The organism is Xanthomonas sp. NCPPB 2864 (assembly GCF_056675615.1).
Genome location: NZ_JBWWVS010000005.1, coordinates 163,853 through 221,523 on the forward strand (window position 1 = coordinate 163,853; position 57,671 = coordinate 221,523).

The following is a 57,671-nucleotide window of genomic DNA, read 5'->3' on the forward strand; positions in this document are numbered from 1 at the left end:
GCGCTCGCCCGGCAGGGATTCGACGTCAGCGTCGTCGAGCAGGCCGCGCAGTTTCGCGATGGCGGCCAGAACATCGACGTGCGCGGGGTCGGCCGCGAGGTCCTGCAGCGCATGGGCCTGGAGCAGGCCGCACTCGATCACGGCACCGGTGAGGAAGGCACCGCCTGGGTCGACGACCACGGCCATGCGGTGGCGACCTTCAAGACCGACGACATCGATGGCGATGGCCCGACCGCAGAGCTGGAAATCCTGCGCGGCGACCTCGCCCGCCTCCTCTACGACGCCGCACGCCAGACGGCCGAGTACCGGTTCGGCGACCGCATCGCCAGCATCGACGACGACGGCGAGGCTGCCACCGTCCGCTTCCAGAGCGGACGCAGCGACCACTTCGATGCCGTCATCGTCGCCGAAGGCGTCGGCTCGGCCACACGCGAGCTGGTGTTTCCCGGCGAGAACGACCCGCGCTGGATGGATCTGACCATTGCCTACTTCACCATCGCACGGACCGCCGACGACGACCGCCTGTGGCGTTGGTATCACACCACCGGCGGGCGCAGCATCTCGTTGCGCCCGGACCAGCACGGCACCACGCGCGCGATGCTGTCGCTGCAGAAAGCCCCCGAGGGCGAGCAGGACTGGGACCTGGCGACCCAGAAGGCCTATCTGCGCGAACGCTTCGCCGACGTCGGCTGGCAGGCTGCGCGGGTGCTGGACGGCATGGACACCACCGACGATTTCTACTTCGATGCCTTGCGGCAGGTGCGCATGCCGCGCTGGCACGCCGGCCGCGTCGTGCTGACCGGCGACGCGGCCTGGTGCGCAACCCCGCTGGCCGGCATCGGCGCCACCCTGGCGGTCACCGGCGGCTACGTGCTGGCCAACGAGATCGCACGTGCCGCAACGCTGGAACAGGCCTTCGCCGCCTACGCCGACGCCATGCGGCCGATGGTGGAACAAGGCCAGGGCGTGCCGAAGATCGGCCCGCGCCTGATGAATCCGCACAGCCGGCTCGGCATCCAGCTGCTGCACGGCGCACTGAAATTCGCCAGCCAACCCAGCATCCAGAACATTGCCGCCAAGCTGATGACGCCGTCGATGAAGGCGCCGGATCTGTCGCGCTATGACTGAGGCCGCCTGGATGGCGGCCGTGCTGCGGTGGCGGCACGATGCAAGCTGATCGACGCCTGCCATCGGCCGCAGCACCGGCGCCGCGGCCGTCTCCACGCCTCGGTCATTTGCCGTGCCTGAATCCGCTTCTGCCCCGGCGCTGACCGGTACCAAAGCGCTGCGCTGCGGCCGCGACCGCTGGCTTGCGTTCTGATCGCGATGGCTGACGGCATTGCGAAGCCAACCGTGGATGAATCCTGCCACCGCCGGCGGTTTCATTTCCGCTGACGCAGGCCGCTAACGAACAGGTCGAGACATCCTTCGTGCAGCGGCAACGCTGCCGACCCCATCGGTGTCCCGGGCGCATCGCCTCCCAGCTGTTGCTGGGATTCTCCCCCGCTCTTCCGCTCGCCGGATCACCGATCAAACTCCCTATGTCCCTGCTTTCGAATCTGCGCATCGGTCAGCGCCTGGCCCTCGGCTTCCTCGCGATCATTGTCCTGATGGTGATCCTCACCGTCGTCGGCATCCAGCGCGTACGCAGCATCGACCAGCAGCTCACCGCCATCAACGAAGTGAACAGCGTCAAGCAACGCTATGCGATCAATTTCCGCGGCAGCGTGCACGACCGCGCGATCGCCCTGCGCGATGTCGTGCTGCTGGACGACCCGGCAGAGCGGCACACGGCAGAGCAATCGATCGACAAGCTCGCCGCGGACTACGCCCGCTCCGCCAAGCCGCTGGACGACATGATCGCGGCCTCCACGGACGCGGAAGAAAAGGCCATCCTCCAGCGGATCAAGGCCATCGAGCAGCGCACCATGCCGTTGATCGCGCAGGTGCGCGCGTTCCGCGATGGCGCCGACAAGCCGCATGCCGAACAACGCCTGCTGCAGCAGGCGCGCCCCGCCTTCGTCGCCTGGCTGGCCAGCATCAACGCCTTCATCGACCTGCAGGAAGCCAAGAACCGCGCGGCCGCCAAGGACGCGGTGACCACCGCGCGCGGCTTTGCAATGCTGATGGTGGTCTCCACCGTCATCGCCTTGCTGCTGGGCGCCACCATTGCGTGGTTGCTGACCCGCAGCGTGGTGCTGCCCTTGCGCCAATCGCTGCGGCTGGCCGAGCGCATCAACGACGGCGACCTGCGCAGCCAGGACCTGCCCACCAGCAAGGACGAATCCGGCCAGCTGCTGCGCGCCATGCAGCAGATGCAGCGCCGCCTGCAGGATGTGATCTCCGCTCAACGCAACATGGCGGCCCGCCACGATGCCGGCGAGATCAGCTACCGCACCGACGCCCAGCAGTTCCCCGGCGAATACGGGCACATGGTGCAGGACACCAACGCCCTGGTACATGCGCACGTGCAGACCCAGCTGCGCATGACCGAGGTCATGGGCAGCTATGCCATCGGCGACCTGGCTCCCGAAATCGAGCAATACCCCGGCGAAAAGGCCGCCATCACCGCCACCATGCAGCAGGTCAAGCAGAACCTGCGCGCCATCAACGCGCAGATCCAGCAGCTCACGCAGGCTGCCTGCGCCGGCAACTTCGCGCTGCGCGGCCAGCCGGAAAAGTTCGAACACGACTTCCGCCTGATGGTCGAAAACCTCAACACCATGATGGCCACCTCCGACACCAACCTGGCCAGGTTTTCCGACCTGCTGCGGTGCATCGCCGATGGCGACCTGACCGTGCGCATGACCGGCAACTTCCACGGCGTGTTCGCCTCCATGCGCGACGATGCCAACAGCACCGTGCATCGCCTCACCGACATCGTCACGCATATCCAGACCACCTCCAACAGCATCGGTTTTGCCGCCGAAGACATCGCCAGCGGCAACCAGGAACTGTCCCGCCGCAGCGAACAACAGGCCGCCAGCCTGGAAGAAACCGCTGCCTCGATGGAAGAGCTGACCTCCACCGTCAAGCAGAATGCCGAGCACGCCGGCCGTGCCAATCAGCTCGCGCTGGGCGCCGCCGCCATCGCCTCGGAGGGACGCGACGTGGTTGGCCAGGTCATCGAACAGATGTCCGGCATCGAAGCCTCGTCCAGGCGTATCGCCGACATCATCTCGGTCATCGACGGCATCGCCTTCCAGACCAATATCCTCGCGCTCAATGCCGCCGTCGAGGCCGCACGCGCCGGCGAACAAGGCCGCGGTTTTGCCGTGGTGGCCTCGGAAGTGCGCACCCTCTCGCACCGCTCATCGGACGCCGCCAAGGAGATCAAACGCCTGATCGAGGACTCCGTGCAGCGCGTCGCCGACGGTGCAACGCTGGTGCACAAGGCCGGCACCACCATGGGCGAGGTCGTCACCAGCGTCCAGCATGTCACCGACATCATGGGCCACATCTCCGCCGCCTCGCAGGAACAGGCCGGCGGCATCGAACAGGTCAACCTGACCATCGCCCAGATGGACGAAACCACCCAGCAGAACGTCAGCCTGGTCGAAGCCGCGAGCACGGCGGCCCGTTCGCTGGAAGCACATTCGACCCAGCTGACGCAGGCGGTCGAGGTGTTCAAGGTCAATGCCTCGGTGATCTGACTGGCCGGGTAGTGCGATCCTTAGTGACTGGCCGTGTTGCTGCCTGCGCTCGCGCAACGCTGCGCACTTGCGCGAGCGCATCACGGCGAAGTGACGCTGCATCGCATTGATGTGGTCGCTACATCCGCACAGTGCACCGAAGACATCAGCTTGCATCTCCACAACACACGGGCATGATTGCCGCCATGGAACGTCTCCGCCCCTTCCGCACGCTGGTGCTTGCAACACTTCTTGTCGCCTGGCTTGCCGCGTGCGCGGCAGCTGGGTCCATCACCAGCCAGCCCATCGAAGGCGCGGTGCGGCTGGGAGAAATCGCGGCGGTCGATGGCCCCAAGGTTCGTCCCGACCGCGTCATCGAAGACAGCCGTTGCCCGGCCGAGGTGCAGTGCGTCGTGGCGGGCCGGCTGATCGTCAGGGCAACCGTGCTCGGCGGCGGCTGGTCCAAACAGATCGATCTCACACTTGGCGTCCCGGTGGCTGTGGCCGATGGCCAGTTGACGTTGGTCGACGCCACTGCCCCACCAGCAGACTCGGCAACGGCCGCCGCGTCGAACATGCGCTTCACCTTCCGCTTTCAGGGTGGGCGTTGATCAAAGTGCTTCAGGCCCGGGGCGATGCAGCACGACCGCTAGGCCCTGCAGGCGCCCACACGTCATCCAGTGCTGCTCGTAGCCGTTGAACCGAGGCGTACGCTTGTTCCCGCGTTGCAAAGCCTGAGAATCCCATCAGCAAACCGCCCGACGATGAGGGGCGCATTCGCCACCTGCTCAGTGCCTGGAGTGGCAGTCCGTGTGCTTGGGCGGCCTGCGCCAGCAGCGCATCGAGTTGGACAGCCTGGCCGGGTGGCGGGTGAGTCCGCATTTCAGCGACCGTGAGCGCCTGGCCCTGGGGTGGACCGAGTCATTGACAGATATCGCAAACAGCCGAGCCCCTGACGATGACTTTGCTCTTCTAAAAGCCCATTTCAGTGACGCCGAGATCGCTGACCTGAGCTTTGCCATCGCGCTGATGGCTGCATTCAATCGTTTGGCGATTGGCATGCGTCAGTAAGCTCCAGCACGTCAATGCAGACTGCCCGCCCTGTCTCGCAACGCTGATAGCCGCCAAGGCTCAGAACAGGAGCTTGACGGCCGGCTAGCGTCCGGCGCCAGCACACTGCACTGCTGGCGACTGCTCATTGTTGCCTTTGCTGATCCAGGCACGGCGTATGACTACGCTACGTACTGGATGGCCGGGTGCTGTGCGTCGAGCGGAATGGCAAGCGCTGCCTTGCAGTAGCCCGGGCTAGGATTGCCCTCTGGCCTGGGGAAAACAGCGCTCCATTCGATCCGTCCACGCTGCCAACTGCTCAAGCGTATACGCCTCGATCGGCTTTGCCATTGTCGAGGAGGCCTTGTGTTGCGAAACGGTCGCAACCAAGGAGGAGGAAAGGCGATCCCAACAACGCATCAGCAGCACCGGGGATGGATGCGAAGCAACCAGGGCCTCAAGCACCGCGCCCTGCGCCACCCTTGCTGCCTGCAGGTCGCTCAAGGCATCCACAACCGCTGTCATCCATTGCTCGTTCAACTGCTCCATACCTTTCAACAACGCTGTGGGAAGCGCATAGCGTATCCGGATCCACATGTCCTTGGTGGTGCGTTTTGCCAGTCGGCGCAAACACAGCTGAACAAGCAAGGTGATGCCGAGTTCAAGCAGAGCACTGCGTGACAGACGTCAGCGGTCACCACTAGCTAACCTAGTTTCTGCAACGTAGAACCATGGCTTGAAGAGATGCATGCCAGGACGAAACCACGCTGGTTGGTCGATGATCGATACCAGCTGACGTTGAGCCCAGCAATCAATGCTCAAGCTGTGATCAGGCAGCTCAAGCCGGATGGCGAAGGCACCAAGGACATCGTCACTTCGAAGCGATGTGCAGTCCAACCTGAAACGAATCCCCAGCCACCACCAGAAAATGAAATGAGAGCATGGAGCAGCTGCCAACTGAAGCGCTGCGCTGATGCAGACCTTGCTTGAACTCAATGCAAACCTGCCAGCAATGAAGGTTGAAATCCAGGCGCTGCCAGCAGCGTCTTCACCGCACACGGCGACATCGGCCGGCCTTACTTCAATGGGCGGATCACGGTCGAGCGCCTGAAACAGCGCATGTCTTTCCCTCGTCGCAGTCAGCAACCCATGCCCTCTGGCACAGGACGCTTGTCAATCTCGTGGTTACCGTTCGAGCACCTACTCGATCCTTCGTCCAGCATGTTTCAACAAGGCTCCTCAAGCGCACATCCCCGCCCGGGCATTCCTGTACTGGGACATCCTCTGGCACGCATCGCAGCGATCGCCGTCATCCTCGCACTGGCGCACTACCGCTGGGTGCAGTTTCCCTGGCGGATGCCGCTTGTCGGCATTCTAGCGATTGCCCTGGTCTGGCTGGAAACGCGCTCGCTGAGTGCCTGCGGATTAAAGCATCAGTCGTCTCGCGCCTGGTTAGGCTGGACACTGCTGCTGCTTGCGCTGGTCATCGGCGTCATCAATCCGTTCGTGCAACCGCTGATCGATGCGCTGACCGGGACCAAGGCCGACTACAGCGGGTACGGCGCACTGCTTGGCAACGTCAACGCGGCTGCCCACCTGGCAGGCGGCGCCTGGCTCAGCGCGGCGCTTGGCGAGGAACTGGTCTTCCGTGCGTTCCTGATGCACCACCTCGATCACCTGCTGGGCCGCCATCGTGGCGGACGCGTGATGGCGGCAGTGGCAGGGGGAACCCTGTTTGGCGCGATGCACCTGACCCAAGGCATCTCGGGGGTGCTGCTGGCCGGGCTTGTCGGCGCGTTGTTCGGCTATGTCTATCTGCGATCACGACGCAACCTCTGGGCGATGATCCTGGCGCATGGCTTGATCGATACCTGGGGCATTGCGACGCTGTATCTGGGTTGGTATTAGCAGACACCCACCAGGATCCGCCTGCTTCGGTGCCTCACTGCCAGCAAATCCTTGGCACGTCATCCACGGATGCTGGACGATAGCGCCTTGTCCCTCTCTACACGAGCATTGTCAGACATGGCCACCGATAGCGTGCTCTCGATCGTTCAAGCGCAGCTGGATGCCTACAACGCCAAGGATATCGACGCCTTGCTGGCCACCTATGCTGACGATGCCGAGCATTACACCTTGCACGGAACACAGCTGGCCAAAGGGCATGCCATGCTTCGCGAGCGGTTTCTGGCCCGCTTTCAGGAGCCGGACCTGCATGCGCAGCTGTTGTCGCGGACCGTCGTCGGCAACATCGTCGCCGACGCGGAGCGCATCACCCGCAACTTTCCTGAAGGGATCGGCCGTGTTGAGATGCTATGCATCTACGAGGTGGTCGATGGAAAAATCCGGAGAGCCTCATTCGCGACCGGCGCACGCATCGACACCGCACCTGCCCGATGAAACATTTCAGGCGATCGGTCTAGACCGGGCGCCTTTTCAGGCCGGGCGTAGAAAAGCCATTGAACGCATTCTGGTTTCCAGTGCACCGCCCTGCTTCCCGGCATTACCAGGTCACAGGGCGGCATTGGCTACACGCGTTATGCAGCCAATGCGAGCTTCGTCTTGCCGGAGGCGCTGCGTGAGCTGTTGGCAACACTCTCCACCAACGCAGTCGCCTGATCCTCAAGTGCGCGGGCCGACGATGCCATGGTGTCAACAAGAGCGGAGTTTTGCTGGGTCGCTGCATCCATCTGCGAGATGGTTTGGTTGATCTGCTCGATGCCAGCGCTTTGCTCGTGACTGGCCGCGGCAATGCCGCTCATGATGTCGTTGACCTGCCGCACCGAGGAAAGCAGTTCTTCCATGGCCTTGCCCGCCACGTTGACCTGCTCCGCGCCCTGCCCCACCTTCGCACCCGAGTCGGCGATCAGGTCGCGGATCTCCTTGGCCGCCATGGTGCAGCGCTGCGCGAGGCTGCGTACCTCGGACGCGACGACCGCAAAGCCACGCCCCTGCTCGCCGGCCCGCGCCGCTTCCACGGCAGCGTTCAAGGCAAGGATATTGGTCTGGAACGCGATGCCATCGATGACGGTGATGATTTCGCCGATCTTCCGCGACGACGCCTGGATTGCCGCCATGGTGCTGACGACACCATTGACCAGCTCACCGCCATGCAACGCGGTCTCCGCGGCCTTGCTCGCCAGTGAATTGGCCTGACGCGCACCTTCGGCGTTCTTGCGAACGATGCTGGTCATCTCCTCCATGGAGCTTGCAGTCTCCTCGAGCGCCGCCGCCTGCTGCTCCGTGCGCCGCGACAGGTCATCGTTGCTGCGCACGATGTCGCCTGCCGCACTGCTGAGCGTGTTTGCCACCTCGCCCAGCTGACGCCCGGCTTCCACGTCCATCAATGCTCCAACCGCGCGCAACGGCGTGCCATCGGCAGCGCGCTTGGTCAGGCCGCGTGCGCGGAACCAGCGGTACTGGCCGTTCTTGAGCTGCAGGCGATACTCGATATCGAAGTTGGTGCGGCCACTGCGGTCGTTCAAATGCGCCGCGAACGCGTTCAGCGAACGCTCCTTGTCTTCCGGGTGCAGCCGTGACGCCCAGCTATCGAGCACGTTGGGGAAGTCCTGCTCGGACTCGAAGCCGAGCAGGTGGCGGAACTGCTGCGACCACCAGAATTCGTTGTTCGGATTGATCGGGTCACCCGCGATCACGCTCATGTCCCACAAGCCGTCGCTGAGCATCTGCGAGCCGAGCTCGAAGCGCGTCAGCGTGATGTCGAGGAACTGCTCCCGCGCGCGACGCTCGGTGATGTCGGTGAGCGAACCCGCCACCCGGAGCGGCAAGCCCTGTGCATCGCGCTCGGTAGTGCCAAATGCGCGGAACCAGCGATATTCGCCGGACTTCAGACGCAGGCGGTTTTCGACGTCGTAAGGAGTTCGACCGCTGCGATCGGCAAGGTGCGCCGCAAAGGCATCCAGCGTCGGCTGCTTGTCATCCGGGTGCAGGCATGCGACCCAACTGTCCAGGACATTGGGAAAATCCTGTTCAGAGGCAAAGCCCAGTAGCCGACGCATCTGCGGCGACCACCACACCGGGCTGTCGGGGTGGCTGGGATCCCCGGCAATGACACCAATGTCCCAGAGCCCGTCGGTCGTACCACTGGCGACCAGCTCGAAACGGCCCTCCAGATGGCGTAACGCGGTCGTCGCGTCTTCCGCCTGGGCCTTGGCCAGATCACGCTCCTGCTGGGCCGCATACAAACGCTCGGCCATTTTCTTGAGCAGCAGAGCCGATCCGTTATTGGGCCACTGCGCACTGCCACCTTTCAACGTGGCATCAACCGCCTTGGTCAGTGCGTCCACCTTGTGGCTGTCGGAGAAAAACATAGCGGCCTCTGCTGCTTGCGTTGGGGATGCGTCCCTAGCGGCAGCGATCGGTCGTTCTTGATGGTCCTTTCCCGATCCATCACCCTGGGTGAGTCGAGCATTCAGCTAGACAGCAGCAGTCCCGGTGGATCGAGTCCGCTGTCTGCTAGTCCTCGCCAAACGCAGCGGCGGTCACCCTGGCATGCCACGCGAGTCGACGCAGTCGCTCAACGACTGATCAAAATCCTCGCCTGGCAGCTGCGATCCAGGGGCACTCCGGCCCCCCGGATACAGGCGTGCTGCACGACACGTGCACGCAGCAGGAGCAGCTAGACGCCAGTCGGCTCGTGGATCGGGCAGCGATTGAACTCGGAGCGGAATCGGCGCGAGGCTGCCATCACGATACGGCGCGCCCGGTTGATGGCGCCCAGCGGCCGGTGCGCGGCCAAGGCATGCCACGGCGAGAAGGCGATGCGGTCTTCCAGCTGCTGCGAGTTCTCTCCGTCCCAACCGGCCTGGCGCTCGACCACCACGCGCGCGACTGCCACAAAGGGGCTGATGGATTGCGGCCATTCTATCGACGCATCCTCGACCGGCATCTTTTCCACGTCCCGGCACAGCTGCACGCGCAGCTCCCACTCGGCCGGGCTATCCAGGGTGCTGATGGCGTGATGAACGGCCTCGCGCTGCGCATCCGGGGAGTCGCCAACTTCCTGCCCATCGAGTTCAACGAGATTGCTGGATATCGGCGCAAGCGAGAACTTGGCGATGTAACGCCCGTAGAGATACGGCACCTGCGAGAAAAACGTCTCGCCCAGCGGATGAACCTGCGGCTGTCCGCCCATCTGCTTGATGCTGCCGCTTCCCCCGCCGATCTTTTCAAGCGTGTGCTCGACACCCCGAAGCACTTTTGAAAGCGCCGCCTTGGCGCCTGGCGCCTTTTCCGTGGTCGTCGCCAGCACCCGGAAATTACGCAAGAACCCGTCGGGACCGGGGGTGGTGAAGGAAGGGCCATTGACCATCAAGAAATCCTGGCTGTGCTTCTCGTCTCCGCCCTCGACGCGCTCGCCGCTGACACCCAACACCTTCAACGCCAGGGCACGCGGAGTCGACACAGCATCGCTCAGTTGTTCTGCAGGTGGCGATGACAGGCGGATGTAAGCATCGTATTGCCCAGGCCCTGCGAACAGGCCTTGTCGCAGCTCTTCAGGCAGATCGTTGAATACGCTGAGCCTGGCGGTGAACAGGCCCTGCCCTTTCGCATGGACTGCGCGGTGCGCATGACCTTCCTTTTCCGCCACCGTCGTTGCCATGTCAACGAACAGCGCTTCCAGGGAACGAATGGTTTCCTGCTCACTGACGCTGGGCGTTTCCAGATCGGGGCGATATTCGACGGGCGCGTTCATTGGGTTCCTGGCTTTATGGCTGGTCAGGCCAATGTGCTCCACCCGCTGTTTACGCTCCGTCGAAGCCGTAGGCAGTCACTTGTCGAGGGCCACACTCCTACTCTGGCCTGCCGTTGCAATGGCAATGGCTAATAGACGGGCGATGCAGCCTACGCCCGGCATTCCTTTCGCTTTTCTGGTCGAAGCTGCCGCTTCGTTGGAGAAACCCGCGGCAGTACTCGCAGGCGGCTGATCTTGCTCATTTCATGAACAATTTATAGCCAAGCCACGCCCCTGATGTTTTTCCTCGTTCGCTGCCGCAAGGCTTAACTCCCATCAGCACACCAACACACAGTAATCACCGTTTGAAAGACGGCGGTGTTGTCGCACTGGCAGCCTGCACCTGCACCGAGGTCAGGGCACTCGCTCAAACGACACCATATCGCGTTGACCATGCAAGAGCAGCGAAAGCACGGCGCTGCCATCCGGACGCATCTGCATCCTGGCTTGGCTGTCGCTGAGCCCCCGGCAGTAGCCTCTATCGTTGGCACCGATCCAGGCAGTCAAAGCACCTGCCTCATGCCCGGCATAGCGCAATTCCACTTGGCAGTCCCGAGGAGCGCCATAGCGCAGGCGACCGACCACATCACCCGGCCGGACCGCCGTCGCCACCAGGTCCAGCTGCGCCGACGTCAGGCCGCTTGAGCGCCAGCGCCCTGCTTCGGTCAACGCTGCATCGGCCTTCTGGTCCAGGGCAATGACAAGCGGCGCCTCGCGACCCAGCAGCGTGAGCTGAATGCCTGGTGCCATCCCATCCCCTGCCTGGAGCTGGGCACGCCCGCCGGAGAGCGCATCGCAGAACTTGCCACCATTGCGCGACTGCAGCGCGTAATCGTCTGCTTGCGCACGCAGCTCCAGTGCGCAATTGAACGGGGGCCCGAATCGCAGGTCCGCACCCTGCCTGCCATCGGCTCCTGCTGCACGAGCTCTCAGAACGACATAAACCGGCCCGGTGCCGCCGCGGGTGGACAGGATTCCGCGCCAATCCCCAGGCGGAATGCTGTCAGCCGCAGCAGCCGCAGCAGCCGGTGCTGCAGGCAGCACCAGGCAAAGCGCGAGCGCCGAAATCATGCGAAAGATGCGACGCAGACGATGATGTCGAGCAGACATTGGAAGCCCCCATGGCGAATTTGACCGAGTGAAAAGGCCGTCCCGGCGCTACCCAGCAACGGCCGCAGCGATCGCGGAGACGGCAAGCAGATGATGGCCATAAATCAGCTGCTGCGCCGAGACAGACGGCAGAGATTTGCACACGCGTTGGCCGCATCGGTTGGCGGCTGCCCCGCGCCTGATTCATACGATGGGCATGAACGTCGCTGATCGCCGCCCGGCGATCGGATGACACCCACTTCAAGCCCCAACACACGCGAGCAGGCATCAACACACCGCAGTGCCATGAAGAAACCCTCCGGCTGTCCACGGCTCGACGACTCAGTGACCGCGATGACGAACGGACCGCGGCGCCAAGTACCGGACAGGAGATGGGACGAATCGGCGGGTCTTGAAAAAAGCGGGCGCCTTAGTGCTCTGCAGCGACATATGGCGGAGAGAGTGGGATCGGATCACCTCCGATTTAACCCATTCAATCCGTTGCAGAAAGCGTGCTCGGCAGGTTTCCTGTCAATGTTTCCTCGATCATAACGCCGGGCTTGGCTCGATTGCTAGCGCCCGCTTGCCATCGGCAAGTTGCTGACGCCATTGTCTGTCTGCATAAACTCGGACCTCACAGACATGAGCAACTCAAACAGCCCGCTTGAAGCACGTGTCGCCGTATTGGTCGACTGCGACAACGTGTCAACCGACATCGTGGAGCACGCGTTGCTCATGGTGGCCCACCAAGTCCAGGCCTTAATCGCACCCGCGACCTTCGAAGCCCTGCCCCTAGCAGCGCAATGGGCCTCCCTCATTGGCCTGTATACCGGCGCCCGCGCGTCGGAGGTCGGCCAACTGCTGACCGCCGATGTGGTGGAGGACGGCGGTATCCCCTGCATCCAGATTTCGGACGAAGGCGAGCATCAAAAGGTGAAGACGGACATGAGCTTGAGGACGGTGCCGGTCCACCCCGACTTGCTCGCCCTGGGCTTCCTGGACTGGGGCGAGCGGGCCAAGAGCGCTTGTTCCCGGCGGCCAAGGCCGACGCCAAAAACGGCCGGGGCAACTGGATCTCCAAGGCCTTCAGTCGGCACCTGGCCGAGGTGGGCAAGGACTGGCCCACGACCAAGCGCGGCTTCCACTCGCTGCGCAAAACCCTAATTCAAGAGTTGCAAGGCGCGGGCGTGGTGTCGGAGCTCCGGGCTCAGTTGGTCGGCCACGAGTTGGACGACGAGCACCACGTCACCTACAGCCGGGCCTTCACCGCCAAGGAGAAGCTGGACGGGCTGCGGCGCGTGTCGCCTGGGCTGTCTGTGCTGAGTTATACCTTGGTCTTTCTAAAGACTAGCGCCGTTGCTTCAACCACCAAAACACAAGAATGATGGTCGAACAAAGCTCTAATGCCACTCTATAAAAATCCACTAGTTGAAATTAAGCTCCCCCCGCGTCAGGCCGGGGAGGCAACCTTAGCTTCGCCAATTTATGGTAGCCAGCTCGTCACCGCTGACGCAGCTTCCTACTCTTACAGTTCACCAATGCTCAACGTCGCATTGATTCGGCCAGGCATTTTAATACCAACTTCCCATCTTCATAGGCGCGCACGGTCTCTTCATAAGTCGAGTTAGCACTAACTTGCCCACCGTGAGCAAATTTATTGCGGGCCTCGATTAGGTTTGCATATGATGAAACTGCGTCCCGCTTATGCGCCGCCAAATAATTAGCGCGCTCCTTTTTCAACTTTTTCTCAAACCGCTCCAAATATTTGTCGCCAAATTTTTTTATATAATCATCTTTTAGATTATTTATTCTGATTCGCCCATTTATTTTATCGAAATGACGGCTGGCAAAACCCCCGAACGCCGCATGCTTTATTTGCGCAAATTCTATAAAAATAGTCTTGACTGCAAGCTCATAAGTAGTCACGGCCGATACCGATAAAAATCCAGTATATTTCGCTTTCAACAACGGGTCACCTATGCCTCGCACAATAGTATTTAGGTGAGCCACCACATCATCAGCATGTTGAAAATGTGAAGTGTAGCTCATGATTATCCCACCACTACTTTCGTAACCAGCCTAATTCTCTCTTGAACGGTCTTAACATCAGTCGTATTAATTCGCGTAAGTTCATCGAACTCTTTCGACTTGAGAAGCACAGCATAAGATTTTTTTAGATTGATAGCGGAAATCTTCTTGTAGTTATAGATCAGAACGCACATCACGGATTCCAATGCCGCAACATTGATGGGGCCACGAATCCGAAACGGCTTCTCTCCCAAGTCCGCTATCACCTTCTTTGCTGCCAGCGGGAAGGCTTTGACAAAAGTCGATACCCTAGTAGTCTCTCCCGACCTATGCTCTTTCATAGCCTTATTGAGAAATTCGCTCATAGGTTTTTCATAGTTTTTCCATCCATTACCCACAAGAGAGAAGACGCGCAGTATCAGCTCAACATCTTTCTGATGCTTATCTACTTCTTTCTTGCCAAGGATTGCGCGCCAGCTCGAATCTTTATTGAGTTCGCGAAGCACCTTGGAAAATCCGCCTATAAAGACACAATTTCTAATCTCCTGGGGCTTCAATGGAGTGCCGCCAGTGTTCAGGCGCTCAAATATGTGATAAGCACTTGTGCTCTCACCGACAGGATTAAGCTGCTTAATATTTATTGCGCGAAGAACCGATTGCTTCAACTTTCGTTGATCTGAATCAGCGAGGTCAACAAATCGTTTGTTATAATAAGGACTTTTTTTGTTCAACCCCGAAAGCCGGAATACCTGCTTTTTTCCACTCGAACTTTCCTTACCAAAATATCCGTCCAGGAAGAACACCACGCTGAGTATTCTCTGCTGCCCATCGATCACAATATTCCTGTTATCTTCATCCACGTAAAAAAATACGTTTGGCACAGGCAAATTGCAAAGAAATGAATCGATTAGAAGTGACGACTGCTTAACCGTCCATACAAATTCTCGCTGATAATCCGGAATTTGAATATCATCATCCTGCCACATTTGCGCAAGACCAGCTAGCGTAAGGTCCGATGGATAAGAAGCAATGTCATATTTAACGGATACGACCTCGTCATCGATTTCATCTTCAATTTCCACGTCGATTTCATTAGAACTCATCTATGACTCCATACAAAATGAGGGAAAAGCAAATCTTTGCGCGATCCGGCTTTTTGAAGATATGCAAAGCAATCCCATCCAGCACCTTGATATCCTCCACACAAAGCTGCTCGATTTTTACTGAAATACTCACCCGAATAGGTCCCCAACAAATTATACCTGTTTGATACCAGATCATAGCGAGGCGACGGCAGCCCGAGAACGCTGCTTGGAGCTAACAACTCCCTATGGGTAGCCACAAACAACTAAGAATGCCTGGCCTCACTATCAGCCACCAAATATACCTCCCATCAAATTCTGGCGCGTATTCAAATTTGTGAAGCAGGTGGCTAAGCGAGCTCTTGCGCAAAAGTGATCAACTGGTTGGATGGGTGCTCACCCAACACAGGAGCACCCATGCATCACCAAACACGGATCCAGGTCGCCAGTCGCCTGCTCGGCCACCTCCTCCAGCAGCGCACAACACGTCTGCCCCCTCACGAAGTGGAGGACATCCAATACGCGCTCGATCTGGCTGCCGAGTTGCTACGGCTCGGGGGGCCAGGGCCGGCCGGTCAAACGCAGGCATCGACCATGGCCCCATCCCAGCCCATCCTAGTCAAACGAGCGGCTGTCGATCGCAGCATCGTGCCGACCATGCCCGCTTCAATTGAGGAATGGCGAGAGGCGCGCAAGAAGAAGAACAAGGACAACGTCCCCCGCCCCAAGGAGCCCGCTGGGATTGAACGCATAGACCTGCGTCCTCGCCCCCGGCATTAAGATTAAGACCAAGAAGAAAGCCCCGTGTCTGCGGGGCTTTTGATATCTGTCAGGGCCGCGGGCGCCGACTTGTTGGTCGTGGCGCTGGCGTCGGCATTGGGGAGGGCTTGGGCAAAGCAGGAGCAGCGTCAATAGATGCAACAGAGCCATGGACGATTTCAGGCTCTGGACTTGCGAGCATCGCTTCGCTCCACCGCTCCACTTGAGTCGCGCGGATCTCAATCTCGTTCCCGTAATCGTTCCACTGCTGCTCTGAGACGGCTGCCTGAGCTGCACCCAGTTCAGCTGTGCGCTTCTCCAAGACGGCCAACCGCCTTCCCCGCCGCTTTTTCCATTCTTGAGAGGACCACTCTCCATCAGGACGAGGGTGGTCGCCGTTGAACTGCTCCCACGCTTGTTCGGCCAAGTGGAAGAGTTTCTCGGCACGCCCGAAGGCGCTGGTCCGCTGGGCGAACTTGAGCACGCTCCGTTTCAGACGGCCGAGTCGTTCAACCAGGCCGTTAAGCCACCTGCGCAAATCGATACTGTCGAGAAGAGTAGACGCATGCGCGGTCCATTGCCCCACCACGCGCTGCGTAGCGGTTAACGCCAGGTCTGGCCGGGTCGAGAGGATGTCCGCCATGTCCCGAGCTGCCTCGGCGACCAGCTCAGTGATAGAGCGTAGCGGTCGCACCCGCGCATCTTCCGCAGGCCGACCCAAGGCATCCGAGAGGCGCATGCCGCGGAACCCATGGATTTCCAACCCCGGCACAGAGGTTTGAAGTTCGTTCCTGGAGCCAGCTCGGCGTCGGTCGCGCTGCGCTTGGTCGTGGCTATGGCCAATAGAGTTTGGAATTGCCCTTCCCTCCTGCTCGGCTTGAGCGAGCAACTGTTCAAAGGCTTCCTCGTTCTCTCGAATGATGCGCGCGTTCTCGGCGGCACGGTCGGTCATGACGCCTTTGCGCGCCAATGCCGTGGCTGTCTTGCCCACGTGTTTCGTGGGCTGCCGGGACAGCACCATGGCTTCGGCCCAGTCGCCGCGAGCCAGGGCGTCTTCAGCCTGGACTTCAAGGCGGCGATGGTCGACCCGGGCATCGATGCCGGCAGCGGCCAAGTGCTCGTTGATGGTGGATGCAATGGTTTGGCGGATCCACTCGATCTCAATCTTCCCCGACGCTCCGCCGTCCAGCTCCCTCGTTTTCTCGGTAAAGCCTTCGGGGGCCAGCCTGCGCGTGGTGGCGAGAAGGTGAACGTGATGGTTCAGACCGTCACGGGAGCCCGGCGAGTGGATGCTGGCTTGCACAGCAAATCCGTAGCGGGCGACCAGGGCTTGGCCGATGGCCGTGGCGAGCACGGACCGCTGCTCGTCGTTGAGCTCGTGGGGCAAGGCGACCTCGAACTCGCGTGCCACCACCGAATTCTTGCGGTTTTCCGCCGCCTCGGCCTTTTGCCAGAGCTCGGCCGGGACAAGGGCCCACGCCGGCGCATCCTGGGGAGCAAGGCATTCGGACGCCACCACTCCACCGCGGCGGCGGTAGTCGTGGCGCTGGCCAGTGAGGTGATCGATAAGTAGCAGGCCAGCCCGATAAGCGGCTGCGGCCACAGCAGAGTCGCCGCGGGAACGACTAAAAACTTTGACGCGAGAGTGGTAGATGGCCATGCAGAGCTCCAGATGAGGTTGCTCTCTTTATGCCGTGGCTTTTGGTTTGCGCAAGCGCGGAGCGCTTGGGGGTCCGGGGGCGTAGCACCTGGCGCGCGCAATGTCGCAGACATTGCATCAGTGCGCTCTTGCTTCTTTCTTTTAAGCCTTCTTTTTCAGGCTTTTCGATTTTCGAAGCGGCCGAAATTCGAGACCACCTCAACGCTTGACGCAAGCCGTTTTCCTGGTTGACTCATTTCCAAGCGACAGGAGAAACGCATGACCGCAACGAATCACTACCGAGACCAAATTCAGCGGGCCACCGAGCGCTTAGCACAGCTGCAAGCGAAAGAGCTTTTAGCCAACCAGCGCCGCGAAGCAAAGGCGCAGGAAACAGCAAGGCGCGAAGAGATGAGACGGCGGCAGCGAGTGGCTGACCTAGTCTTCCAGACGGGTGCACATGCACTAGACGAGGCAGAACTGGAAACGTTGCTGCTCAATCACATGAGGGACCGGGCAGGCTTGCTCCACTAACCTTGCCCTATCAAGTCAGCTTTTTTGCAAGCCGCCCAATGCTCGCCCATGGTCATCCGAGGCCCTTGCTCCTGCTGGACGCTCCCCGGCTGCATCGGTTCCATGACTTGCCAACGGATCTGGCCCTGTTTGATAGCGCGGAAGAGCTCTACGGGCCGAGGACGGTGATGGCGTGAAGTCCCGACTCTATCGCAGCCCTGATGATCCTGTAGCTGTCCCGGTCGAAGCCCAACGGCTCGCCTTTCAGCTTCCTGGCCGCCGTCAGTGTCGTGACGGTGCCCAGGTAGTGCCAGGCATCCAGCACGTGGAGCTGGCGCAAGTTCTCGCCCTTCTCTTCCAACGCAATCCGGCCACGAAAGGGCCAGGTTGAAAGCTCTAGACGAATGAGTGCAGAACGTAAGCGCTCTTCGTGCTCATCCAGGGTCTCACTTCCCGAGCAAGCGCCCGCGCATCGCTTGAGCATGGCGCGAAAGCATGGGCGGCCCAAAGGCAGCCGCTCGAGCCCTACCAGGGAGTAACAGAGCCGGTGGTCATCGGCGATGCGCCGCAAGCTTTTTTGAGCGGACTGCGGGCTGGAGTAGAGCCCGTAGAGCATCGGTGAGGAGGTCACGTCGTATTCCGCCGAGTGAACGATAGAGACCTCGCCCCGATAGAGGCGGATGGAGAACTGCCGCGGGACCTTCCGAAGCAGCTTGTTGTAGAGCGGCATCTGACGCTTGACCATTTGCGCCTCCAGCAAACGTGCACCAACGTCGCCTGCCATGGAGATACAGGAAACCGAGGTCGTTTGACGAAGCAGTGAGGCCTCTTCTGGGGTGCGGCAATGGTCCATCACCCGGGTGCGCACGTTTATGCTCTTACCGACGTAGAGCGGCAACAGGCCTTCCTTCCCGTGAAAGGTGTAGACCCCTGCTGTTTTGGGAAGTGCTTCCACGCAATCGCGTAAATGCTCTGGGTAAGCGTAATCGAAAACATCGGATGCGCGACGGGCGCGCCTGGCACTACTGGGCATGCGGTGTTGTGAAGGCGGTGATTGTAGGGTGACACTCTGGTGCAACGCCGTCTCAGTCTGTGCGACTGCACTCTGTCCCGCCCGCATCGATCCACTCCGAGCTAGCCTCAGCGTAGCCATGTTCAGCAGAACCTTGATGCAGGGACGCCACCAATCAAGTTAGCGGTAAAGCATCAAAGCGCAGCGGGTCTGGTGCTACTGACGGCTGGACCAGTTCAGCCACGGCATCTCAGACATTCCTAAGAACATGCTTTCGATATAGACCGGGGCAAGGAGAGCCATCTATCAACAACCAGCCTGCCTCTTCGACGCCGTGCGGCGGATAGGAAGGACATTTCTCAATTGAGCCATTCGAGAACGCTCCGCGCGACTACATCGTCATCCTTGGTCCCTGCTCCTGTTGAACGTTTTGCTGCTGCGTCTGTTCGAGCGCCTGCTGGCGGACCTGGTTCTGCTGAATGGTTTCAGCCTGCTGCAGATTCTGCTGGGCCGGCTGCTGGGAGGCTTCGCGTCCATCGACATGGGCATGGAACATGGGCGCGACCCCCACCCCATGTGGAGCGTAGACCGCAAAGACGTTGTGCGCCCCATCTCGGCCTAAGCCCCCGGTGACTTGGTCCACACGTTTCAACAGCGGATCGTCCACCTGCTGCCTGTAGAGCGACGCCGACACGTTGCGGCTCTCCTCGTCGTTCCAGTTGCCCGTGCCTTTGACCCAGTCGTGGATGCGGGCATAGGTCTGATGGTCAGCGTGAGCGGGATTGTCTACCAGCACCTGCGAAGGTGACTGAAGCGAGGGGGGCTCAATGTCCGGGCGATGCTGGGCTGGACCTAGTTGGCGCACTTCCACCTCCCGCTGCTGACCATGAGAGGTATCGACGAATCCGAACGCCCTGCCCTGCCCGCCCAAGTTCAGCCCGGCTCCCTCCAGCTTGACTGTATCGGTGCCGAGCTCTGCGAGGTTGTAACCCAGCCGCGGCAAGGCCTGGGTCGTCGAGCCTGCGCGATCTTTTAGCAACGCAGCCCCTGCGCTCACAGGGTAAGCCGCGTAGTAGCCGGGGTAGTTAGCCGTGCCTTGGCGCCCCATGCTGCTGTCGCTTCTATCGAAGTGGCAAACGGCAACGGCCTCCACAGCCGGGCTGGAAATGCTGTTTCCCGTCCGCTGAAGTCCGCGCTCGTCCAAATGGATGCCTGGCTCAAGCTTTCCGTCTTTCACGCAAGCGGTTGTCGGCTCGACGCGACGCAGAAACTCGGCCTGGTTGAACTCTCCCGTAGTCGTCGTCACTCGACTGGCCACGGAATTCATGCTCACCAACTCGGCCAAGGCTTCGTTCTGCCTCGCGGACGCGATGTATTCCTTGGATGGCGCTGTCACATCAACCACCGATTCACCGTATTGGACGCCGTCTTTTAGAGCGGTATCGAGCTTGAACACAAAGGTGTTCAAGGAAACCTGCGCCGACGGCGCCATCAGCGCATGCCCAGTCTCGTGCCCCAACGTTCCCGCCAACATGTCTAAGCGGTCGGACCGAATGGACGGCGCGAAAATCGAGGTGTTGATGCTGACGGTGCCCGTCCTGTCATCGTAGTGCCCGCCCTCATTCGGCTGGTTGGACACTTCCAGGCGACGGAGGGTGCCCAGATCGATGGCTTGGGTCATGACCGAAGCAAGGTAAGGCGAAGTATCTATGGCTTCACGGAGGTCACGCATCGCACCTTTAGGGAGGCCCGGCTGCCGCTCCAGGTCCTGGAGCAACCGGTCAATGTCGCGCTGATCAGCCATCACGCGGCTCCATTTCGAGCCTGACCCGCGAAACGCAGTGTGGGTCCTCGTGCTTGTCCGTGCTGACGACAACATACAAGCCAAGCCCGTCTGCGAGTGCTCGCTCAAAGTAGACCGTCGGTTTGAAGCCCACCGCGTTCTTGGTCACACCGAACCCGGCTGCAACCAATGGGTCATGCAGTGATTTAAACGACAGGTCGCAGGCCTCGGACGGCCGCACGGTCAGCTCGATGGTGTGCCCAGGATGACGCGCGTAAGGCTTCCACACAGCGAACTCATAGTGCCCCGCACCTAGTGCGCCCTGGAGCCCTGTGCGCCGCCCTTGACTGTCTGGCGTCACCTCAAGCCCTGACACGTGCGCAACGTGAGCCGGGGCCATGTCTGCTCTGGTTTCGAAAGATTTGGCCATTCGAACGATGGCCTCGACCAATGCACCTGACGTTAGCGCCGGGCCTTGCGGCAATGGTGGGTAATCGCCAGACACCACAGCATTGGGAGCGGCTCGCCGGGTGGCCTCGTCTGCAGCCCTGTCCGCACTAGCAGCGGCTTTGTCTTGCTCGGAGCGCACGTCTGCAGCGCTGGGGGGATGTCCTTCCATTGTTTTCTCCTGAGTGCCTTGGCTACTCGCCGGCCCTTGAGCACAGGCCTGCGTCCCTAACGAAAGAGTAAGCACGACAATGCTGCGAATCAGTAACCGCAAGCTGAGCCTCCGTGGGTGCTCGATGTGCTTCGTTGCCACCAGAGTCTAACCGTCAGGTGCGGCGCGCGTCCCAGAATGGAATCACGCTCTCGGATCACTGGCACCATCAGCACCGTCTACGACAGCGAAGTCACTCACCAGCCATCCGTAAGCATCGCTAAGCGCATCGGCGATGTCTTCTTCGCTCGCGCATTCGACCGTGGCTTCAGTGGGCAATTTAGGACGCTTGCCATCGGTCTCCCAGACAATTCCTCGCACGCGGAACGCCTTCATTCCTGCTCCATGGATGTGGATCTGCCTTGGCAGTCTAGCTTCGGCAGGCGGCACAGGTGAAGGGGCGGGCTATGCCCCCCCCCTGCTGGCCAAGCTGACGCTCTTCTGGCCACCGATGACCAGGTGGTCGAGGACCCGGATGTCCAGGAAGCCCAAGGCCTGCTTCAGACGCTCCGTGACTTTGCGGTCGGCTTCGCTGGGCTCCGGGTTGCCGCTCGGGTGGTTGTGAAACAGGATGACTGCGGCGGCGCTGAGCTCAAGAGCACGCTTTGCCACGACTCGTGGGTGGACATCGCACCCGTCGATGGTGCCGGTGAACAAATGCTCAGTGGTCAGGACCTGGTGTTGGGTGTCGAGGAAGAGAACACCGAAAACCTCGTGGGGCAGATGGGCGCATCGAGCGACCAAGTAGCTGCCGGCTTGCTCCGGGCTGTGGATTTTGCCCAACCGTTGGAGGCGTTGCTCGAGAATGGTGGCTGCTGCGAGCAGAATCCCTTCCTCGTCCATCTGAAGTTGATACTGGACGGCTCGGTCTTGGTTGCGCTTCATCGGTTTGTCTCCACCGGCGCGACAGGCGCCTCGTGGGAACCGACAGGCGGAGCGTCAGGCCCTACCGCACCCGGGAGTGAGCACCGTTAGGCGCGCAGCGGAGGGCCGCAACAAAGCGCCAGCGTCGAGAAGGAGGCTCGCCCTTGCGGCGGGGGCAGCGAAGCTAAGGCCCCTTCCAGAGGCCCAGCACTGGTGAAGGCACATCATGCATGCCCTATGGGCCTGCGGGCTAAACGGTATTCGGATGGACGAAGTAGATTGATGTCAGCAGACAATGACTGGACATTGCAGCCAGTGATCGAACTACTGCTGACCTGTGCATGCTTGTCCCACGCAGCATCGCTGCGCATGAGAAGCACGCAGGCATCGGGATGGGCTGGTCGGCACCAATGGACTCAGACGTGTTCGTCCGTGTTTTCGAGCCCATGCCAGGACAAGATTTCCTCGGCCCGACGGCCGACGAACTGCGCGTCTTCGCTCGTCGCTGCCTTGCTCTCGATGGCGGCGGCCATGACTGTAAAAGCTCGCCAAAAGTGGCGGCGATCAGGACTTGAGGCCCGCAGGGTGGGAACTGCTGCATCCAGGCGTTCGAGGTGAAGGCGTAGCTCGGCTCGGTCCATGGGCAGGAGTATCCGCAGCGCTGTCGCACTGCTTGAGACGCGCCCTCACCCTGATACGGCAGAAGCCCTTCGATCCTGCGCTGACAGCGCGCGGGGCTGACTAGATGTCTCTCAGTTACCGGCGTCTGGCTCCAATCGGAGGCGGCACAGGGGCGGCGATGCCTCCAACCTACTTGGGCGCAGCCAACGGTCGGGGTGCCGGCAAGACGCTGCTCAAGCGTCGCGCGGGGTGAGTGACCATCGGTCCCGCGTCCGGCAAAGTCAGGTTGCGCTGCAGGCGTTCCGTGGCCTATAGGCCTGACACCGCTTGGGCTGTCAGGAAGTTCTGAGGCGGGCGTCCTTGTCGCCCTATGAAATTGAAACCCGGCTTAGCCAAGGTCAAGCGACTCATCGTTCGACCGGGTCTCGTAGGCACTCCGGTTCCAAGACCGTTAGCGCCAGGGCACGACATCCTCCAAGAACGTGGTTTGCGGGTTCTGTAGGCTGCGTCCTTCATACCTAGCGCGCATCAAGGCACACGTTCAAAAAACACCGTGTCGCGTTGACCCTTGACGAACATCGAAAACGTCGCGCTGCCATCCGGACGAACCTGCATGGCGGCTTGGCCGTCGCTGAGCTGACGGCAATATCCACGGTCATTAGCGCCGATCCATGCAGTCAACGCACCATCGACGCGGCCGGCGTATCGCAACTCGACTTGACAATCCCTGGGAGCGCCATAGCGCAGGCGACCAAGCACATCCCCAGGCCGGACGCTGGTCGCAACGATCTCTAACTGTGCGGCGATAAGGCCCGCACCTCGCCACCGACCAGCTTCAGCCAACCCTTCCCTTTTCTGGTCCAGGGTGACAACCAAAGGCTGCTCATGTCCCAACAGTGTGAGCTCTATGCTCTCTGCTGTCTCATCCATCACCCGAAGCTGAGCCTGTCTACCAGTCTGCGCATCACAAAACTTGCCACCATTGCGCGACAGCATTGCGTAACCATCGTTCTGCGCCCGCAACTCCAGAGAGCAGTTGAAGGGAGGCCCAAACCGCAAGTCCGCGGTCTGCGAGCCGCCAGCACCTGTAGCGCGCTCACTCAAGCGGACATAGACCGGGCCTGTGGCTTCGCTCGTGCGCAGGATTCCGCGCCAATCACCGGCTGGAATGCCATCAGACGAAGCTGCCTGAGCGATAGGTGGCGTTATACAACTCGCCAAGACTAAAGCGACGCGAAAGATGTGATTCAGAAATTTTCCTTCATTAGACATTGGCGCCTCTCACCAAGTTAGACAGAATGAAATCATCAATTACGGCGTTGCTCACACGCTGCCATTGGCAGCCAGGGGGCACGTGTATGATGACCATGAGTCGCCCTTGGGACCGAGACCTTTAGCAAAAATTTCAAAGCCAGCTCCCGGCACGGCATGCCGTCACCCAGCAACATCAGTGCGGACTCGGTGCTCGGATTGGCCACCCCATGGAAGCCCGATACAGCACTGGCTGCTGACGAACAGCGCGCGATCCGCACGCAGGTAGTCCAGCACCACGCCCTCAAAGGGGTCCATGTTAGTTAACTCCGGTTTTTGGCCGCCTTATTTACCGAGATAATACTAACATCTGATTGAGTATTTAGGAACGGTACACCTTAAAAGCTAACATAAGAGCTGTTTTAGTTAGCTTATTTGCATTAAACAGTACAATAATGCCAGGGCAAATCACTCAAAAATATTTCGCCAGTCAGACTTAAATCATTGAATTACATGGATCTATCGAGTTGAAAGCGAACATAATAATTTTGGCTCAAGTCCATGCGACACCGTTGCGGTAGAGTTTGCTTCAGGAAAAGAAAAAAACAGCCCGTTTTGATTGACGAATTTCCGGGCTGTTTTATCACTACTTCCATTGAAACAATGGAAGCAAGCAATGTCCTCTATCGTCCAGCAACAGCTCCGCGATTACATCACCTCCCCGTTTGGGCTCCTACAAATCAAGGATGTCCATGTCGGCAACGTCCGGGCCTCCGAAATCAACATTACGGGTCGCGAAGCCGCCATCCACGCCCTGGAGCTCTTTGACCGCGCGGATGAGCGCTCCCGTAGAGTGCGCCTCAGTAAGAATCGGACGCTCTACCCCGAGCCCCTACCCCTCTGCTCTCCTGCTCGACTGCTGTCGGTCGAGATCTCGGACTACCTCGGCCATCGCGAGCGGTGCTGCCTGGCAAAGGAAACCGTCGACGACACGGCTCGCACGCTGAAGCTCCTACGGATTGCCTGTGGTGACGTTCCTGTCTCGCGCATCGACCACGCTCACATCTACAAGCTTTGGGACCTGATGCGTTGGGCACCCCCGCTCTTGCTGTCCGACCTTAAGTATCGGGACTACACGTTCGAGCAGGCGGTTGCCCGTGGCAAAGAACTTGGCGTGACGCCGCCCGCTCCCGCCACGCTGGAGAAGCACCGGCGGTTCCTGGTGACCTTCTTCAGCAATCTAGTAAAAGCCAAGGCGATTCCCATATCGCCAATGGATGCGTTCCCGAAAATCAAGAAAGACCTGGTCGTGGACACGAACAAGCCCCAGCGCTTGTTCGACGAGGAAGAGCTTCAGCGCATCTTTTCACCCAAGACGTTCCCGGCCTGGGCCAAGAAGTATCCGCATCGGTGGTGGCTGCCCATGATCTCGCTCTACACGGGCGCACGCATCAACGAGCTCGCTCAATTGAAGGTCGCGGACATCGTTGAGGAGGCCAAGGTCTGGTGTATCCGCATCCAAAAAACGGTCGACGCCGATCTCAGGCATAAGGATCGAGACAGGAGCCGTCAAAGCCTAAAAGGCAAAGCAGCAGTTCGCACGCTGCCCATCCCGAAACCATTGCTGGATGCTGGTTTCCTGGATTTCATTGAGGACATCAAGGCTACTGGCCATCCCAGACTCTTTCCGCATCTGTCTGCGGGCGTGAACCGGGAAACGGGTGAGACCAATGCGCGCTACAGCCAAGGCGCGGTGAACCAGTTCAGCAGCTACATGAAGACCTTGGGCTTCGGAAAGGGGATCGGCGCTCACACCTTCCGCCACACGCTTGCCACCGAGCTTCACCACAAGAACGTGTCCGACCAAGACATCGCCCTCATTACCGGCCATTCGCTGCGGAAGAACGTGCCCGTCTTGCATGACGCGTATTTCCACAAGAAGCCCAAGCTTGCTCGGGCCACGCAGATCAGAATTCTGGCGAAATACAAGCCGCCGGTCGAGTTGCCCAAGTATGAGCGTGGCCAGTTTTCGGAGTGTTTGGCGGACCCGAGCAAGTTTTACCCCTGACCGTGCCCTGCCCTGATGTCCGGTTTTGCAACCTTGTTGCGGTGCTGTCGCCACCGCTATGTCGCCTGCTTCGCCCCCCGTTGCTGGGCAACTGAAGACGGAGGCCAAACGACTGACGCAGCCGGCTCAAACCTCAACGCCCTTCTCCACCCTTCCTTCTCCACCCTTTCGGAATTCAATCATGAGCATCACCAGCACGCCTACTGCCGAACATCTGTCCTCTCTCCTCAATCAACGCCTACCTGGCAAAGTAACCTTTCGAACACCTCGCAGCACCGCAAGCACAGCATTTGTTATGAATGCCGAATCTCACCGCCAACACCCGCAGCGTCTTGCTGAGAGCGACCTAGCGACGATTTTCGCATCTCCGGCCTACGATCAATGGGCAGCCAACGAGCCGCTACTTTTTTGGGCACCCTTGCTCGGACTCTACATGGGTGTCCGGGCATCGGAGGCGGCTGCGCTGTCTATCGACGACATCATCGAACCCGCCGGGCTGATGTGCATCGTGCTCAATAATCGAGCTGCGCCGGAATCGGAAAGCGCCACTGCCTCCAAATACCGAACTCGACAGAGGCATAGCACAGGGTCAATTCCGGTGCCGAAAGTGTTGCTTGATGCCGGGTTTCCGGACTACGTCGCAGCCATCAAAAGCAAGGACGGGCGGGAACTCTTTCCCACCAGCCAGAGGGAGCGAACAGCCGACACAGCCGCATGGCTTAGGAGCAAGTTCGCTCGATACTTGCGCTCTCATGGCATCAAAAAAAGCGGATTCTCAGCGCTACGCCAGACCTTCGGAGAACGCTTGATGGATGCTGACATCAGCTGGGCTGATAAAAGGGAGTTGGCACGAGCGTCAGAGCGCCACTTCCCGGCTTTTACGTGGTTCCTTTACCCAAGTTGTCGGATGAGTAGCCTAAAAAAATCGCTGAATAAGATCTCCTGTGCTGGGCTGACCATGCCACGCTTTATGGGCGACCAGGTGCTTGTGCGCACGCATGGGGCTGCCCGTTACGGGTGACTCTTCCAGCCTCAGAAAAAGCGAAGCAGATCGCAAAAGAGCGGAACCCTAGCTTGTGCTACCCAATTCGTTTTGCACTAATGGTCAACATAGGATTTCTCCCTGCGACCAAAAGGAGTTTGATACATTTCGAAAATCACCCTGATCAACCAGACCAACGAGACCTCGCAAGTTCTATCCGTAATTGGACTCAGCGGTCGATACTGGACAGCCATGGACTACAAAGCTCCATAGAGTGCTCACCCGTTGTTACCGATCAACCGTCCTCGTGCACATGGTCGGTTAGTAGCCCAGCGATACTCTGGCTACCTCATCACCGAGGCAGACGGAGAACCTCAAAGCCGCCCTTGATCGAACGCATCTGGAGGCCTGTTCCATTGAGCATTGCCTGCAAGGCGGCGGTTGGAGTCATTGTGCCCACCACTGGCTGGGAACGCTTACCGCGCGCGAGATCGGTGCCAGAAATCGGACAGCGACTCGTCAAGCGCAACTGGTCGAGGGCACGGTCGAGCTGATCCCCTGGGATGGCAATTGCGACCGGTTCGTTTTGGCAATCGTAGCGGAAGCTTCGAGCCTGGCCCTTGCTGTCGGATGCCACCAACGCATCATTTCCGTAACTGCGCGCGGCGCCGTGACGATCGAGTTCGACGTCAATTGCACTCAAGGTGCGATTGTAGGAGGCCAATTCTCCTGCACTCACGAAACCCTGTTGGCGAGAAAGGCGGTCCATGCTTGCCTGGGTCTGCTCCACCTGGCGCTGAAGCGTGGTCGCACGAACGCTCGTGATTGCGCCGCCACGCAGAGCCTCCTCGATCCGCTCTCCCGTGGCCCCGATGCGGGTGCGTAGGTCTGCGGTCGCACGATCGTTCGATTCTCGCTGAGGTTGAGTTCCATACTGCTGCGCTGCGACAGCAGCGGTAGACGTGGTTACAACTGCAAGCCCGAATGCGACGGAAAATAGGGTTCGCGAGAAAGGCGTAGGCATTTTGCGCTCCTTATACGCGTAGATGATCCAAAGCGTATGACACGCATACGCAAAAGAATCTGAATAGATGCTGCGCGACTGTTATGGAAGATGGTCAGGATGGAAATCGCCGTCGCGCCGGACACAAAAGTGATTATTTCGTTTTATGGTCACAGTGAAATAGGCACTCAACCACCTACTCAATCGCTATGTCAGAATCTGTGAAGCCAACCTGGGCGAGAACGACACTTGCACAGGAGAGCCGCGTATACGAGGTCCGTTTCATGAGCGCTGGTCCAAGCTTGCCTAGGACCTGAATCATCTGACTGCCCCCTATCAACCAACTGCGAGCGCTGCATGAGAGGAGTGCATCGGCCTAGTCGGCCGCCCGCCCGAGCATTCCTGAACCTACTGGCCGGTCGAGCCTTTGGACGTCGCGTTCTCCTTCTGGTTGGAAGGCTCCTTATCCCGGCTCTCGGTCTCGTGAGCGTGTCCACCGCTTGGGTCTTGGATTTGGATCACCGTCCCCTCTCGCCAGGCGTCTGCGCCCGGGTCTATGTTCGGCGCAGCAATATCGGCGCGGCGCTTTCGCTTGTCCTCGCTGCTGACGCCAAGCCGCGTGTCGCGGGCCGCCACCATCGCCGGGTCCGCTTGGCCATCCGCCGTGAAGCCCATCATCAACTGCGGCATACCTCGCGGAAGGTCTTTGTCCAGGTCGGTGTGCCAGGTGTGCCACGTTTTCCCATACGTGCGGATGAGTTTCTCCATGAGCTCATGCTCAGCCACCTCCGGGATCCCTGGTGCGATCAGCTGCCCCGATTTCACTTCTTGGACGTGGCTATGCCAGAGCGCCTTCTCCTGCTCAGGGAGGCCCGCGAATAGCTTCTCACTGATGATGTATTCCACGCCCATCAGCTTGGCGTCTTTCACATTGCCATCGTAGATGGTGCACTGAATGACATCCTCATTGAGGATTGAGCAGTAATGATGAGCCTCCATCTGGAGCTTCATCTGACCATTGTAGAAATGAAAGCCGTCCAGGTAGGCGTTGACGGCATCGATCGGCGGCCGATCCTGCATCACTGCCGCACCCGTCTCCAAGGCCTTCGTCTTGGCCGTTTCCTCCGCACCAGGAGCTTGGACACTGGACTCGGTGTTTCCGCCCCCGCACGCGGTTAAGACGAGGGCTGCCGCAGCCGGCAGGATGGATCGACGCATCGGTTTCTCTCCTAAATCAGTATCAAAGCAGGCGGCCAGATCAAGCGTCTTGCGCCCACCGGGCCAGGTTCTGCTGGACCGTGTTGATATCCGCCCAAGGATCTTTCTTGCGTCTAGCCAACTTCGCCGGAACGTCTTTCATGGTGAAGGCGTCCGCACGGGTCAGCTTGGCAAGCTCGCTCCAGGCAATGGGCATGGCCACCGGCGCGCCGGGGCGGCCGCGCAGGGAATACGACGCGACCGCTGTCGCCCCGCGGCCGTTGCGCAGGTAGTCCACAAAAATGCGTTTGTTGCGAAGGCTCTTGGTCGAGGTGGCCAAAAAGCGGGTCGGCTCCGATTTTGCCAACGCGTCGGCAAACCCCTTGGCGAAGCGCTTGGTCAGGTCCCAATCGCACCCCGGGTTCAACGGCACCACCACGTGCAGCCCCTTGCCGCCTGACACCCGCAAGAACGACTCCAGTTCCAACTGTTCAAGCAGCTTGCGGATGTCCACGGCTGCCTTTTTGACTTCGGAAAAGGGCACATCGGGGCCGGGATCCAAGTCAAAGACAACGCGGTCGGCGCGATCAGGCGCTTCCGCGTGGCTGCCCCACGGGTGGAACTCCAGCGCGTTGAACTGAACCAGCTCAAGCAGGCTGGCTGCATCCCTGACCACAAGGTAATGGGCATTGATACCGCTGTCCTCCTTCAGCCGAACCGAGTCCACGAGCTCCAGGCCTGCGGTGTGGTGCTTCTGGAAGAAACAAGGTTTGGCGGTCCCACTGGGGCACCGGATGATCGACAAGGGGCGGCCGATAACCTCGGGCAACACGTGGTCGATCACGGCCGTGTAGTAATCCCACACGTCCTGCTTAGTGGCCTTGATGTCAGGAAAGATCACCTTGGTCGGACTGGACAGCCGAGGCGGTGTGCGGCCTTGGGTTCCTGTCGGGGTCGTGCTGTGCTCTGAAGCGGTGCGGTGCCTTGAAGCGTTGCCGTGCTTTAAGGCGCTCTTGAGCTGCTTGCCAGGGGTTTTGAGCTGGGGGGCATCGGCGGGCTGTTCGACTGTGGCAGCCCTATCCGAGTCAGCCAAATCGGCCACCTCCTTGTCTCGCCTGACCGCCTTAAGTGAGGCTTGGCGCAACAGTTGCTGGCCGCCGATGCCGCGATAAAAGACCTCCACCACGAACCTCGGCTCAAACCACGTGGCCGAGCGGAGGTCGGTGTCCTCGGTGGGAACGTAAGCGGTAGGCGTCTTCCCGCCAGCTCGGCCGACCAGTTGGGCAATTTCTTTGATCAGCACATCGGAGAAGCCTGAACCCACCCGGCCCACGTAAAGCCAGCCGTGCTTGGGGTCAGGCTTGGCCAGAAGCAACGACCCAAAGCCCGTGCGGCTGCCCTTCGGGGCCGTGTAACCCACGACAGCAAACTCATCGCTGGCCAGCTGCTTGGTCTTCTTCCAGTCCTCGCCCCGGCCCCCGTGATAGGCCCGATCTGCACGCTTTGAAATGATGCCTTCAAAGTGGCGCTCGCCTGCCAGCCGGTAGGCCGATTCCCCATCGCCCTTGATGTGGGAGCTGAAGGCCAAGTGCCCTGGGCTGCCCTCCAACAGCTCCTGCAGGAGTTCCTTGCGCTCCAGCAGGGGCGCATCGGCAACATCTATTCCATCGATGTGGAGCAGATCGAACAAGGCATAGGCCAACGCGCCTTGCCGTTCTCCGGACAGGGTGGCCTGTAGGAGGTTGAAATCCTCTTTTGTGCCGTTGCCGGCGATGAGTTCCCCGTCCAGTGCTCCTGACTTCAGCCCGAGGGCTGCAACGGCGTCCCTGATTTCAGGAATCTTCTCGGTCCATTCCAGGGCATTGCGTGACCAAAGGCGCACCTCGCCCTCCGCAATGGTGGCCAGGATGCGGTAGCCATCCCACTTGATTTCATGCACCCATTGGTCTCCCTGGGGTGGAGCGTCGCCGAGCTTGGCCAGCTGCGGTTCGAAGGGGTCCTCTGGCGGCTTGGCTTTTTTGGCCTTGGTCAGCGCGGCGGCCTTCTTCGCCCAGTCCTTGCGACGGCCCTTGCTTGGCAGGGCCACGGCCGTGAGCTTTTTCTTGTCTGCCTTGCCAGCCCCTGCACGCTTCAGATCTTCAGGAGGCGGCGAGGTGACGTCGCCCAATAGGTCATCTGCCTCCACATCGCTGGCGAAGGCATCGTCTTCCTTGAAAAGGAGCCATTGCGGCTGCTTGGCCGGCTTGCCCGACCGGACCAGATGCCAACCGCCTTTGAGCTTAGTGCCAAAGAGCTCGAAACGCAGGTGTCCTTTGGCGAGTTGGGCCTCCGGGTCGCCTGAGGTGGCCCACACACCATGGTCAAACTGGGCGACGTGGCCGCCCCCGTATTGTCCTTTCGGAATCTCGCCTTCGAAGCCGGCGTAGTCCACGGGATGGTCTTCGACCTCCACCGCCATGCGCTTGACCTTGGGGTCATAGCTGGGCCCTTTAGGAACGGCCCAGCTCTTGAGCGCATCGCCGACCTGGAGCCGGAAGTCGTAATGACGGCGGCTGGCATGGTGGAGTTGAACCACGAAAATCGCGCGCCGCCCCGATGGCAAGGCCTTCCCTGGCTCGGGCTCCTTGGTCTTGTCAAAACTCCGCTTGCGGCGGTATTCGGTGAGGGACATGCCCTACTCCCGGTTACTTGCCCAGGTGTTTACGCACGGCCGCCGCGGTTGGGCCGACGGCTTTGACCGCCGCCCGAAGCTCATCCGCGCTGACGCCAAAGGCCTTGGTCCAGTATTGCAGCTCGTAGTCTTCATTGACGTTGATCCGATCGCGGTCCGGGCTACCCGTGTTCTTCTTGTCATCAGTCATCGTGATCTCCTCGATCTGTGGCTATTTGCCATCGTGCTGGTGTTGCTTCTTACGGTGCTCGCTCTCTAGAAGTTCGGCACCCACGCCTATCGCAAAACCTAGGATGTAATGCAAATCAGCGCCCGTCGGGCCGTCGCAGCACATCCGACAAGGCGCCGATGAAGAGCCAATCGTTACTTCTTCGCCTCAACGCCCGGAGTTGCATCGCGCACCAGGAACTCTTCGGTGAGTTCTGGCAGGTGCGTCGCGAGCCAGTCGGCCATTGCTTCCTCCTGAACCAAGATCTCCTCGCACACGCGTGCCGTTTCCGGGTCACCGGCGGTCTTGGCCGCCGCGATCAGCGCGGTATAAGACGCGATTTCGAGGTGTTCGAAGACATAGCCCGCCATTGCACCCTTCACGATTTCGTCTGATGCGGTCATCCCACCCACCGCTTGGCCTAGAGCCGCCATCTTGCCCATCACGTCTTTGATCGTGGAGGGAGAACCACCCAAACGCTTGATACACCCATCGAGCAACTCTCGCTGGCCGATCGTTTCTTGGATGTGCTCTTCAATTCGCGCCTTCAAGACCGGGTAGTGCTCAATGCGGGACGCCTGGCCCCTCAACATGGTCTCGGCCTGCTGTTCCATCGCATGGGCATCGCGGAGCCAATCAAGCAGGTTTTCTTTGGGTTCGGCCATGAGAATGTCCTCGTTAGATTAGGGGAAACCGCACCCTATCCAGCCAAACATTGCGGAAAAGCGATGTTGAAGTGACGACGGAGCGAATCCGATCAATGGCGTGTCAATTACACAAGTGGCAGCATGAAGCTCAGAGACCGCGCATCGGCTGTCCTCAAGCCGACGTCAGGAAGATACTTTGCCTTCCCCCCAACCACATAACCCAGGCTCTCGATCGATTTCTTCAGCACATATATCAAGCCGGAGATCGCTCTCGACCAATGCGCTCGCTGCCCCGGTCCCGTCCGTCACATTGTCGCCCTCATGTGCTCCAAGTTTGCCCACGGGCTCGGTTTCTATGCTTTACGACGTGCTATCACCAAGCTCAAGCATTCCCGGGTTCGCCAAGAGGACGTGACCAACATTACGGAACGTTCGAGAACAACCGCTTCCCAGCGTTGAACCTCTATCAAACCACGGAGAACCCCGAAGAGCGGGCTCGTCGGGTGAGGGCACTGCAGAAATGATCCAGCGCCCGCCCGCTAGAAGCGTTGAGTATGGAGCTATCTACGAGGTTCGACCAAGATAAGCTGAGAGGCCTCGACACCTACTGCGGTGAATAGCTCCGGCGTCTGTTCTTCTAAAATTCCTTCCATCATCAAGGCAGCCTTCGCCTGCTGAAAGGCCCTTTCGACGGAATGCCCGAAGCCTATCGCAGAGTAAAAATAAGCAGCAAATATGCGGGCAGCATCGTCACCGATGGCCGTGTTCATACCGATGGCACAGGGAACGTGCTCTACGATGGCCTCAGCTTGCCCTCGGGAAAAGCAAGTATTGAAGAAGACCAACTGGATATCACCAGACGCCGCAACCATCGTTTGAACTAATGCTTCCTTGCGGACAACCTTGGTTCGTCCTTCCCTATCCTGGAAAAGGATCTCGTCGTCACTGGAACCATGCCCGCTAAAGTGGACCACACCCGGGTTGCATTCGTTGATGGCTTGAAGCACATCAAGGGGCTGAACGGCCCACCTGGACTCCAACCGCACAGCATCACGATGTTCTGACTTCCGAATCATCTCCAAGATCAAGCGGGCCTCTTCGTCTAGTCGAAGCTGCTGCTGATCCAAAGGGTTAGACGCGAGAAATAGAACCGTCAGCCGCTCTGGCAACTCCTGTAACCGCTGCAAAGTAGCCTCAGTGCTCCGGTGTAAATGGTCGTGGTGCGTAAGACGGCCTTGGACCCTAGACAGCTCTTGCGCGCTCGCGGCCATTGCCCGCTTACGCTCAGCATCTCTTTTCTTGTCCTCCTGGACTAGCTTCTTTTGCTCCTGAACTTGCGCTGCGGAAAGCTGCCGGTTGGCATTTCCTAATCGCTCATGCTCCCGGGCTATCTTCGTCTCAAGATCAGCTATCTTCTTTTGAATTGCGACGGCACTGCCTTCATAGCGCTGGGCCTCGCGCAGCTTCGACTGCTGTGTGGAAACAGACTTTGTCCGAGTTGCGGCCGCCGACGCATCGAACGCCTTCTTCTTCTCCCCAACGGCCTTGGTCTCTTCTCGAGATTTTTCGGTCTGGAGCCGGGCTATTTCCTTTTGATGTCTTTCGACATCCCTACGGCGCTGGTCGACTGACATTGGATTTCCTCGATGCAGGTTAGAGGCAGTGCTCACACCAAGTCGGAACACCCGTTGGTGTCCGGTGCGGCAATATCCCTTATTCCTAATCCTAGGCTTGGACTATCTCATTGCCTGAGATTCGGCCAAGCATCGGTCATCACCGGCTCGACTATCTCCGCTATTCGCCTGAGTGCTTGCCTGCAAGATCCTTGAGTCGCTCCAAAGCCTCTTTCTGCTTGGCGACGGGCAACCCCGACACAATCAAGATGATGTCGGCCAGCACGTCGGACGTGGCGTGGAAATAAGCCACAGGCAGCTTCAACGCCTTCGCTAGTGCCTCAGCGGTCGCAGGGTCCGGGTCATGTTGCCCCGTCTCGTAGCGGCTCACTCGCGTGGCTCCCGACACTGAGTCCACCATCCCAATGCGCTCCGCCAGCTCGGCTTGGGTCCAGCCCATGGCCATCCGCGCATGGCGCAGACGCGTGCCATAGACCGTGGCCGGTGTCTTGGGTTTGGGCATCGAGAAGATTGCACGAAAGCTGAATTCCCTCAGTGTGCCGCTTGGAAGCAGGCGACTCATCTGCGATTATCGTAAATGCCGCCAGGCCGGCGGTCTACAGGGGCTTTTCGTATGAAGCACACAGGACAAGGAGCGTTCGCTGCGCTCTTGGCGTTGGCGCTCGTCTCGCCGTTCACCGCCCAAGCCCAAGAAGTGCCGGAGCACAAGTCCGGCTTTTTCCGTCAACTCGGAAAGGGGTTGGCCGACACTGGCAAGCAGATGGTGGGCATCAAGTCGGACGTCGGCAGCAAGGCCGGCAGTCAGGGAACAGGCTCGATTTACACGCCCGTTAGCGGCGCTGGGAAGCTGCCCGGACTCTTCAAGGGCGATAACCACCAGCAGGCCCAGCTTGGGAAGCTGGATTGGCCCCGAGTCGCGTTGACCTTCACCGAGTGGGGCACCTCCCTGCCCTGCTGGACGGCAGAGGCCCGCATCTGGACCAGTCCGACAGCGTCGACGACCGAAACCTTCCGGACCTGCTTCGATGCCGCGGTGGTGGAAAACGACGACCTGGGCGACACCGCTGAGCTCAACAGCGCTGCGCTGTGGAAGGGCCGGGACACGTTGAGCGGGATCAGAGTGATGCCCAGCAAGCCCAACACCGGCGCTCAGAGGTCAACGGGGCCCAACCCGCCGGCTCAGCCGTTCGTGGTCAATGTGAGCCGCCCTGGGGTCGCTGACCGGGCTGTGGATGTGTCGCTGCGCATCGCTTGGGTGAGCGGCTTTTTCCAGACCGCCGACCTGCACCCGGGGGCCAGCGGCCTGCTGACGCCCTTCAAAGACACCCGGATGTGGATCGCCGGGTTCAAGCCCGACGGGAACCGCGACAAGTAAGCCGGTCGCCCTCTCTATCACTCATCAGCAAAGGAACGACATGAAAAACGCACGGATCGCCTTGGTCGTCCTGACCATGGCCCTGGGCCTGACCGCCTGCAGCGGCAAGCCCTCGTCTGACAACGCAAAGGAAGCGTTCGTCAGGCTGCTTCAACAGAGTGGCGCTGGCCAAGTCACCGACGTCCAGGACTTCGAACTCACCGGCTGCGTTGAAGCCGAGGGCGCCGAGGGCTATCGCTGCGACACCCGCGGCCAAGCGGTACTCAACATCGAGGGCCGGCAGGTGCCTATTCCTGTCAGCAAGAATCTTCGCTACGTGCGCGAATCGGGAACTTGGAGGGCCTACGCCAAATGAAGACCGAATCGAATTCGATGGTTGGAACGGCAGTCGGCGCCGTGGGAGGGCTTGGCGGGGACGGCGCACTGCGCGCTGCCCCCAAAAAGGTGACCACGCCGCACAACCGGTTCTTCTGGTGGTTCTCGCTGAGCCTGCTCTTCCTGGGCCCGTTCGGTTTCATCGTTGGGCCACTCATGGCTCGACGGGGTCTGCGGAAAGCCGAGCGGCTCTACCCGTCGGAAGCACGGGTTGCCCAAGCGCGGGATACCGGCTTCGCTTGGTGGCAGTGGTGGGTGATGACCCCGCTGACCCTAATGGGAGCTTTCTGGGTCAGCTCGATGCTCAGCGGACTTCCCATGGTGCTGCTCGTGTTGTGGCTTCAGTTGACCAGCTGAAGATCTTGCTCCTGCCTGACAGCACAAAACTCAAACATGGAGGAGTCGCTCAATACGCCAGTCACCGAGAGGAATCAGCTCTGGAAACTGCGAGGCCGGCATCACTGCGGGCCTCTTCGTATTGGGTCGAGAAAACCGCCATGAAATATTATGATTTTGGGCGCTCGCGATATCTCTTTTCAAATTGAGACCTCAGCTCCCCAATACCCGCACCAATACACTTTTCGTCCTTGCAAGGCCTAATCAGAGGCAACCCACTGGAGAAGGCCCATTCCAGGGGGTCTCCATCATAAGGAGGCAGCAAAATTGTCAGATCGCAGGACCCATCAGACTTTAGCTTGACTTGAATTCGATCCCAAGAATCGTTTTGCCACGCCACCCCTTGTTCAAATTCCAACAACTCCAGCGCATCTGAAGGCCCACTTTTGCATCCATTGGGCTCGAGAACAATCACCTTAGATGCAGGCTTGGATCTCCCTCGCATAGACCAGACCCTGTCATGAACGGAGTCGTTAGCCAACTGTCGGTTTATTTCGTAAGCCCCTTCGGCAATGCACCATGCTGACAAACGAATCTCGCACCGTGAGGGAGGCGCAGCTGGCGCCTGGGTTCTAGGCGAAGCGGTGACAAAACCGCTTCCAAGAAGTCCGACCATGCCTGCAATAAGTGATAATTTGTTCACTAACAACCTCCGTTCGCCGCGCTTACGCCCTTATCGCAGGAGTTTACATTGGTCTTGGCATTGATGATCTCTCCAAGGCTCTGAGAATTTGCCGGCTGGCCAGAAAGATCCTTCATCACATTAGCTGGACCTGCGACATCGGCCGGAAGCACATTTCCATTAGCGTCAACCCCGCCCGCATATTGATCCCCTGCGCCGCCGGCATGGCCAAGTTCGTGCGATATCGTTAAAGTTGTTGCCGCATCTGCTCCACCGGCACCAGCGGTCACTTTGTTACTGCCGATAGCGTTAATTTGGGAACGTCCACTTTTAGTGACACCAGCCGTATCAGGCACGACGTTAACGACGTTGACGCCTTTCCCCCCTGTTGTTTGATAAACACCTTGCGCAGTCATTGTGACCTTGACGCCATTTACAGTGACGGTCCCAGAGAAATCTTGAGCAATCTGTGCATTGACGGAGGCAGCCGTGAAATTGGATGTTGGCACGCCAGTCATCGTCCATGGAACTGTAAAGGTCACTCGATCGGGCGCTGACCAGAAAAGTCTACCGTCTCGCCCATCCGGGTCAGTGAACCGATACGGATTGTTGTTTGCATACCAGTAGCGATTGAAGTTCGCTGCAAGCACCGAGTCCGCGGCCACCGGATCCACGCTCAAGAACCGCCCAAGGTCCTGGTCGTAGTAGCGCTGCTGCATGTAGGTCAGCCCGGTCGCACCGTCCATGGCATGACCGGTGTAGCCGATGCCATCGACCGTCTTGCCGATAGGGCTGCCGTAAGGCTGGTAGTCGGTGCGCTCTACTACCTGGCCGGCGGTGTCCGTCACAGCTATCGGGCTGCCAAGCGCATCGGTGTGCTGGAACTTGATAACCCCTGCATTGCGCGTGGCGAGCAAGCTCCCGTTGAGGTAGACGTATTCGGTGTTGCCCTTGCCGCGCACCTCAGCGTAAAGCAGCTGTCCCGCCTGGCTATACGCTTGTAGGTTCAAGGTAGATAAGCCCCCAGACAACACCCGACGTCCATAAGCGTCGTAGCGATAGGCCTCTTTCCCTGTCACGTCTCTCAGACGATTTCCATAGTCGAAGGCGTAAGCCTGGCCGTTCTTGTTCTTCAAGTTGCCCTGAACGTCGTAGCTCAGGCCGATTGTCGTTGACCCTTCATTGCTCAAGATATTGGTGAGGCGATTCTTGGAGTCATACCAGTAGTTGCTCTCACGCACGCCTGGGAGCTTGGCCGTGAGAATGTTGTCCAAGACATCGTAGGTGTAGTTGTTCCAGTTGCTTCCACCAAACCGCTCAGACCCTGCTTCCGTCAGGCGATCCAGCCCGTCATACCCCATGTAACGGTTGAAGCCCGCGCCTCTTTGCTGGTCGAAAATAGCGCTGACGTTCCCGTTGGCGTCGTATTGATACTCGAACGACGCAACGTTGTAGTCCCGCACTTGCTGGGGCATCTGACGCCCGTTGAGCACGAGTGAGTGATTCACACCGTTGCCATAATTGAACTGGCTAGCCGCACCATTTGGGTAGTAGGCAATCCCAGTGGCGTAGTTGTTTCCTGCCTGGTCCCGCACGGCCGTTGGCTGACCCAGCGCATTCGGCGAATAGGTCACTGTTGTGCCGGTGGGATAGCTTTGGCTCGCCAATGCTCCATTGGCGTCGTAGCCGTAGCCAAATGACCAACTGATCCCTGGCTGCTCAACCACCTCAGACAGCAACTTCCGTCGTTTATTGTAGTTGTAGGCGTTGACGACTGTCGTATTGCCCGAGTCATTGACCGTGCTTACGCGAGAAGGAAGGCCATCTGGCGTGTAATCCCAGTTCTGATCGCCGTTGCGGTCCGGAAACTGCAAGGTCTTGAGTCGGTTGCGAGAGTCGTAGGTGCGGGCGACACGCCTTCCACTGTTCGCTGCCGCATCCAGATCACAGCTGGTCGTGCTCGGAAGGTCCAAGCCGCTGGCCGACCAAGCCAAGTTGCCAGCCGCGTCGTAGGCCATGACCGTGGCGCCGCTTTCGGGCTCAATCACCTTGCACAGCTGCTGGTTCGCGTCGTAAACGTAACTACGGGCAGCAAGCCCGACGCCATGTTCCACCGGCGGCGGAGCCACCACCTGCACGACTTGGTTACTGGACTCATTACCCAGATCACCAGCACCATCGCGCATCCGCCAACGCAGGTTGTAGCCGCCCGCACCCAAAGGTGCCCGGAGGCTGAAATTGAAGTCCACGCTGCCACCCGGCGGAACGTCCGACGGCAGGCCGATTTCGCCTGGAGACCACCCGCGTGTATCGCCAACCAACACTGCCCGATAGCCCTGCCCTTGGCGCCAAGTGACGTTGCCCGTATTGGTGAAGCGAACCGAACCGTTGTAAGAACGACCCGTCGAGAGCTGTGCAGGCATGTTCTGGGAGGCAAACGCAGCACCACGCTGAAGCGCTGGAATTGCTAGGGCCCCTGACCCATCAATGAGATTATTCCCTCCACCAACCGGTGACAGACCGTGAATGTAAAACGGCTTGCCTCCGTAACTGCGGATTAGCTCGTCGGTAATTGGGATAGAAAAACGATAATTGCTTCCCGATGCAGCACATGCTCCGGCAATGCCACCATCGCTGGGAAGGTTCGCGCCTGCACTTGCTACCATCGTCCCGCTGCCGGCGGCTCCGCCCGCATACATGTGAACCTCGATGGATTGGCTCAATCTGGTCGAGCACGCCCATCCAACTATCGCTCTGTTGTTGTCAATGCCATCGATTCTTCCTTTGACGACCGATGCCGGCACCGCCACTGCCCCGGAACCCGCGATGACATTGTTTGCGCCACCGATGGGTGAAAGGCCATGGATGTAGATCGGCCTTCCACCGTGGCTTCGAATCAGCTCTTCCGTGATGGGAATGGAGAAACGGTAATTACTCCCCGACCCCGAACAGGCACCAGCAACGCCCCCTTCGCTGGGGAGGTTGGCTCTGCCGATCGCAGCAAGACTGCCGGTTCCATAGGCGCCGCCCGTATACATATGGATATCAACCGACCGGGCCAAGCCAGTCGAACATGCCCAGCCGACGATGGCGTTGTCATTCTGGATTCCGTCGATGTTGCCTTTGATAATCGATGCAGGCACAGCGACTGAACCTGACCCAGAGATGGTGTCGTTCCCAGCTCCCACTGGCGATATGCCGTGGATGTGGATCGACTTCCCGCCGTTCTGGATGATGAAGTTCTCATCGATGGGAAACGAAAACCGATAGTTGCTGCCAGAAGCGCTACAGGCATTTGCGATACCAGCATCACTTGGCAAGGTAGCTGCGGTGGCTCCAGCGAAGGTTCCCGAACCAGCAGAGCCGCCCAGATACATATGCACATCGATCGAGCGGTTCAAATACGTTGAACAGACCCAGCCAGATATTGCGTTGTAAGTGACGCTTTCGATGCTGCCTTTGATCAGCGAGGGAAGCACCTGAATAGAAGAAGCTCCAAACGCTCCGAACCACTCTTTTCCCTCCTGCACCATTCGCCAAGCAAATGAATACTGGCCTGGCGTAAGTGGCGCGGTGACATTGAAATTGAAGGTTACGTTACTTCCAATCGAGACAGCACCTGGCAGTTCTACCCTTGAAATACCCCAAGGGCTGACAGGAACAGAGCTGCCACCATATCCAAGCTTGTGGCCGATGCTTGAACCCCACACTTGGTTGCCCATGTTCTGGTAGGTCGCGCTGACCGCATACGTCTGCCCAACGACCATCTGGGATGGCACGTTATAGCCCACCCAGCGGGCCTCGTTGTCTGGAACGTCCGGACAAATGTTGCCTCTACCCGCAGGGCTGCCGTCTGGACATTGGCGAGCTGCGTGCGCAAATCCCGGCAACACGAGGAGTAGAAGGAAAACGAGGCAGCCTCCAAAGGTCCGAAGAGCCCTGAACTTGCCAGTGGAGCCAAGAACGTAGAACTTCGTCCTTTGACCGATTGCATCCATGCATTGAATCATTGGGCACCCCGCTCGATCTTGACCGCCTTGCCGAAAACATCGCGAGCAATATTGGTCCTGCTGGACTCTGGTAGCTGCACCCAGACAGGTGCGTCATAGATCGGTTGATCGAACACCTGGTAACCCGTGCGCGTCTGAGCACCACGCGGATTGGTAACCAGGGTTTGAGCGCCAGGCAAATACTGCGTGATCGTGGTCAGCAGTCCCTGCTCACTGTCCTGGGATACGGCCGTGGGCCGACCCACTACGTCGAACTCTGTCCAGACTCCGGTGTTGGCGGTCTCGTTGCCACTCGGATAAGAAGCAAAGACAGGTCGTCCTTCGTGGTCGTAGACAAAGCGCTTGACCCGAAGCGTTCCCGCGACGTTTGCCGCATCGTATTCCCGCGTCAGTAGCGGCTGCCATAGCGCATCGAAGTAGGTAACTTTTTGTGCGTTTCCAGTGGTCACGGTCTGGCGCCAATGGCCAGCACCGATGCCGTATTCGTCGCCACCCACTCGCTCGAATGCCTGTGCAGTCGAGTTCCAAGCGGTGCTGTCGCCCGATGGGTAGTTCGTGGCGTTCAGCCGCCCCATCGCGTCGTAGCCATACGTCGTCGCAAATCCATTCTCGTCGTTGGTCTGACGGATCCACCCATTGTCGTCCACAGATGCGGACTTAGCCGTGCCATCGGCATTTGCAACGGTCTGGGGGATGCCACGCTTCCAGCCAGACAAGGTTGTCGCGTTTCCCAAGCCATCCTTGACTTGTGCCAGGGTTCCATCGGGATTGTAGGTATAGGTTGCGACCAGCTTCCCATTGCGCCGTTCCGCCTGGGGCAACGCATTGCTGCCGTAGTCGACTTGAGAGGTAACAATGCCGGTGTTGATGTTGCGAGCGATGGCGGTCTGTCCCAACACCCACGCACCGCGCTCATCGTAATACGTGGTTTCGTCGGTGCGGCTGTGCCAGGGACTGAAGCGTTCGATCCGCAACGGACGAGCAAACTCATCGAAACACGGCTGCCCATTGCAGTCCGCAATCCGCCACACGAACTGGTCGCCCTTGTCGATCGTGATTACCTGACGCACGGGCCGCTGCCTGGCCGCCACCGTGTTATCGCCATAGTTGCCACCCGGATACATCGTCCGTGCCGCATAAGGAGCCGCATCAAATGCAGCGTAATCGGTCATCCGCGTGCGAACGGCTGTAGAACCATTCCAACCGAAGTCCTGCTGGAGTAATAAGCCTTCGTTGGACCAATAGCGATTTCCAAATCGATAACGCGTGGCCTGCCCTGCAGGATCCTTGACGGTGATGTCCCGAGTAATGGGCGAGCCAGCATTGCACTCAACGTATTTGGCAGGGTCGAGAGGGTTTGGGTTGGGACTTGGCTGCCAGCAGTTGTTTGGTGTGCCGTAGTCATACGTCCAGGTGAGGCCCTGCGACGGCAACCCGGGGCCGGTGATGCGTCGGCTGGTCACCGCCATGACATAGAACTGATAGGGGATGTCCGAGTAGGCCTCTTCTCTTCTGCAAACCCTGGGCACCCACGACCGTCCCATCAGCATGGAGTTGACGGTGTAGTCGCTGCGAGCGCCGGTCGGAGCAGTAATGCTGCCCACCCTAGGGCCCCCCGACCAAGGGCGTATGTTGTCGCACCCCGGCGGCTGGCTGTAAGTTACGCGTGCAAGAGACAGGTCGACCAAATCAAAGGTCCAGCTGCTGCCGTCAGGCAACGTCACTGTGTCCAGGGTGTCGCTGTAGCCGTAAGACCAGGTTCGCCCCCCTGTGGTCACGGAGGTGATGGTGTTGCCATTCCCTCCGGCATACGACAGGTCAATGCGACGCCCATCGCTGGCAACAATGCTTAGAAGCTGCCACGGAGCACCGGGATTCCAGTTGTAAACCACTGTATTGCCGAAGCGATCCGTCACTCGCGTGGGATAGATCAAGACCTCCTTGCGAACCAAGATGTAGTTGTTAGCGACCATCGGGACGATTCCACCGACGCTTGCGGTGGTCATCGCCGAACCTGCAGAAAGGGCCGCTGGGCCAGGGGAGGACTTAGCCAACGCTGGATAGGAGCGAGTGACCATGTGGTTGAAGGCATACACGCTGCCTTGCGTATCAACTAATTCAAATCCTTCACCACGCACTCCCGATTCGCTGGCTCCATCCAACGACGCCAGACAACGGATAGCAGAGCCGTCTTTTAGAACAATGGGATAGTTGCGTCCATCGTTTGGACGAAGGGCTTGAGCAGAAGCTCGCAGCAGCTCCTGGTCACCGCTTCCAGGGCGATAGAGAAAGCTGCCACGCCAAAATTCGGAAGACTCAAAGATTCCGCCTTGGTTCTCGGCAGCAGGGGGAACGCTATAGTTACTGCATCGGTTATAAACGGTGTCCCTGGTCCCGTTGATTGCCCAGCCGTCCGGTGCAGTGTTGCCGCCTGGAAAGGCGAAGACCCCGTGCATGTTGGGGATGTCCAGGTCCCAGAGTTTGAAGTGCCCCCTGCTCGGACTGCCCACCGTGAACCGACGGCCTATCCGGACTTGGAGTGCGTTGTTGCCCTTCAAGTCGACGTCGGTCTGCGTGATTTCCATCGACCCTGTATAGAGGTTGATGTTGTCCCCGAAGAGCTTGTCACCTGGACTTGCGACCACAGCCCCGGACTGAATCAGCTTGCCGTAGTCGTCGTAGACGTTCTCGGCCAGTCCTGCTGCGGGCAAGATCCCTGCCAGCGCAGCCAGCCCCAGTCCAATCGCGCGCATCTTGCGCGAGGTCGTGCCCCATTCCATAGCATTTTCCAGTTTAATGACCGACCGAGGTCCGGTTAGACCTCATTGCTCCCACGAACTCGCGCTCATGCAAAGGCAAGGCATGGCAACGCATGCCCAGCCAAGCCATTGGCAGGTGTTCGTGTTCAACGAATCCGGAGGGTGCGCGAAGCGCGACCGCGAGGTCATTCCCCAATACCCCCACGCGCATTAGAGTTGCTCGGCGCCAGTTTGATGTCAACCGCCTGCTATCGGCTACCCACCGTTGAGGGAGCTAAAACGCAGGACGACAAATTTTTGACGTTATGAGGAATGCTTACGAAAGGCGGAAACTAAGGGTCGCTTCCCTATGCTGGATTCAGAAAACTCTGACACTGTCATCAGCGGTTATCTGACACGGACCCTGCGTCACCCCATCACTCGCCCAGTTGGGTCGCCTTCGGCTGTCCGTATTGTTCCGCAGGTCGCTAGCTTCAACCAAGTCGCCAAGTGTCAGGGAAGACATCGCCGAGTGCTACCGGGACATCGCCAGCGCCAGGTCTACAGGGACGTCATCTATAGCTACACCACCATCAACTACTTCACTTTCCAGTACTTCACTTTCCAGCCGCGGCATCGGACGCCGGACTTCTTTCAGAAGATAGTCATTACGGCCAACCCAGCGGTGGCTCGCGGGCCATCAGCTGGCTGATCCCCAATAGCGCCACGCTCGGGTCGCTTGACAGCACATCGTCAGGATCAACGAGCTAGAAGACACCTTTTGCGCCAGCACGATTGGCATCACGGCACCGGCCAACGTCAAGGCGATGCTGCCAGCCACTGCTTGGCCGCAGCCCAGCGGTTGTGACTTAAGCTAAGTCTTTAGAAATGCAAAGAAGAGGCACCGGCTGCCGGAGCCTCTTCCACCTTCTTTCCGAGCCAAGGCTGGCAGCTGCCGAACAGACAATCCATCAATCCCTAACTTTTTCTTTCCCCACTTGCGTTCGCCCAAGCTTTTCCTCAACCGCCGCAATCCTGGCTTCTTGCCGATGCACATACGCAGGACCTTTACGCAGTCGAACGAGTATGCCGACCGCATAGATTGCGCAGCCATAAACCGATAGACCAAGGACAGCCAAAACTACAACGAACCACTTCATTCCTCCTTCGAAAAACGCAAGAGGAGCATAGGCCGCTCCCACGCCCATGATTGCAAGGCAAAAAAGCACCTGCGTCAAAAGAAAAACAGCAGTCTTCGAAGGATCCTCTTGTAGATCCACTACTTTTCCAAGCTCTGCACGCAAAATTTTCAAATTCATTCGGTCACTCAAAAGACCAAGCCGTCCCCAGGCCCGCCCAAGTGCCCAACTACCTCCTGCCGCCAACACCACGACCACAATACCGTTGAAGATGCTGTTCGCATCCAAGTGCAGTTCACCCATGCTCTCTCTCCTGAAGGTGTCGATGTGTTTTGGCTAGTGCGGCTCATCGCCTAAAAGGCGTGTGGCGAGGTCAAGTGGATCAGCCTGCTGTCGCACCAGAAGAGACGCAACAGCGCAAAAAATGTGCGCCAGTTTGCAGTGTTGGATCTTTCATGATCAACATCACTGACGATCGGTCGATAACACGCTTTCACCCATGGCTTCGATCACGTGGCGCTTCAAAGCTTGCTAGGAGAGAGGGTCGCCGTAATCGGACGCTATGTAGCAAATCAGTCCGACGCGGGCTAAGACATGTTTGCTCTACTTGGAAAAGCAAGAGACCACCCAGGCGCCATTACAACTAAAATGATGGCTCAGTCATTGGGTCAGCTGAGTGTTGCTGCTGGCCCGCGTATTTGCAGGTAGGAATAGCTCGGATGGCACACGATTGGCGCCCCTCTGGTTGGGGTCGGTTTTTGACTCGGTCTGCTCACTGGTGGCTTCACCTGGACGGCGACCACGCAGACATTAGCGTGGCTGGCAAACGTTACCGAACCTTCGTAGACGATGGGCATCGCATCCAAGTAGTTCCAGGCGTGCTTTGGTCCCGGGTAGAGGTGGAACTGGATGGCGGACCTTGGCTGACCGGCGACGGTCTTCCGAATGCTCAGGGCGCGCAGTTGTCGTCTGCGATTGAGGAGATGTTGTTCGAGCGGCGCAAGCGTGAACGGAAGGCCCTATTCGACTCTGTGGTTGAACTCATCGGTTCCTGGCTTGATTCTGCCCGCTCGTTGATCAATGAGGGCAAGTCGAACCGACGATGGATTACACACGAGCAGCAACAGTCGGTGTTGGAAGAGCGACCTGAGTTGCCGTTGCCCTCCGCCGAGCTGGAGCCACTCTTCTTGGATGAGGAAGTGCATGACGACGTGCGCTCCCCCGCTCATTTGGAAGCACTGAAAGACCTCCACGATTGGGGTCTGGAATGGCCGCTTCTGTGGGCAGCCGCCAACGAATCCATGGCAACACAAGAACTGACGCTTGCCAAAGATTTCTTGGACAAAGTCGAGAGCAAACCCCTGACACAGGAACAAGCACGAGCTGTGATCTGCTTCGACAATCGCGTCCAAGTTGTTGCTTCGGCGGGCTCCGGGAAGACCTCAACCATGGTCGCCAAGGCGGCCTATGCCATTGATCGTGGCTTCGTCAGCCAAGAGCAGGTGGTCATGCTTGCCTTTAACACCGATGCGGCAAAGGAGCTGCAGGAGCGCGCTAATCGTTCCTTTGAGCGCCTAGGGATGTCAGACATCGTTGTGGAAGCCCGTACCTTCCATTCGCTGGGCTTGGCAATCATTGGAAAAGCTACTGGGCGAAAGCCAGGGATTCCCAACTGGGCTAGTGACTCCACGCTCGGCTTCCACAAATTGACCGAGCTTGTTGAAGACCTGAAAGACCGATCCAAAGATTTTCGCACTCGGTGGGACATGTTTCGCTTGGTGTTTGGGCGTGACCTCCCTCCATTGGGTGAAGAGATGCTGGGTGATGGCTACGACCGAGATGGAAAGCCCTATATCCGGACGCTGCAAGGCGAGCACGTCAAGAGCATGGAGGAGTGCCTAATCGCAGATTGGCTCTTCTACAACGGCGTGACTTACGAATACGAACGGAAATATGAGTTCGACACGGCGACAGCCACGCATCGCCAATACCACCCGGACTTCTACTACCCCGACGCAGCCCTCTATCACGAGCACTTCGCGCTAAATGCTCAGGGGCAGGCTCCAGCGCATTTTCGGGGCTATATGGAAGGCATGGAGTGGAAGCGCCAGGAGCATGAGCGCCGTGGCACTGCCTTGATTGAGACGACCTCATCTGGCCTTCGCAGCGGCCATGCGCTGGAATACTTGGCCGATCAACTCAGCGCCTCGTGCATCGCTCTAGACCCCAACCCGGACCGCCCACCGTCGGAAAACGGCGCCAAACCCATGCCCGACTCGGATTTGGTCGGTTTGATGCGCACGTTCATTTCACATGCGAAGAGCAACTGCCTCACCCTTCGAGACATGAACCAGCGGCTCAACAGCCTGCCGGACGACCACTTCAAAGAGCGGCATCGGCGATTCCTGGATATCGCAGGCCCTGTGATCGAGGCTTGGGACAATGCCCTGGCCGCCGAAAAAAGCATCGACTTCGAAGACATGTTGAACATGGCAGCGGCGCTTTTGGAGCAAGGCCGATACGAGTCGCCCTACGATTTGGTCATGGCGGACGAGTTCCAAGACGCATCACGTGCTCGCGCCCGCCTCTGCCGTGCCTTGGTGGGCAAGCCGGGCAAGCACCTGTTCGCTGTGGGCGATGACTGGCAGTCCATCAATCGGTTTGCCGGAGCCGACGTCTCGGTCATGACGGGATTCCGGGAATGGTTTGGCCATGGCCAAGTTCTCAAGCTTGAGCAAACCTTTCGCTGCCCTCAGGCGTTGTGCGATGTGTCCAGCCGCTTCATCACCAAGAACCCGGTGCAGATGAAGAAAGAGGTTCGGTCTGTCACTCCTCCGCAAGGCCCGGTTCTCCAGGCCTATCAGGTGAGCAACCGCGACCAGATCCAAGACGGTGTTAAGCAATACCTGAGCACGCTTCATCAGCAGCTTCTTTCTGGCGAAGTTCCTCCTGGTAAGAATGGCCGGGTGTCGGTCTCTGTATTGGGACGCTACAAAGCCGACCGCAGCGTGATTCCCACCGATTGGAAAGCGCTTTTTGGTCAAACCATGGAAGTGAAGTTCCTGACAGCCCATCGCTCCAAGGGCACTGAAGCCGACTACGTCGTCTTGCCGGGGATGGTAAGCCGCGGATTCCCGAACCTACGCTCAGACGACCCCGTTCTTTCATTGGCCATGCCGGCAGGCGACACATATCCCCTAAGTGAAGAACGCCGGCTGTTTTACGTGGCGCTGACGCGCGCTAGGCGAACCGTGGCGATGTTCACTGTGCTTGGGAAGCAATCACCCTTCTTGGATGAGTTGGTCAAGGAAGGAAGCGTCAAGGTGACGACTTTAGCTGGGACGGCCGTTAAAGAAGAGCGGTGTCCTGTCTGTAAAACCGGAGTTTTCGTAGACCGGACCGGGCCGCATGGTCCATTCAAATCGTGCTCTAGTTACCCTCGCTGCCACCACAAGCCCAAGCGGAATTACTCACAAAAGGTTCAAAGCAATTGAGCAGCGAGCTTATGCCTCCCTTTGCTAGCTCGAACCGGCGAGAAGCATGAAAATCGCTGTATAGAGACCCTCATACACTCGCACAAGGCATGCAAGAAGCTACCCACTCATTTTGGGTTGACTGATGCATCAGGATGCGTAAGCCAGAATCAAAGAAGGCCCCAAAGTTGGGGCCTTCTCGTTGGGGTCGCTTAGACCGCAGGGGCTAAGTAGCGCCCTTCCACTATCAACGTGGCTTCAGAGCGCCCAACAATGCTGCCCTGGGCAGTAAAGCCCGATGCTGTTGCACTGCCCCGGAACTCGAGCTCGAAGTGGTCGAGCCCGCCAAACACGGATTCAGAGCTCGGATCCCAGCGTTTGATGGTCAGCTTGGCCGTAAATCCGGCGTCGTCGCTCTGCTTAGATCCTGAATACGTGTAGCCGGAATCGCCGCCATTGACGCTCTGTCCCTTGAATACAGCGATTCCCTCACCCACTCCCTGCATATTTGACGAGAAACGAACATGGTAAATGCCGTCTTTCATTGTCGCACCTCCACTGGTAGGAGTATCCATTAGACCATCTCCAAGTCTTACCAACTGCGACACCTAGAGCCCCGCTATGAGGGGGGCCGCAAGCGTTCACGAGGTTGCCTTCCTAGCTTTGGATAGAATCGGCTCCACTAGTTCTTTCAGCACCTCAAGGAGCATGATCTTGCCCAGCGTCTTCTTTTCATATTGCCATGCCGACGAGGAGCTACGCGATCAGCTTGAGAAGCAGCTCGCGATGCTTAAGCACCAGGGAATCATCGAAACCTGGCACGACCGTAGGGTCGTCGCAGGCCAAGAAATCGATAAAACGATTGATGGGCACATCAACAGCGATGACATCATTCTTCTTCTCATCAGTCCCGACTTTCTTGCCTCGTCTTACTGCTATGACCGGGAAATGACGCGTGCACTGGAGCGACATGAATCGGGCGACGCGACAGTCATCCCTGTCATCTTGCGGGCTTGTGAATGGCACCATGCACCTTTTGGAAAGCTTATGGCTACCCCAACCGATGGCAAGCCCGTAAAGCAGTGGGCTGACCTTGACGATGCATTCTTGCAGGTGGCCAAGGCAGTTCGCTCAGCGGCGACTGAGCACGCACGAAGGGCCAGCATAACCGAGGAACGCCAAGCATCCGCGTCTTCTATGCCACTGCTCGACCGTGCCACGGTGCCAAAGGAAGCCGCCGGCCGCCTCACTGAAGCTGCGCCAGGACCACGCTCCAGCAACCTCCGGTTGGCTAAAGCGTTTACACAGCGGGACAAAGACCGCTTCAAAACAGAAACCTTTGAATACATTGCCAAGCACTTTGAGAATTCGCTCAACGAGCTTCAGGCCCGCAATCCCGGCTATGAAGGCACGTTCCGGCGCGTGGACGCCAACCGTTTCTTTGTCACTATCTACGAAGACGGACATGACGCGGCCCGAGCGACTATCTACTTGGGTGGGATGCCTGGAGGCATCCACTACATACAAGGTGAAACGCTTGATAGCAACTCCTACAACGAGGCCCTCACCGTCGGTCATGACGACCAATCCTTATTCCTTACCAGCATGGGGATGTCGGCGTTCGGCACCAATCGCGATCAAAAACTTACCCAGGAAGGCGCGGCAGAGCTTCTCTGGGAGCAACTGATCGGGCCGCTTCAAAGCCATACCAACCATCCAAGGAGGCGCTGAGGTGATCACGACAGACGGGTTCCACGTGGCAAGTGCAAGTTCCTGCGCTCCGTTGTCACTGATCCTTAGTAGCAGTCGTTAGACGAGCCGTCTGACCGATCGTGGCCTGACGCGCAAGCAGGAAGGCGGCTGGCCTCTACCCAGTTGAGGCACACGCGGCTTATGCCCGGGACACCGGTTTTGCTTGGTGGTAGTGATGGGTCATGACACCGCTGACCTTGCTGGGCGCGTTCTGGATGTTCGCCCTGCTGAGTGGGCTGCCGATGTTCCTGCTTGTCCTATATGCGAAACTGACCCAGTGAGTCGAAATCATCACAATGGGCACATCTCGAATCCGCACGGACGAAAACCTAATCCTTATAGCTCGGCCGCTGATCTATGCGGCACGCACAGCTACCGCTAGCCACTGCGCAAACTCCATCCCGAGCGACAAACTCAATACCCACCGCCCCCACTAAATGCGCGCGATATAAGCTAAGTTCGCCAAGGCCAAAGCTTGCGAACGTCAACTCTCTTAGCAGCCTGCGAGGGTGCAGAAGATTCGTGATTTTCGCTTTGGACCAAGCTCTGTCCCGCGAGCGTCACGACCGCGAGTCGCTGGTCAGATAAGGATGCAGGCTTAACGCTAACACCTAGAAGCAACTTGTTAGCCCGCTCCAAGTTAGCGCCCTCAACGCCCCCAGCCCTTAGTATTCTAGCCGTGAACTTGCTCACTACTCTCATCCTTTTCATTATCGACATTGGGAAATACACCCACGCCAAATTCTGCCCTCGGATCCTCCATCAACTCTATAGCCGTGCCAGCCGCAGCCATGAGTAGTGCTAGTGCAGTATCTACAGCGCCAGGACCTTTATCCACCCCGAGTATTTCACACAATGAAGCTATAGTCAAGTTTGGCGATTCGATGATGATTACCGGCACAGATATGCTTGGGTACTTCACAGCACTGAGCGGTTCGAGACTTGTTTCGCCGATTTCAGGGAAGCTAGCAGCCACAAGCCACAAGCTACTCGTAAGCCTCAAATTCTTTTTATCGGTATCCCCCCTCGATTCGAAGTAGAAGCTTTCATCAATTTCAAATTTCCGCTCGAGCTTGTCATAGAACTTTAAACCACTCGAGTATCTAACGCGGCCCTCTCCCTTGTCCGCCTTGCAAGCAAGCGAAAACTTCAACTCGGGCTTAAAGTCTACCGCCACACCCCTCAATTCTATTTGCGAGAGTATCAGCTTCATCACAGACTCATTAATTCGCGCCAAGGCTTTCTCGGCCTGCCACTTTCTTAAATTGCGCTGAATAGCTGACGATGCCTCTCGACAAACACGCTCAATCTCCTCTTTGAATTTTAAGCGCCCAGCCCCAAACATTAGCATCTCGAGGCTAGTTTCCAAAGGAACAACCATCAGGTTATCGATACCCCTGGCATGGATTTCAAGAGGTCCCGCCACAACAGCCTCAACTAATGCACCAAACATTCGTGAAGGCTTCGCCTCAGGCGTTACGATGGAGAATCCAATAGTCCAATTTTCATCTTCCTTGGCGCGTTCTTCATCGAACACCCACAGAGGGAGGTTGGACAATATACCTCCGTCCACAAACTCGGACTCCACGCCAGGCTCGAGATATATTTTGTAAGGTTTAAATATATATGGAAGGCAAATTGAGGCACAAACGGCATCTGCAATAGGGACATCTGGTGTAGATTCTGCCGAAAAAACCTGAACCCCCTTCGTAGTTAAATTGGTGGCAACAATTTTTAGAGGTATCCCTCCATATTCCGAAAGCTGAGAGAATGTCAGCCTATCTTTGCCGGCAGCACGACCGACTGAGCTCTCTTTTATGCACTTATCCATTGCATCCCGCATCCTATCAAGTGGCGCAAGCCCCGGCCTCAGTAGGAAAGCGAAAAACCAACCGCCAATCGCGATAACTCCCATGGCCGCATACGACACGACCATAAACGTTTCTGCAACTGCACTCCGCTCCAAGATATTAAAGTAAAGCCCCGCAAGAAAGAACATTGCAATCGATATAAAAATTGCCAAAGACAACGCATATTTAGCAAGCAGGCCAGTAATGGATGCGGCGAATGAAACGCGGAGCCATCCAAAAAATGTAAATAGACGAGTCAAAGACCGGCCCTTTTTACCAAGCACTTTCTCCAATATATGCTTATTGGAATCCGGGTCGAACAGGTCGTCCGCTTTATATTGACAAGAGACAAGTGCAGCCATGATCGCACCTGCTGATGTTCCAGCAACTCCTACGATTTTAGATTTGAATTTTTCAACCTTGGACTTCTTACTGGCGCCAAGGAAGATTGCATCTAATGCCCTAAAGGCACCAGCATGAATGACACCCTTTGCGCCGCCCCCTTGAAATGCGACGTAAACCTTCTGCTCTCTAACGCCCCCACCCTCATCCATCGGCGTAGCCCCAGTTGGAAAATTAACTTTAAATCCGTGAAAAATTTACTCGCGAAATTTTTACTGACATAGAGACTATATTATTTAAGATAATTTTATCCATAGTCATTTATAAGAAACATCAATAACCCCGCCCGAGCTAGCCGGCAATCCATTCAGCTTCTCACGCAGTGTAAAGTCCCTACTGTAGGTGCTGTGGTGCTCATCATCGAGCTCGTGCCCGACGATCTGCGCCCGGAGCTCCGAAACCACGCCAGCCCCCTGCAACTCTTGGATGAACGTTTTTCGGAGCGAGTGGAACCCTCTTTTTGCTGGCTCCCAGCCCTTGCCCACTTCAGCCAGATGCCGACTGAAAGCCTTGGTGATCCAGTTCCCCTGCCCGTTCACCGCCGTGGCCTTGGCAGCCGGGAACAACCTCGTTTCACCGGCCTTGCGCTTGCCATCGATCCAATCCAGGAAGCCCATCTTAAGGAGTTCGGGATGGAGCGGCACCGTTCGAAGGCTGACCTCCGTTTTGACTTTCTGGTGCTCGCCCTCATCCGAGATGCGGACGCATGGGATGCCGTCCTCTTCGAACACGTCCTTGATCAGCAACTGGCCGACCTCGGACGCCCTGGCGCCGGTGTAGAGCCCAATGAGCGACGCCCAGCGTGCCGATTCAGACAGCTTAGCCAGCGCTTCGGGCGCGAACAGGGCTTGAATCTGCGCCCGATCGTAGGCCTTGAATCCAAGTTTTTTGCGAGCCCGTTTCTCGCGCTGCGAGTAGCTCACGTGGCCGCTAGCCGGGTTGTCGCCCTTCGGGTAGTGTCCAGACGCCATGGCCCACTCAAAGAAGCCACCCTTCCCTCCAATGTAGCTCTGCTTGTTGGTGAGCGTTGGCGTCGAAGCGCCCTTCTCGCGCATGTCCTGATACCAGCGAGCCAGGTCCGAGCGCGTGATTGCATGGACTTTCATCGTCGGCCCAAGAAACGCCACGAGCGCCTCGATGGCCGTTTTCTTGATCGTGAATGTCTTAGGCAGCGTCGAGCCCTTGAGGGTCGCCAGAAACGCGTCACGTGCCTTGCCCAGCGTCATCGTTTCGATGGCCGGCGCAGATGACTGCCTACTCGGGCCCGCATGCGGTGAGCCAAACATGGTTGGCGCGGCCACCGGAACTGCCCGAGCCTGCAAGGCAGCGCCGGCCATTGCTTCCAGCTCCATGAGCTGCCGATACAGCTTCAAGTCCTTCGGACTATCGATCTGCCATTGCTCCGTCACCGTCCCATCTGGCTGGCGGGTGCGGTTGAGTGTTAGTTCCTGGAGGTTCTCGGCACTCGTCAGGCGAGCGATGAGCAGATCAGCGTCTGTCTTACTCAGCTTGTCCACGCGTTGATCCTTCAACTGTGCGAAGAGCCGAGCATAGCCCGCCCCAAGGACCACCGCACGCACATGCGCTTGCACCAAGTCCTTCGTTTGCAAGGTGCGTTTGATAAGCCGGCAGCCCATCACGGTTTGCAAATCGATGGGAACACGTTGGACAAACGACCAACGACCGGTCGGAGAACGGCTCAAATGATGAGGGATGCGCATGCGAGTGTTTCCTCTGCATGCTTCCTGCCTTCCAATCAGACCAATTCAGATTTTTATGTTAAAAATCAAGGATTTGGAATTGACTGGCGGAGAGAGTGGGATTCGAACCCACGGAAGGTTTGACCCTTCGCCGGTTTTCAAGACCGGTGCCTTAAACCGCTCGGCCATCTCTCCGATGCTGCCTTGCGTGACCGCCGAAGACGTCGGGTGATCACACTTGCGCCACGCGCGATGCGGGTGACGCATGTCGATGGACGCCGCATTGCGCGCTGCCATCGACCCGGGATTGCTCCCGGGCGCGCATTCTCGCATGCCCGGACGCGCTTTGCTAAGCGCTGCGTTTTGCCGAGCTGCTAGGCTTTGCAAAGCGGTTCCGCTTGCCAGGTACGCAGCGTTCCCGACGACGCGGCCTTGCCAGGCGGCGCAGCGCTGATGTGCCGACGTCGACAACCAGGACGTCGACAACCAGGCGCAGCGCTTGGCCGGCTTCAGCCACGAACAGGCACGGCGCTCAGCCGGCTTCCGCCACGGCCAGGCGCGGTGCGGTCGCGGCCGCACGCTTGAGCTTTTCGGCCAGCTCGGCGCAGTTACCCCCGCAATCCAGGCGCGAACGTTCGATTTCCTGCGGCAGGTGCTCGGCCAGGAAGTCGATGAACACCCGCACCGCCGGCAGCAGGCCGCGGCGCGAGGCGAACACCGCGTGGCAGATGCCTTGCGGCAGCGACCAGTGCGGCAGCACCACTTCCAGCTCGCCGCTGCGCACTGCCTGGGCGCACACGGTTTCCGGCAGCATGGTGATGCCGAAGCCATCGCGCGCCATCGACTGCAGCAACGGGAAATCGAAGCCGGCCAGACGCGGCTGCAGGTCCACGCGGCGCATCTCGCCGTTGGGGCCGTGCAGTTCCCAGCGCTGGTGCGCTTCGTCTTCGCTGGTGCTCATGGTGGTGTGGTTGGCCAGCTCGCTCGGGTCCTTGGGACGCCCGGCGCGGTCCAGGTATTTGGGGCTGGCCACCAGCAACTCCTGCACCTGGCCGAAGCTGCGCATCACCAGGCTGCCGTCGTCGTCCAGGCGCGAACGCACACGCAGCGCGATGTCGTAGCCTTCGTTGATGACGTCGACGCGGCGATTGCTGATGTTGAGCTGCAGCCGCACCTTGGGATACTTGGCCAGGAATTCCGGCAACAGCTTGGGCAGCTGGATCTGCGCCAGCGAGACCGGAACGCTCACACGTACAAGACCGCGCGGCTCGGCACTGAGACGATCCACCACCTCGCGCGCGGCCTGGGCTTCGGCCAGCATGGTCTGCGCGTGCCGATGCACGCTGGTGCCGACGTCGGTGACCGCAAAGCGGCGAGTGGAGCGCTGCAGCAGGCGCACGCCCAGGTCGGTTTCAAGCTGGCTGATACGGCGGCTCAGGCGCGACTTGGGGATCCCGAGCGCACGCTCGGCCGCGGCGAAGCCGCCGTGGTCCACCACCATCGCGAAGTAGTACAGGTCATTCAGGTCGTGCATGGCGCAGGCATCCATGGATAGAACGATAAGTGACATTTAATCACCTTTATTCCAGCAGAGCAACGACCTGATACATCAGAAATGTAGTTCCTTGCATCCAGACCATCGGACTCTTGCGCACGGAGCTTCATCTTTTTTACCAAGGCAACGCCCCAGCACCCGGCACAGATGTCGGCAGGTAGCGCTCGCTAGATCCGCCGGGGTCTTCCAGGCGCCGCAGCAGGCCTTGCGCCATGAAAATGCAAACGGGGCCAGTGATGGCCCCGTTTTTGATCAATATGTTTAACAACTCCGCCATCGCAACCTGGGCGGCTGAGCGGCCGCGCGAGCAACACGCTCAACAAGGCTGACGAGCGAGCCGCAGCTGGCAGTCGCCAGCCGCCAGTCGAGGCTGCCTGCCCGCCCGACATCGAGCATGAAGATGCACGCCCATTCCAGGCATCGGCCGCGCCCGTCTGGACACCGCGCAGCCGGTGCCTCGGCCGCTCTTATCCGATCCGCTCGAGCCCGCCCATATACGGACGCAGCGCCTCGGGCACATCGATCGAGCCGTCGGCGTTTTGGTAGTTCTCCATCACCGCGATCATCGCGCGTCCCACGGCAGTGCCGGAGCCGTTGAGCGTGTGCAGCAGCTCCGGTTTGCCGCTGGCCGGGTTACGCCAGCGCGCCTGCATGCGCCGCGCCTGGAAATCGCCGCAGTTCGAGCACGACGAAATCTCGCGATAGGTGTCCTGCGACGGCAGCCACACCTCCAGATCGTAGGTCTTGATCGCCGAGAAGCCCATGTCGCCGGTGCACAGCAGCACCTTGCGATACGGCAGGCCGAGTTTTTCCAGCACCACTTCGGCGCAGCGGGTCATGCGCTGATGCTCGGCATCGCTGTGTTCCGGCGCGCAGGCGGTGACCAGCTCGACTTTTTCGAACTGGTGCTGGCGGATCATGCCGCGCGTGTCGCGGCCGCCGCTGCCGGCTTCGGCGCGGAAGCACATCGAGTGCGCGGTCATGCGCAACGGCAGACGCTCGGCATCGACGATTTCGTCGCGCACGATATTGGTCAGCGGCACTTCCGAGGTGGGAATCAGATAGCGGCACGACTCGCCCACTTCGGTCTGAAACAGGTCGTCCTCGAATTTGGGCAGTTGTCCGGTGCCGCGCATCGACTCGGCATTGACCAGCAGCGGCACGTTGGTTTCTTCATAGCCATGCTCGCCGACATGCAGGTCGAGCATGAATTGCGCCAGCGCGCGGTGCAGCCGCGCGACCGGCCCGCGCAGCACGGTGAAACGCGCACCCGACAGCTTGGCGGCAGTCTCGCCGTCCAGCCAGCCGTGCGGTGCACCGAGTTCCACATGGTCTTTGACCGGGAAGTCGAACTGGCGCGGCGTGCCCCAGCGCGACTGCTCGACATTCTCGCTCTCGTCCTTGCCCTGCGGCACGTCGTCGGCCGGCAGATTGGGCAGGCCCAGCGCGATGGTCTCCAGCTTGGCGCGAATCACCTCCAACGCGTCTTCGGAGGCCTTGAGCTCATCGCCGAAACCGGCCACTTCGGCCATCAGCGCAGTGACATCCTCTCCCTTGGCCTTGGCCTGCCCGATCGCCTTGGACTTGGAGTTGCGCTGACTCTGCAGCTCCTGCGTGCGCACCTGGATGCGCTTGCGCTCGCTTTCCAGCGACTCCAGTTCCGCGGTGTCCAGGGAGAAACTGCGCGTGCTGCGCAGGCGCTCGGCAAGGTCGGCGGGATGTTGGCGAAGCAGGGCCGGATCTAGCATCGGGAGTCTGTGTGTCGGTAGGAAGCGCGAGATTATCGCCTGTTCCGCCACCTGCTGCGATCGATTCACCGCCGCTATGCCAGAATTGGCCCGATCCTTCAGGTGAGCCCTATGCCCGCGCCCCGCCCTGCGTCCGATCGGCAGATTGTCCTGCGACTGCCCCGCCACACCCTGAAAATTGCCGGTATCGCCTTCGTTGCCGGCCTGCTGCTGTTCCTGCTGGTGTGGGCCACCGGCCGCAAGGACGACTTCTACAAGGCCTCGCCGGCGCAACCGGCTGCGGGTGCGCAGGCCGACGACAACATCCAGCCGCTGCCCGCGCCGCTGCCGGCCCAGGACGGCGCCAGCGACATGCCACAGGCCAAACCACCCGAAGAAACCCCGACACTG

At 59.0% G+C, this 57,671-nt stretch carries 45 protein-coding genes, 1 tRNA gene and 5 pseudogenes (2 of these 51 running past the window's edge); 19 read left to right on the forward strand and 32 right to left on the reverse strand.

Annotated elements, in window-relative coordinates; all coding sequences use genetic code 11:
* The 4 genes from AC1KVE_RS13325 to AC1KVE_RS13340 all read left to right on the forward strand — a co-directional run.
* Nucleotides 1–1,128: the 3' portion of an FAD-dependent monooxygenase gene (locus tag AC1KVE_RS13325; RefSeq protein ID WP_104552738.1), read on the forward strand. The gene continues 57 nt to the left of window position 1, outside the view; the window shows 1,128 of its 1,185 coding nt (coding positions 58–1,185); the start codon falls outside the window, past its left edge; the stop codon is at nt 1,126–1,128.
* Nucleotides 1,129–1,541: 413 nt separating this feature from the next.
* Entirely contained in the window at nt 1,542–3,653 is a 2,112-nt protein-coding gene (locus tag AC1KVE_RS13330) for a methyl-accepting chemotaxis protein (RefSeq protein ID WP_104552739.1), read from the forward strand.
* A 185-nt stretch (nt 3,654–3,838) separates the two neighbouring features.
* Nucleotides 3,839–4,243, forward strand: a complete 405-nt coding sequence (locus AC1KVE_RS13335) for a hypothetical protein (protein ID WP_425523961.1) — start codon at nt 3,839–3,841, stop codon at nt 4,241–4,243.
* A 205-nt stretch (nt 4,244–4,448) separates the two neighbouring features.
* Complete coding sequence (locus tag AC1KVE_RS13340) at nt 4,449–4,703, forward strand: carboxymuconolactone decarboxylase family protein (RefSeq protein WP_202975120.1); 255 nt, start codon at nt 4,449–4,451, stop codon at nt 4,701–4,703.
* A 234-nt stretch (nt 4,704–4,937) separates the two neighbouring features.
* Here AC1KVE_RS13340 and AC1KVE_RS13345 read toward each other — a convergent pair whose 3' ends face one another.
* Both AC1KVE_RS13345 and AC1KVE_RS13350 read right to left on the reverse strand, forming a co-directional pair.
* Nucleotides 4,938–5,330 (reverse strand): hypothetical protein, encoded by a 393-nt coding sequence (locus AC1KVE_RS13345; protein WP_374057720.1) that lies wholly within the window; start codon nt 5,328–5,330, stop codon nt 4,938–4,940.
* Between the two features lie 39 nt (nt 5,331–5,369).
* Nucleotides 5,370–5,828, reverse strand: coding sequence for a hypothetical protein (locus AC1KVE_RS13350; RefSeq protein WP_481092247.1), 459 nt, complete (start codon nt 5,826–5,828; stop codon nt 5,370–5,372).
* 210 nt (nt 5,829–6,038) lie between these two features.
* Between AC1KVE_RS13350 and AC1KVE_RS13355 the strand changes: the two genes are divergently transcribed.
* Together AC1KVE_RS13355 and AC1KVE_RS13360 are read left to right on the forward strand one after the other, a co-directional pair.
* Complete coding sequence (locus AC1KVE_RS13355; protein ID WP_184456477.1) at nt 6,039–6,590, forward strand: CPBP family intramembrane glutamic endopeptidase; 552 nt, start codon at nt 6,039–6,041, stop codon at nt 6,588–6,590.
* Between the two features lie 117 nt (nt 6,591–6,707).
* Nucleotides 6,708–7,082: a nuclear transport factor 2 family protein gene (locus AC1KVE_RS13360; protein ID WP_104608104.1), complete on the forward strand. Its 375-nt coding sequence runs from the start codon at nt 6,708–6,710 to the stop codon at nt 7,080–7,082.
* Nucleotides 7,083–7,219: 137 nt separating this feature from the next.
* Here the strand turns inward: AC1KVE_RS13360 and AC1KVE_RS13365 are convergent, their stop codons facing one another.
* From AC1KVE_RS13365 to AC1KVE_RS13375, 3 genes are all read right to left on the reverse strand, one after another.
* Nucleotides 7,220–9,013 carry a methyl-accepting chemotaxis protein gene (locus tag AC1KVE_RS13365; RefSeq protein ID WP_184380122.1) on the reverse strand — a complete coding sequence of 598 codons (1,794 nt, stop codon included), beginning with the start codon at nt 9,011–9,013 and terminating at the stop codon, nt 7,220–7,222.
* A 308-nt stretch (nt 9,014–9,321) separates the two neighbouring features.
* Nucleotides 9,322–10,398, reverse strand: a complete 1,077-nt coding sequence (locus tag AC1KVE_RS13370; RefSeq protein WP_184380119.1) for a catalase family protein — start codon at nt 10,396–10,398, stop codon at nt 9,322–9,324.
* Between the two features lie 393 nt (nt 10,399–10,791).
* Complete coding sequence (locus tag AC1KVE_RS13375; RefSeq protein WP_184455666.1) at nt 10,792–11,547, reverse strand: hypothetical protein; 756 nt, start codon at nt 11,545–11,547, stop codon at nt 10,792–10,794.
* 720 nt (nt 11,548–12,267) lie between these two features.
* On the opposite strand from AC1KVE_RS13375, the pseudogene AC1KVE_RS13380 reads away from it, so the two are divergent.
* Nucleotides 12,268–12,911 (forward strand): annotated as a pseudogene (locus AC1KVE_RS13380) (site-specific integrase); the annotation flags it as partial.
* A gap of 157 nt (nt 12,912–13,068) precedes the next feature.
* Here the strand turns inward: AC1KVE_RS13380 and AC1KVE_RS13385 are convergent.
* Both AC1KVE_RS13385 and AC1KVE_RS13390 read right to left on the reverse strand, forming a co-directional pair.
* Nucleotides 13,069–13,575, reverse strand: coding sequence for a HEPN domain-containing protein (locus tag AC1KVE_RS13385; protein WP_481092246.1), 507 nt, complete (start codon nt 13,573–13,575; stop codon nt 13,069–13,071).
* Between the two features lie 2 nt (nt 13,576–13,577).
* Nucleotides 13,578–14,657: a GmrSD restriction endonuclease domain-containing protein gene (locus AC1KVE_RS13390; RefSeq protein ID WP_481092245.1), complete on the reverse strand. Its 1,080-nt coding sequence runs from the start codon at nt 14,655–14,657 to the stop codon at nt 13,578–13,580.
* A 396-nt stretch (nt 14,658–15,053) separates the two neighbouring features.
* Between AC1KVE_RS13390 and AC1KVE_RS13395 the strand changes: the two genes are divergently transcribed.
* Complete coding sequence (locus AC1KVE_RS13395; protein ID WP_481092244.1) at nt 15,054–15,416, forward strand: hypothetical protein; 363 nt, start codon at nt 15,054–15,056, stop codon at nt 15,414–15,416.
* A 49-nt stretch (nt 15,417–15,465) separates the two neighbouring features.
* On the opposite strand, the gene mobQ is transcribed toward AC1KVE_RS13395, so the two are convergent.
* Nucleotides 15,466–17,055 carry a MobQ family relaxase gene (mobQ, locus tag AC1KVE_RS13400; RefSeq protein WP_481092243.1) on the reverse strand — a complete coding sequence of 530 codons (1,590 nt, stop codon included), beginning with the start codon at nt 17,053–17,055 and terminating at the stop codon, nt 15,466–15,468.
* A gap of 258 nt (nt 17,056–17,313) precedes the next feature.
* On the opposite strand from mobQ, the gene AC1KVE_RS13405 reads away from it, so the two are divergent.
* Complete coding sequence (locus tag AC1KVE_RS13405) at nt 17,314–17,568, forward strand: hypothetical protein (RefSeq protein ID WP_011346616.1); 255 nt, start codon at nt 17,314–17,316, stop codon at nt 17,566–17,568.
* 148 nt (nt 17,569–17,716) lie between these two features.
* Here the strand turns inward: AC1KVE_RS13405 and cho are convergent, their stop codons facing one another.
* The 7 genes and pseudogenes from cho to AC1KVE_RS13440 form a co-directional block, all read right to left on the reverse strand.
* Entirely contained in the window at nt 17,717–18,580 is an 864-nt protein-coding gene (gene cho, locus AC1KVE_RS13410; protein ID WP_160954623.1) for an excinuclease Cho, read from the reverse strand.
* Between the two features lie 370 nt (nt 18,581–18,950).
* Nucleotides 18,951–19,367 (reverse strand): annotated as a pseudogene (locus tag AC1KVE_RS13415) (XVIPCD domain-containing protein); the annotation flags it as partial.
* Nucleotides 19,368–20,355: 988 nt separating this feature from the next.
* Nucleotides 20,356–20,961, reverse strand: coding sequence for a hypothetical protein (locus tag AC1KVE_RS13420; protein ID WP_481093061.1), 606 nt, complete (start codon nt 20,959–20,961; stop codon nt 20,356–20,358).
* Nucleotides 20,962–21,144: 183 nt separating this feature from the next.
* Nucleotides 21,145–21,336 carry a hypothetical protein gene (locus AC1KVE_RS13425; protein ID WP_080948773.1) on the reverse strand — a complete coding sequence of 64 codons (192 nt, stop codon included), beginning with the start codon at nt 21,334–21,336 and terminating at the stop codon, nt 21,145–21,147.
* Between the two features lie 69 nt (nt 21,337–21,405).
* Nucleotides 21,406–21,885, reverse strand: coding sequence for a JAB domain-containing protein (locus AC1KVE_RS13430; RefSeq protein ID WP_481092242.1), 480 nt, complete (start codon nt 21,883–21,885; stop codon nt 21,406–21,408).
* A 395-nt stretch (nt 21,886–22,280) separates the two neighbouring features.
* The gene (locus AC1KVE_RS13435) at nt 22,281–22,505 is read right to left on the reverse strand and encodes a hypothetical protein (RefSeq protein WP_104541414.1); all 225 of its coding nucleotides are present in this window, start codon (nt 22,503–22,505) and stop codon (nt 22,281–22,283) included.
* A 508-nt stretch (nt 22,506–23,013) separates the two neighbouring features.
* Nucleotides 23,014–23,757 carry a hypothetical protein gene (locus AC1KVE_RS13440; protein ID WP_481092241.1) on the reverse strand — a complete coding sequence of 248 codons (744 nt, stop codon included), beginning with the start codon at nt 23,755–23,757 and terminating at the stop codon, nt 23,014–23,016.
* Between the two features lie 655 nt (nt 23,758–24,412).
* Between AC1KVE_RS13440 and AC1KVE_RS13445 the strand changes: the two genes are divergently transcribed.
* On the forward strand, nt 24,413–25,804 hold the full coding sequence (locus tag AC1KVE_RS13445) for a site-specific integrase (RefSeq protein ID WP_181901168.1): 1,392 nt from the start codon (nt 24,413–24,415) through the stop codon (nt 25,802–25,804).
* Between the two features lie 181 nt (nt 25,805–25,985).
* A complete protein-coding gene (locus tag AC1KVE_RS13450) occupies nt 25,986–26,825 on the forward strand; it encodes a site-specific integrase (protein ID WP_481092240.1) in 840 nt (279 codons plus the stop codon).
* Nucleotides 26,826–27,138: 313 nt separating this feature from the next.
* Here AC1KVE_RS13450 and AC1KVE_RS13455 read toward each other — a convergent pair whose 3' ends face one another.
* From AC1KVE_RS13455 to AC1KVE_RS13490, 8 genes and pseudogenes are all read right to left on the reverse strand, one after another.
* Entirely contained in the window at nt 27,139–27,810 is a 672-nt protein-coding gene (locus AC1KVE_RS13455) for an STN domain-containing protein (protein ID WP_075285904.1), read from the reverse strand.
* A gap of 387 nt (nt 27,811–28,197) precedes the next feature.
* Nucleotides 28,198–29,007, reverse strand: coding sequence for an OBAP family protein (locus tag AC1KVE_RS13460; protein WP_081377977.1), 810 nt, complete (start codon nt 29,005–29,007; stop codon nt 28,198–28,200).
* Between the two features lie 40 nt (nt 29,008–29,047).
* Nucleotides 29,048–31,171 (reverse strand): DNA ligase D, encoded by a 2,124-nt coding sequence (gene ligD, locus AC1KVE_RS13465; RefSeq protein ID WP_481093064.1) that lies wholly within the window; start codon nt 31,169–31,171, stop codon nt 29,048–29,050.
* Between the two features lie 72 nt (nt 31,172–31,243).
* Nucleotides 31,244–31,657, reverse strand: a pseudogene (locus AC1KVE_RS13470) (DNA polymerase ligase N-terminal domain-containing protein); the annotation flags it as partial.
* 13 nt (nt 31,658–31,670) lie between these two features.
* On the reverse strand, nt 31,671–31,847 hold the full coding sequence (locus AC1KVE_RS13475) for a DUF3606 domain-containing protein (protein WP_075285906.1): 177 nt from the start codon (nt 31,845–31,847) through the stop codon (nt 31,671–31,673).
* A 173-nt stretch (nt 31,848–32,020) separates the two neighbouring features.
* Nucleotides 32,021–32,530 carry a ferritin-like domain-containing protein gene (locus tag AC1KVE_RS13480; RefSeq protein ID WP_082340521.1) on the reverse strand — a complete coding sequence of 170 codons (510 nt, stop codon included), beginning with the start codon at nt 32,528–32,530 and terminating at the stop codon, nt 32,021–32,023.
* Between the two features lie 542 nt (nt 32,531–33,072).
* Nucleotides 33,073–34,146, reverse strand: a complete 1,074-nt coding sequence (locus tag AC1KVE_RS13485) for a CHAT domain-containing protein (RefSeq protein ID WP_481092238.1) — start codon at nt 34,144–34,146, stop codon at nt 33,073–33,075.
* A 160-nt stretch (nt 34,147–34,306) separates the two neighbouring features.
* Entirely contained in the window at nt 34,307–34,708 is a 402-nt protein-coding gene (locus AC1KVE_RS13490; protein ID WP_238601168.1) for a helix-turn-helix domain-containing protein, read from the reverse strand.
* A 51-nt stretch (nt 34,709–34,759) separates the two neighbouring features.
* Between AC1KVE_RS13490 and AC1KVE_RS13495 the strand changes: the two genes are divergently transcribed.
* Genes AC1KVE_RS13495 through AC1KVE_RS13505 form a run of 3 tightly spaced genes read left to right on the forward strand, consistent with a single transcriptional unit; the run spans nt 34,760 to nt 36,253 of the window.
* Complete coding sequence (locus AC1KVE_RS13495) at nt 34,760–35,521, forward strand: hypothetical protein (RefSeq protein ID WP_184551659.1); 762 nt, start codon at nt 34,760–34,762, stop codon at nt 35,519–35,521.
* Nucleotides 35,522–35,561: 40 nt separating this feature from the next.
* A complete protein-coding gene (locus tag AC1KVE_RS13500) occupies nt 35,562–35,876 on the forward strand; it encodes a hypothetical protein (RefSeq protein WP_039513937.1) in 315 nt (104 codons plus the stop codon).
* Nucleotides 35,873–36,253 (forward strand): hypothetical protein, encoded by a 381-nt coding sequence (locus tag AC1KVE_RS13505; protein ID WP_175430067.1) that lies wholly within the window; start codon nt 35,873–35,875, stop codon nt 36,251–36,253. The genes AC1KVE_RS13500 and AC1KVE_RS13505 overlap by 4 nt, the downstream gene beginning before the upstream one ends.
* A 681-nt stretch (nt 36,254–36,934) precedes the next feature.
* Here the strand turns inward: AC1KVE_RS13505 and AC1KVE_RS13510 are convergent.
* Nucleotides 36,935–40,705, reverse strand: coding sequence for an RHS repeat domain-containing protein (locus AC1KVE_RS13510; protein ID WP_481092237.1), 3,771 nt, complete (start codon nt 40,703–40,705; stop codon nt 36,935–36,937).
* A 215-nt stretch (nt 40,706–40,920) separates the two neighbouring features.
* Nucleotides 40,921–43,716: an RHS repeat domain-containing protein gene (locus AC1KVE_RS13515; RefSeq protein WP_481092319.1), complete on the reverse strand. Its 2,796-nt coding sequence runs from the start codon at nt 43,714–43,716 to the stop codon at nt 40,921–40,923.
* A gap of 418 nt (nt 43,717–44,134) precedes the next feature.
* On the opposite strand from AC1KVE_RS13515, the pseudogene AC1KVE_RS13520 reads away from it, so the two are divergent.
* Nucleotides 44,135–44,540: pseudogene (locus AC1KVE_RS13520) on the forward strand (DNA/RNA non-specific endonuclease); the annotation flags it as partial.
* A gap of 93 nt (nt 44,541–44,633) precedes the next feature.
* On the opposite strand, the gene AC1KVE_RS13525 reads toward AC1KVE_RS13520, so the two are convergent.
* Nucleotides 44,634–45,104, reverse strand: coding sequence for a hypothetical protein (locus AC1KVE_RS13525; RefSeq protein WP_228911590.1), 471 nt, complete (start codon nt 45,102–45,104; stop codon nt 44,634–44,636).
* A gap of 416 nt (nt 45,105–45,520) precedes the next feature.
* Here AC1KVE_RS13525 and AC1KVE_RS13530 point away from each other — a divergent pair, with 416 nt between their 5' ends.
* Nucleotides 45,521–48,295 (forward strand): UvrD-helicase domain-containing protein, encoded by a 2,775-nt coding sequence (locus AC1KVE_RS13530; RefSeq protein WP_481092236.1) that lies wholly within the window; start codon nt 45,521–45,523, stop codon nt 48,293–48,295.
* Between the two features lie 191 nt (nt 48,296–48,486).
* Here the strand turns inward: AC1KVE_RS13530 and AC1KVE_RS13535 are convergent, their stop codons facing one another.
* Nucleotides 48,487–48,819, reverse strand: a complete 333-nt coding sequence (locus tag AC1KVE_RS13535) for a GrlR family regulatory protein (RefSeq protein WP_481092235.1) — start codon at nt 48,817–48,819, stop codon at nt 48,487–48,489.
* Nucleotides 48,820–48,982: 163 nt separating this feature from the next.
* On the opposite strand from AC1KVE_RS13535, the gene AC1KVE_RS13540 reads away from it, so the two are divergent.
* Together AC1KVE_RS13540 and AC1KVE_RS13545 are read left to right on the forward strand one after the other, a co-directional pair.
* Nucleotides 48,983–50,005 (forward strand): toll/interleukin-1 receptor domain-containing protein, encoded by a 1,023-nt coding sequence (locus tag AC1KVE_RS13540; RefSeq protein WP_481092234.1) that lies wholly within the window; start codon nt 48,983–48,985, stop codon nt 50,003–50,005.
* Between the two features lie 110 nt (nt 50,006–50,115).
* Nucleotides 50,116–50,307, forward strand: a pseudogene (locus AC1KVE_RS13545) (hypothetical protein); the annotation flags it as partial.
* A gap of 392 nt (nt 50,308–50,699) precedes the next feature.
* Here AC1KVE_RS13545 and AC1KVE_RS13550 read toward each other — a convergent pair.
* The 5 genes from AC1KVE_RS13550 to serS all read right to left on the reverse strand — a co-directional run bounded on the left by AC1KVE_RS13550 (nt 50,700) and on the right by serS (nt 57,281).
* Entirely contained in the window at nt 50,700–52,430 is a 1,731-nt protein-coding gene (locus AC1KVE_RS13550; protein WP_481092233.1) for a patatin-like phospholipase family protein, read from the reverse strand.
* Nucleotides 52,431–52,535: 105 nt separating this feature from the next.
* A complete protein-coding gene (locus tag AC1KVE_RS13555; protein WP_481092232.1) occupies nt 52,536–53,999 on the reverse strand; it encodes a DUF6538 domain-containing protein in 1,464 nt (487 codons plus the stop codon).
* Between the two features lie 84 nt (nt 54,000–54,083).
* A tRNA-Ser gene (locus AC1KVE_RS13560) sits at nt 54,084–54,173 on the reverse strand.
* Between the two features lie 337 nt (nt 54,174–54,510).
* Nucleotides 54,511–55,527: a LysR family transcriptional regulator gene (locus AC1KVE_RS13565; protein ID WP_016903391.1), complete on the reverse strand. Its 1,017-nt coding sequence runs from the start codon at nt 55,525–55,527 to the stop codon at nt 54,511–54,513.
* 473 nt (nt 55,528–56,000) lie between these two features.
* On the reverse strand, nt 56,001–57,281 hold the full coding sequence (serS, locus tag AC1KVE_RS13570; protein ID WP_104608083.1) for a serine--tRNA ligase: 1,281 nt from the start codon (nt 57,279–57,281) through the stop codon (nt 56,001–56,003).
* A 111-nt stretch (nt 57,282–57,392) separates the two neighbouring features.
* On the opposite strand from serS, the gene AC1KVE_RS13575 reads away from it, so the two are divergent.
* Nucleotides 57,393–57,671 carry the 5' end (the start) of an energy transducer TonB gene (locus AC1KVE_RS13575; RefSeq protein WP_181140913.1) on the forward strand. It continues 384 nt past the right edge of the window, so only the first 279 of its 663 coding nucleotides appear in the window; it begins with the start codon at nt 57,393–57,395; its stop codon lies off the right edge, out of view.

Bases quoted from the DNA above. Each gene is read 5' to 3' on its own strand.
- AC1KVE_RS13330 (WP_104552739.1), top strand. From the start codon at position 1,542: ATGTCCCTGCTTTCGAATCTGCGCATCGGTCAGCGCCTGGCCCTCGGC.
- AC1KVE_RS13335 (WP_425523961.1), top strand. From the start codon at position 3,839: ATGGAACGTCTCCGCCCCTTCCGCACGCTGGTGCTTGCAACACTTCTT.
- AC1KVE_RS13355 (WP_184456477.1), top strand. From the start codon at position 6,039: ATGCCGCTTGTCGGCATTCTAGCGATTGCCCTGGTCTGGCTGGAAACG.
- AC1KVE_RS13360 (WP_104608104.1), top strand. From the start codon at position 6,708: ATGGCCACCGATAGCGTGCTCTCGATCGTTCAAGCGCAGCTGGATGCC.
- AC1KVE_RS13365 (WP_184380122.1), bottom strand. From the start codon at position 9,013: ATGTTTTTCTCCGACAGCCACAAGGTGGACGCACTGACCAAGGCGGTT.
- AC1KVE_RS13370 (WP_184380119.1), bottom strand. From the start codon at position 10,398: ATGAACGCGCCCGTCGAATATCGCCCCGATCTGGAAACGCCCAGCGTC.
- AC1KVE_RS13375 (WP_184455666.1), bottom strand. From the start codon at position 11,547: ATGTCTGCTCGACATCATCGTCTGCGTCGCATCTTTCGCATGATTTCG.
- AC1KVE_RS13385 (WP_481092246.1), bottom strand. From the start codon at position 13,575: ATGAGCTACACTTCACATTTTCAACATGCTGATGATGTGGTGGCTCAC.
- AC1KVE_RS13390 (WP_481092245.1), bottom strand. From the start codon at position 14,657: ATGAGTTCTAATGAAATCGACGTGGAAATTGAAGATGAAATCGATGAC.
- AC1KVE_RS13395 (WP_481092244.1), top strand. From the start codon at position 15,054: ATGCATCACCAAACACGGATCCAGGTCGCCAGTCGCCTGCTCGGCCAC.
- mobQ (WP_481092243.1), bottom strand. From the start codon at position 17,055: ATGGCCATCTACCACTCTCGCGTCAAAGTTTTTAGTCGTTCCCGCGGC.
- AC1KVE_RS13405 (WP_011346616.1), top strand. From the start codon at position 17,314: ATGACCGCAACGAATCACTACCGAGACCAAATTCAGCGGGCCACCGAG.
- cho (WP_160954623.1), bottom strand. From the start codon at position 18,580: ATGCCCAGTAGTGCCAGGCGCGCCCGTCGCGCATCCGATGTTTTCGAT.
- AC1KVE_RS13420 (WP_481093061.1), bottom strand. From the start codon at position 20,961: ATGGAAGGACATCCCCCCAGCGCTGCAGACGTGCGCTCCGAGCAAGAC.
- AC1KVE_RS13425 (WP_080948773.1), bottom strand. From the start codon at position 21,336: ATGAAGGCGTTCCGCGTGCGAGGAATTGTCTGGGAGACCGATGGCAAG.
- AC1KVE_RS13430 (WP_481092242.1), bottom strand. From the start codon at position 21,885: ATGAAGCGCAACCAAGACCGAGCCGTCCAGTATCAACTTCAGATGGAC.
- AC1KVE_RS13435 (WP_104541414.1), bottom strand. From the start codon at position 22,505: ATGGACCGAGCCGAGCTACGCCTTCACCTCGAACGCCTGGATGCAGCA.
- AC1KVE_RS13440 (WP_481092241.1), bottom strand. From the start codon at position 23,757: ATGTCTAATGAAGGAAAATTTCTGAATCACATCTTTCGCGTCGCTTTA.
- AC1KVE_RS13445 (WP_181901168.1), top strand. From the start codon at position 24,413: ATGTCCTCTATCGTCCAGCAACAGCTCCGCGATTACATCACCTCCCCG.
- AC1KVE_RS13450 (WP_481092240.1), top strand. From the start codon at position 25,986: ATGAGCATCACCAGCACGCCTACTGCCGAACATCTGTCCTCTCTCCTC.
- AC1KVE_RS13455 (WP_075285904.1), bottom strand. From the start codon at position 27,810: ATGCCTACGCCTTTCTCGCGAACCCTATTTTCCGTCGCATTCGGGCTT.
- AC1KVE_RS13460 (WP_081377977.1), bottom strand. From the start codon at position 29,007: ATGCGTCGATCCATCCTGCCGGCTGCGGCAGCCCTCGTCTTAACCGCG.
- AC1KVE_RS13475 (WP_075285906.1), bottom strand. From the start codon at position 31,847: ATGACTGATGACAAGAAGAACACGGGTAGCCCGGACCGCGATCGGATC.
- AC1KVE_RS13480 (WP_082340521.1), bottom strand. From the start codon at position 32,530: ATGGCCGAACCCAAAGAAAACCTGCTTGATTGGCTCCGCGATGCCCAT.
- AC1KVE_RS13485 (WP_481092238.1), bottom strand. From the start codon at position 34,146: ATGTCAGTCGACCAGCGCCGTAGGGATGTCGAAAGACATCAAAAGGAA.
- AC1KVE_RS13490 (WP_238601168.1), bottom strand. From the start codon at position 34,708: ATGAGTCGCCTGCTTCCAAGCGGCACACTGAGGGAATTCAGCTTTCGT.
- AC1KVE_RS13495 (WP_184551659.1), top strand. From the start codon at position 34,760: ATGAAGCACACAGGACAAGGAGCGTTCGCTGCGCTCTTGGCGTTGGCG.
- AC1KVE_RS13500 (WP_039513937.1), top strand. From the start codon at position 35,562: ATGAAAAACGCACGGATCGCCTTGGTCGTCCTGACCATGGCCCTGGGC.
- AC1KVE_RS13505 (WP_175430067.1), top strand. From the start codon at position 35,873: ATGAAGACCGAATCGAATTCGATGGTTGGAACGGCAGTCGGCGCCGTG.
- AC1KVE_RS13525 (WP_228911590.1), bottom strand. From the start codon at position 45,104: ATGGGTGAACTGCACTTGGATGCGAACAGCATCTTCAACGGTATTGTG.
- AC1KVE_RS13530 (WP_481092236.1), top strand. From the start codon at position 45,521: ATGGCACACGATTGGCGCCCCTCTGGTTGGGGTCGGTTTTTGACTCGG.
- AC1KVE_RS13535 (WP_481092235.1), bottom strand. From the start codon at position 48,819: ATGAAAGACGGCATTTACCATGTTCGTTTCTCGTCAAATATGCAGGGA.
- AC1KVE_RS13540 (WP_481092234.1), top strand. From the start codon at position 48,983: ATGATCTTGCCCAGCGTCTTCTTTTCATATTGCCATGCCGACGAGGAG.
- AC1KVE_RS13550 (WP_481092233.1), bottom strand. From the start codon at position 52,430: ATGGATGAGGGTGGGGGCGTTAGAGAGCAGAAGGTTTACGTCGCATTT.
- AC1KVE_RS13555 (WP_481092232.1), bottom strand. From the start codon at position 53,999: ATGCGCATCCCTCATCATTTGAGCCGTTCTCCGACCGGTCGTTGGTCG.
- AC1KVE_RS13565 (WP_016903391.1), bottom strand. From the start codon at position 55,527: ATGGATGCCTGCGCCATGCACGACCTGAATGACCTGTACTACTTCGCG.
- serS (WP_104608083.1), bottom strand. From the start codon at position 57,281: ATGCTAGATCCGGCCCTGCTTCGCCAACATCCCGCCGACCTTGCCGAG.